This is a genomic window from Arthrobacter sp. Bi83 (assembly GCF_918698095.1).
Taxonomy (GTDB): domain Bacteria; phylum Actinomycetota; class Actinomycetes; order Actinomycetales; family Micrococcaceae; genus Arthrobacter.
Genome location: NZ_CAKKLY010000002.1, coordinates 1 through 57372, shown reverse-complemented (window position 1 = coordinate 57372; position 57372 = coordinate 1). Strand labels below are relative to the sequence as shown.

53 protein-coding genes, 2 pseudogenes and 1 riboswitch (1 of these 56 only partly in view) are annotated in these 57372 nt (G+C 66.4%); of the genes and pseudogenes, 40 read left to right on the top strand and 15 right to left on the bottom strand.

From position 1 onward, the window contains the following. Together LQ144_RS01720 and LQ144_RS01715 are read left to right on the top strand one after the other, a co-directional pair. Positions 1-212 carry the 3' portion of a dynamin family protein gene (locus LQ144_RS01720; RefSeq protein WP_230116835.1) on the top strand. 1624 nt of this gene lie to the left of the window's left edge, so only the last 212 of its 1836 coding nucleotides appear in the window; its start codon lies beyond the left edge, outside the window; the stop codon is at positions 210-212. Beyond that, positions 209-1822 (top strand): GTPase, encoded by a 1614-nt coding sequence (locus tag LQ144_RS01715; RefSeq protein ID WP_230116834.1) that lies wholly within the window; start codon positions 209-211, stop codon positions 1820-1822. The genes LQ144_RS01720 and LQ144_RS01715 overlap by 4 nt, the downstream gene beginning before the upstream one ends. Before the next feature lie 19 nt (positions 1823-1841). On the opposite strand, the gene LQ144_RS01710 is transcribed toward LQ144_RS01715, so the two are convergent. From LQ144_RS01710 to LQ144_RS01700, 3 genes and pseudogenes are all read right to left on the bottom strand, one after another. Further along, positions 1842-2408 (bottom strand): DUF1697 domain-containing protein, encoded by a 567-nt coding sequence (locus LQ144_RS01710; protein ID WP_230116833.1) that lies wholly within the window; start codon positions 2406-2408, stop codon positions 1842-1844. A 53-nt stretch (positions 2409-2461) separates the two neighbouring features. Continuing rightward, positions 2462-3737, bottom strand: a pseudogene (locus LQ144_RS01705) (HNH endonuclease signature motif containing protein). 514 nt (positions 3738-4251) lie between these two features. Beyond that, entirely contained in the window at positions 4252-4971 is a 720-nt protein-coding gene (locus LQ144_RS01700) for an IclR family transcriptional regulator (RefSeq protein WP_043420062.1), read from the bottom strand. A 111-nt stretch (positions 4972-5082) separates the two neighbouring features. On the opposite strand from LQ144_RS01700, the gene leuC reads away from it, so the two are divergent. From leuC to LQ144_RS01670, 6 genes are all read left to right on the top strand, one after another. Beyond that, positions 5083-6540, top strand: coding sequence for a 3-isopropylmalate dehydratase large subunit (leuC, locus tag LQ144_RS01695; RefSeq protein WP_230116832.1), 1458 nt, complete (start codon positions 5083-5085; stop codon positions 6538-6540). A gap of 9 nt (positions 6541-6549) precedes the next feature. Continuing rightward, positions 6550-7152, top strand: coding sequence for a 3-isopropylmalate dehydratase small subunit (gene leuD, locus LQ144_RS01690; protein ID WP_230116831.1), 603 nt, complete (start codon positions 6550-6552; stop codon positions 7150-7152). A 248-nt stretch (positions 7153-7400) separates the two neighbouring features. Then, on the top strand, positions 7401-8726 hold the full coding sequence (murA, locus tag LQ144_RS01685) for a UDP-N-acetylglucosamine 1-carboxyvinyltransferase (RefSeq protein WP_230116830.1): 1326 nt from the start codon (positions 7401-7403) through the stop codon (positions 8724-8726). 9 nt (positions 8727-8735) lie between these two features. After that, positions 8736-9482, top strand: a complete 747-nt coding sequence (locus LQ144_RS01680; protein WP_230116829.1) for a lysophospholipid acyltransferase family protein — start codon at positions 8736-8738, stop codon at positions 9480-9482. Beyond that, positions 9479-10531, top strand: a complete 1053-nt coding sequence (locus tag LQ144_RS01675; RefSeq protein ID WP_230116828.1) for an NAD(P)H-dependent glycerol-3-phosphate dehydrogenase — start codon at positions 9479-9481, stop codon at positions 10529-10531. Before LQ144_RS01680 ends, LQ144_RS01675 begins: the two co-directional genes overlap by 4 nt. A 2-nt stretch (positions 10532-10533) precedes the next feature. Further along, complete coding sequence (locus LQ144_RS01670; RefSeq protein WP_230116827.1) at positions 10534-11679, top strand: D-alanine--D-alanine ligase family protein; 1146 nt, start codon at positions 10534-10536, stop codon at positions 11677-11679. A gap of 66 nt (positions 11680-11745) precedes the next feature. Here LQ144_RS01670 and LQ144_RS01665 read toward each other — a convergent pair whose 3' ends face one another. Then, positions 11746-12294, bottom strand: coding sequence for a DUF3515 family protein (locus tag LQ144_RS01665; RefSeq protein WP_230116826.1), 549 nt, complete (start codon positions 12292-12294; stop codon positions 11746-11748). Positions 12295-12394: 100 nt separating this feature from the next. Here LQ144_RS01665 and thiL point away from each other — a divergent pair, with 100 nt between their 5' ends. Genes thiL through rsmD form a run of 4 tightly spaced genes read left to right on the top strand, consistent with a single transcriptional unit; the run spans position 12395 to position 17415 of the window. Next, positions 12395-13420: a thiamine-phosphate kinase gene (thiL, locus tag LQ144_RS01660; RefSeq protein WP_230116825.1), complete on the top strand. Its 1026-nt coding sequence runs from the start codon at positions 12395-12397 to the stop codon at positions 13418-13420. A gap of 22 nt (positions 13421-13442) precedes the next feature. Further along, a complete protein-coding gene (locus tag LQ144_RS01655) occupies positions 13443-14459 on the top strand; it encodes a DAK2 domain-containing protein (protein WP_230117040.1) in 1017 nt (338 codons plus the stop codon). A 34-nt stretch (positions 14460-14493) separates the two neighbouring features. Beyond that, positions 14494-16749 carry an ATP-dependent DNA helicase RecG gene (locus LQ144_RS01650; RefSeq protein ID WP_230116824.1) on the top strand — a complete coding sequence of 752 codons (2256 nt, stop codon included), beginning with the start codon at positions 14494-14496 and terminating at the stop codon, positions 16747-16749. Between the two features lie 60 nt (positions 16750-16809). Continuing rightward, positions 16810-17415, top strand: coding sequence for a 16S rRNA (guanine(966)-N(2))-methyltransferase RsmD (gene rsmD, locus LQ144_RS01645; protein WP_230116823.1), 606 nt, complete (start codon positions 16810-16812; stop codon positions 17413-17415). Between the two features lie 3 nt (positions 17416-17418). On the opposite strand, the gene LQ144_RS01640 is transcribed toward rsmD, so the two are convergent. Both LQ144_RS01640 and LQ144_RS01635 read right to left on the bottom strand, forming a co-directional pair. Continuing rightward, positions 17419-18183, bottom strand: a complete 765-nt coding sequence (locus tag LQ144_RS01640) for a fused MFS/spermidine synthase (RefSeq protein WP_290369692.1) — start codon at positions 18181-18183, stop codon at positions 17419-17421. A 23-nt stretch (positions 18184-18206) separates the two neighbouring features. Then, entirely contained in the window at positions 18207-19415 is a 1209-nt protein-coding gene (locus LQ144_RS01635; RefSeq protein WP_230116821.1) for an aminotransferase class I/II-fold pyridoxal phosphate-dependent enzyme, read from the bottom strand. A 92-nt stretch (positions 19416-19507) separates the two neighbouring features. Here LQ144_RS01635 and coaD point away from each other — a divergent pair, with 92 nt between their 5' ends. The 7 genes from coaD (at position 19508) to ftsY (ending at position 27661) form a co-directional block, all read left to right on the top strand. Next, positions 19508-20008: a pantetheine-phosphate adenylyltransferase gene (coaD, locus tag LQ144_RS01630; RefSeq protein ID WP_230116820.1), complete on the top strand. Its 501-nt coding sequence runs from the start codon at positions 19508-19510 to the stop codon at positions 20006-20008. Positions 20009-20198: 190 nt separating this feature from the next. Further along, complete coding sequence (locus LQ144_RS01625) at positions 20199-20723, top strand: DUF177 domain-containing protein (protein WP_230116819.1); 525 nt, start codon at positions 20199-20201, stop codon at positions 20721-20723. A gap of 36 nt (positions 20724-20759) precedes the next feature. Continuing rightward, positions 20760-20963, top strand: coding sequence for a 50S ribosomal protein L32 (rpmF, locus tag LQ144_RS01620; RefSeq protein ID WP_009356569.1), 204 nt, complete (start codon positions 20760-20762; stop codon positions 20961-20963). Positions 20964-20984: 21 nt separating this feature from the next. Continuing rightward, a complete protein-coding gene (gene rnc, locus LQ144_RS01615) occupies positions 20985-21704 on the top strand; it encodes a ribonuclease III (protein WP_230116818.1) in 720 nt (239 codons plus the stop codon). Between the two features lie 7 nt (positions 21705-21711). After that, a complete protein-coding gene (gene mutM / locus LQ144_RS01610) occupies positions 21712-22671 on the top strand; it encodes a bifunctional DNA-formamidopyrimidine glycosylase/DNA-(apurinic or apyrimidinic site) lyase (RefSeq protein WP_230116817.1) in 960 nt (319 codons plus the stop codon). Positions 22672-22781: 110 nt separating this feature from the next. Further along, a complete protein-coding gene (gene smc / locus LQ144_RS01605) occupies positions 22782-26393 on the top strand; it encodes a chromosome segregation protein SMC (RefSeq protein ID WP_230116816.1) in 3612 nt (1203 codons plus the stop codon). Between the two features lie 59 nt (positions 26394-26452). Then, positions 26453-27661, top strand: a complete 1209-nt coding sequence (ftsY, locus tag LQ144_RS01600) for a signal recognition particle-docking protein FtsY (protein ID WP_230116815.1) — start codon at positions 26453-26455, stop codon at positions 27659-27661. Here ftsY and LQ144_RS01595 read toward each other — a convergent pair. Next, on the bottom strand, positions 27658-28824 hold the full coding sequence (locus LQ144_RS01595) for an MFS transporter (RefSeq protein ID WP_230117039.1): 1167 nt from the start codon (positions 28822-28824) through the stop codon (positions 27658-27660). The two genes, ftsY and LQ144_RS01595, sit on opposite strands and share 4 nt — an antisense overlap. A gap of 321 nt (positions 28825-29145) precedes the next feature. On the opposite strand from LQ144_RS01595, the gene LQ144_RS01590 reads away from it, so the two are divergent. Continuing rightward, a complete protein-coding gene (locus LQ144_RS01590) occupies positions 29146-30510 on the top strand; it encodes an ammonium transporter (protein WP_230116814.1) in 1365 nt (454 codons plus the stop codon). Beyond that, a complete protein-coding gene (locus LQ144_RS01585; protein WP_015937412.1) occupies positions 30507-30845 on the top strand; it encodes a P-II family nitrogen regulator in 339 nt (112 codons plus the stop codon). The genes LQ144_RS01590 and LQ144_RS01585 overlap by 4 nt, the downstream gene beginning before the upstream one ends. 101 nt (positions 30846-30946) lie before the next feature. Here the strand turns inward: LQ144_RS01585 and LQ144_RS01580 are convergent, their stop codons facing one another. Beyond that, positions 30947-32350 (bottom strand): glucose-6-phosphate dehydrogenase, encoded by a 1404-nt coding sequence (locus tag LQ144_RS01580; protein ID WP_230116813.1) that lies wholly within the window; start codon positions 32348-32350, stop codon positions 30947-30949. A 143-nt stretch (positions 32351-32493) separates the two neighbouring features. Here LQ144_RS01580 and ffh point away from each other — a divergent pair, with 143 nt between their 5' ends. Together ffh and LQ144_RS01570 are read left to right on the top strand one after the other, a co-directional pair. Next, positions 32494-34074, top strand: coding sequence for a signal recognition particle protein (gene ffh / locus LQ144_RS01575; RefSeq protein ID WP_230116812.1), 1581 nt, complete (start codon positions 32494-32496; stop codon positions 34072-34074). A 55-nt stretch (positions 34075-34129) separates the two neighbouring features. Next, positions 34130-34864, top strand: a complete 735-nt coding sequence (locus tag LQ144_RS01570; protein ID WP_230116811.1) for an alpha/beta hydrolase — start codon at positions 34130-34132, stop codon at positions 34862-34864. Between the two features lies 1 nt (position 34865). On the opposite strand, the gene thiC is transcribed toward LQ144_RS01570, so the two are convergent. Continuing rightward, entirely contained in the window at positions 34866-36680 is a 1815-nt protein-coding gene (gene thiC / locus LQ144_RS01565; RefSeq protein WP_230116810.1) for a phosphomethylpyrimidine synthase ThiC, read from the bottom strand. Next, a riboswitch (TPP riboswitch) is annotated at positions 36675-36782 on the bottom strand. Its footprint overlaps the gene before it by 6 nt. Positions 36783-36871: 89 nt before the next feature. Between thiC and LQ144_RS01560 the strand changes: the two genes are divergently transcribed. From LQ144_RS01560 to LQ144_RS01480, 17 genes are all read left to right on the top strand, one after another. Further along, on the top strand, positions 36872-37966 hold the full coding sequence (locus tag LQ144_RS01560) for an amidohydrolase family protein (protein ID WP_230116809.1): 1095 nt from the start codon (positions 36872-36874) through the stop codon (positions 37964-37966). 68 nt (positions 37967-38034) lie between these two features. Next, complete coding sequence (locus LQ144_RS01555) at positions 38035-38910, top strand: VOC family protein (RefSeq protein ID WP_230116808.1); 876 nt, start codon at positions 38035-38037, stop codon at positions 38908-38910. 132 nt (positions 38911-39042) lie between these two features. Continuing rightward, complete coding sequence (locus tag LQ144_RS01550) at positions 39043-39480, top strand: hypothetical protein (RefSeq protein WP_230116807.1); 438 nt, start codon at positions 39043-39045, stop codon at positions 39478-39480. 246 nt (positions 39481-39726) lie between these two features. Further along, positions 39727-40137, top strand: coding sequence for a 30S ribosomal protein S16 (gene rpsP, locus LQ144_RS01545; protein ID WP_230116806.1), 411 nt, complete (start codon positions 39727-39729; stop codon positions 40135-40137). Between the two features lies 1 nt (position 40138). Beyond that, complete coding sequence (locus LQ144_RS01540; protein WP_076802241.1) at positions 40139-40381, top strand: RNA-binding protein; 243 nt, start codon at positions 40139-40141, stop codon at positions 40379-40381. Positions 40382-40514: 133 nt separating this feature from the next. Beyond that, a complete protein-coding gene (gene rimM / locus LQ144_RS01535; protein ID WP_230116805.1) occupies positions 40515-41120 on the top strand; it encodes a ribosome maturation factor RimM in 606 nt (201 codons plus the stop codon). Next, on the top strand, positions 41121-41933 hold the full coding sequence (gene trmD / locus LQ144_RS01530) for a tRNA (guanosine(37)-N1)-methyltransferase TrmD (RefSeq protein WP_230116804.1): 813 nt from the start codon (positions 41121-41123) through the stop codon (positions 41931-41933). A gap of 234 nt (positions 41934-42167) precedes the next feature. Beyond that, positions 42168-42527, top strand: coding sequence for a 50S ribosomal protein L19 (rplS, locus tag LQ144_RS01525; RefSeq protein WP_230116803.1), 360 nt, complete (start codon positions 42168-42170; stop codon positions 42525-42527). An 82-nt stretch (positions 42528-42609) separates the two neighbouring features. Next, positions 42610-43290 (top strand): signal peptidase I, encoded by a 681-nt coding sequence (lepB, locus tag LQ144_RS01520; RefSeq protein ID WP_230116802.1) that lies wholly within the window; start codon positions 42610-42612, stop codon positions 43288-43290. Beyond that, positions 43291-44202, top strand: a complete 912-nt coding sequence (gene lepB, locus LQ144_RS01515; protein ID WP_230116801.1) for a signal peptidase I — start codon at positions 43291-43293, stop codon at positions 44200-44202. A 2-nt stretch (positions 44203-44204) separates the two neighbouring features. After that, positions 44205-44876: a ribonuclease HII gene (locus LQ144_RS01510; RefSeq protein WP_230116800.1), complete on the top strand. Its 672-nt coding sequence runs from the start codon at positions 44205-44207 to the stop codon at positions 44874-44876. Between the two features lie 109 nt (positions 44877-44985). Continuing rightward, positions 44986-45312, top strand: a complete 327-nt coding sequence (locus LQ144_RS01505) for a DUF2469 domain-containing protein (RefSeq protein WP_003806068.1) — start codon at positions 44986-44988, stop codon at positions 45310-45312. 124 nt (positions 45313-45436) lie between these two features. Continuing rightward, positions 45437-45793, top strand: a complete 357-nt coding sequence (locus tag LQ144_RS01500) for a YraN family protein (RefSeq protein WP_230116799.1) — start codon at positions 45437-45439, stop codon at positions 45791-45793. Further along, positions 45793-47337 (top strand): YifB family Mg chelatase-like AAA ATPase, encoded by a 1545-nt coding sequence (locus tag LQ144_RS01495; RefSeq protein ID WP_230116798.1) that lies wholly within the window; start codon positions 45793-45795, stop codon positions 47335-47337. Before LQ144_RS01500 ends, LQ144_RS01495 begins: the two co-directional genes overlap by 1 nt. Positions 47338-47390: 53 nt before the next feature. After that, a complete protein-coding gene (gene dprA, locus LQ144_RS01490) occupies positions 47391-48533 on the top strand; it encodes a DNA-processing protein DprA (RefSeq protein ID WP_230117038.1) in 1143 nt (380 codons plus the stop codon). A 75-nt stretch (positions 48534-48608) separates the two neighbouring features. Then, positions 48609-49535, top strand: a complete 927-nt coding sequence (locus LQ144_RS01485; RefSeq protein ID WP_230116797.1) for a tyrosine recombinase XerC — start codon at positions 48609-48611, stop codon at positions 49533-49535. Positions 49536-49874: 339 nt separating this feature from the next. Next, positions 49875-50378, top strand: a complete 504-nt coding sequence (locus LQ144_RS01480; RefSeq protein ID WP_230116796.1) for a DUF3145 domain-containing protein — start codon at positions 49875-49877, stop codon at positions 50376-50378. Between the two features lie 69 nt (positions 50379-50447). Here the strand turns inward: LQ144_RS01480 and LQ144_RS01475 are convergent, their stop codons facing one another. The 6 genes and pseudogenes from LQ144_RS01475 to LQ144_RS01450 form a co-directional block, all read right to left on the bottom strand. Next, a complete protein-coding gene (locus LQ144_RS01475; RefSeq protein WP_230116795.1) occupies positions 50448-51683 on the bottom strand; it encodes a beta-ketoacyl-[acyl-carrier-protein] synthase II in 1236 nt (411 codons plus the stop codon). Between the two features lie 173 nt (positions 51684-51856). Then, on the bottom strand, positions 51857-52102 hold the full coding sequence (locus LQ144_RS01470; protein ID WP_230116794.1) for an acyl carrier protein: 246 nt from the start codon (positions 52100-52102) through the stop codon (positions 51857-51859). A gap of 81 nt (positions 52103-52183) precedes the next feature. Next, on the bottom strand, positions 52184-53272 hold the full coding sequence (locus tag LQ144_RS01465) for a beta-ketoacyl-ACP synthase III (RefSeq protein ID WP_230116793.1): 1089 nt from the start codon (positions 53270-53272) through the stop codon (positions 52184-52186). Beyond that, positions 53269-54198: an ACP S-malonyltransferase gene (locus tag LQ144_RS01460; RefSeq protein WP_230116792.1), complete on the bottom strand. Its 930-nt coding sequence runs from the start codon at positions 54196-54198 to the stop codon at positions 53269-53271. The genes LQ144_RS01465 and LQ144_RS01460 overlap by 4 nt, the downstream gene beginning before the upstream one ends. An 88-nt stretch (positions 54199-54286) precedes the next feature. Continuing rightward, positions 54287-55531, bottom strand: a complete 1245-nt coding sequence (locus LQ144_RS01455; protein ID WP_230116791.1) for a PucR family transcriptional regulator — start codon at positions 55529-55531, stop codon at positions 54287-54289. A 183-nt stretch (positions 55532-55714) separates the two neighbouring features. Continuing rightward, positions 55715-57372, bottom strand: a pseudogene (locus tag LQ144_RS01450) (pyruvate dehydrogenase (acetyl-transferring), homodimeric type); the annotation flags it as partial.

The window sequence follows — 57372 nt, the reverse complement described above, 5'->3', positions numbered from 1 at the left end:
TCGGTCAGAGGCTGCTTGAGGCCTTCTTCGGCGAGGACGCCGTACGCCGTCTCGCCCAGACCGCCCGAGAAGATCTCCACTCCCGCTGCCAGACGTTGCTGCAGGGTGAACAGCAGCGCTTCCTGGACCGGCTGGCATTTGACGGCGGCGCATCGGCCGAAGTACTTGCCGGCCATGCCCGGTCTTTGGCCCGGCTGGCGGGCGCCGCATGAGCCGCCACAGCGTGGTCAAGGAAGCAACGCAGCTCCAAAGCCGCCTTGAAGCATTGAACAATGCCCGCGAGCTGGCCCAAGGGGTCCTGCCGGCTGAGGCGTTGGATGAGGCGTTCCAGGTCCTGGAGCGCGCCAGTTCGCGGCGGTCACTTTCCGCCGACCATACCGTCGTGGGATTTTTTGGGGCAACGGGAAGCGGTAAGTCAACCCTTTTCAATGCCGTCCACGGGGCAGAAATCGCGACGGCGGCCGCCCGCCGGCCCACTACCTCGGAACCTTTGGCGAGTGTCTGGGGAGCGGACGGCAGCGAGACGCTGCTTGACTGGCTGGAGGTGCGCCAGCGCCATCACGCTGTGCCAGTGGAGGGATTCGCGGACGAATCAAGCGGGCTCATACTTCTTGACCTGCCGGACTTCGATTCGACGAGGGCCGCAAACCGCGAGACCGTGCAGCGGCTGGTGGGTATGGTTGACGTCCTGGTGTGGGTGCTGGATCCGCAAAAGTACGCCGACGCCGCCGTCCACAATGACTTTCTGGCCCCGTTGGCGTCACACGGCGCCGTGACCCTTGTGGTGCTGAACCAGATCGACCGGCTCCCCGACGCCGATGTGCAGCCGGTCCTGGAGTCGCTCAGGGGCATCCTCGTCCGCGACGGGCTCGGCAAGGTCCAGGTTCTGGGGGCTTCGGCCCTTACCGGGGCCGGGGTGGACAAAGTCCGGGCGGCGATCGGCCACGTGGCGGCGCAGCGGGCGGCCCTGTCACTGAGGCTCTCCGCGGATGTCTCAAGGGCGTCCGCACGGCTGCAGGATGCGTCCGGGACCGGCGAGGCAGCCGGCGTGAAGGGCGGATCGAAGGCGCGGCTGGCGGAGGAGTTGGCGATCGCGGCCAACGTCCCGCTGGTCGTCGATGCCGTAGGCCGCTCATACCGGCAAGAGTCCACCCGGCGCACAGGCTGGCCGGTGACAAGGTGGCTGGTCCGGTTCCGGCCGGACCCGCTCCGGCGCCTGAACCTGCGCCGCGGTACCAGTGCCGAGGTGAACAGGACCTCGCTGCCTCCCGCAGGTGCCCCGGAACGGGCCAGAACGGACGCCGCGGTCCGTGACTTTGCCGACGCCGCGAGCGACGGCGCACCGGGCCCGTGGCGGGCGTCGATCCGGAACGCAGCCCGGCAGGGGAGGGACAGGCTCCCGGATGCTTTGGACCAGGCCATCGCCGGTGCCGACTTGAGAGCGGGACGGAGATCCTGGTGGTGGGGCGTTTTCAACGTGGTCCAGTGGCTGGCGCTGCTGACGGCCGTGGGCGGACTGGGGTGGCTTGGCCTGCTCGCGGTCCTCGGCTATTTGCAGTTGCCGATCCCGGAGGTGCCCCGCGTGGAGGGCTGGCCTATTCCCACCCTCATGATTGCCGGCGGCGCGGCGCTGGGCATCCTCCTGGCGATCACCGCGAAATTCATTACCGCCGGCGCGGCCCGTGCCCGGGCGGCGTCAGCGCGCAAGCGCCTCAAAGCAGCCGTAGTGCAGGTCGCGGCGAAACATGTGGTGGAGCCCGTGGAAACCGAAATCAGCCGGCTAAAGGCCTTCAACGCAGCGGTCAGGGCCGCCAGCAGATGACCCGACGCCAGGGTGGCTTTTAGGCCCCGGCGTCCTGGAGTGCGGCTGCAGCATCCCGGACCTTGACCATGGTGCGGAGGTTGCGGGTTGTGGTGGAAACCTTGTACTTCGGCTTGGCCGTCAGCTTGCTGAAGGGGCTGTCCAGGGTACCGCCCGCCGGTGCCAGCCAGGCCAGGGCCTCCGGGCCCAGCCTCTCCTGCTCCACGCCGACCCCTTCGCCGCCGCCCAGTGCCTCCGCGGCGGCGACCAGCTCGTCCAGTGCGGCGGTATCCGAGGTCAGGGTGAGGTACGTGTGGGTGGTTTTGTCGTCCGCCGGATAGCGACAGGCTGCAACCAGTTCGGCAACACGGGAGGACGTCAGCACCACAACCCAGGCGTCATAGCCGAAGGATTGCCTCAGTGCCGCCTCGAATTCCTTTTTGACGGCTCCGGGAGCAAGGTCACTGGCCAGCACGACGTTGCCGCTGGCCAGTAGCGTCTTCACACCGGTGAATGGGGACGCCTTCAGGGCTTCCTTGAGGTCCGCCATCTTGATGTTGATGCCGCCCACGTTGATGCCGCGAAGGAACACTGCGTAGCTGGTCATGCGCTCACAATACTGCCGGTTGTGGCTGACAGGGGCGTGCGCCGCCGGTGGTCCTATTCTGCGACGCCGGTATGCCCGCCGCAGGCTTGTTGGTTGCGCGAATTGATCAGGCGGGTTTGGCTGACTTTTCGGGGCAGGCTGGTTCCGGACGGCGTGGTTCCGGGCAGCGGAGGTGCCGTGGAGTGATAGCTGTGGCCGGTGGGGGTCCGGAGTTCGATCGTGTGCCGGGGACCGGGGCTGGGTTGGGCTTTCCATCCTGGGAGTTCTTTGGTGTGGTTGCAGGCTTCGCACAGCCCGGCCCCGTTTCCGAGGCTGGTGGTCCCGCCGGTGTGCCACGGTACGACATGGTCATGGTGGCGGATCGGCGCGTCGCAAAAGGGGGTGCGGCAGGTGTCATCGCGGGCCTGGATGAAGCGCCGCAGCCCCGGCGGGAACATGCGCGCCCGCGTATCCATGCCGACAAGGTCGCCCATCCCGGGGGCGGTGTAGAGCCGGCGGAGCCAGACATCGAAAACTGCACTGTGCCCAGAGTCCGCCCGCCGGCCCGGGTCTGGGCCGTCACCCGTTGTGGGATCGTCCTCCCGACCGCGCCCTGGCTGGCCCAGTTGTTGCCCTTGGCCCCGGGTGAGGAGGTTGCGGGCCCAGCCGGCGGGGACGGTGCCGTACCCGGGAAGGCGGGCTGGTTCGCTGTTGCCCTGGAGGAGGGAGCGGTCGGTCATGATCAGCTGGATCTCGATGCCGGTGATGCCTCCGGGGGTGCCGGTGGTGCGTTCTACCAGGGCGTCGGCCATGATCTGGCCACGTGACCGGCCGTCGCCGTCGGAGCGGAGGGTGTCGGCACGCCGGCTGAGCGCGGCGTGCACGGCGACGCCCTGCGCGACGGGCAGCAGGTAGGTCATGGTGTCCGGTGCCGGGCGGAGGCGCACGTTCGTCGTCGACGGCGCACCGGTCGGTATTGGACAGGCATGCCGTTTTCTTTGACGAGCAGGGTGGCGCGCCATTCGTTGAGCTGGCCGCTGTCCAGGGCGGCAGGGTGTGCGGCATCTCGGTCACGAGTGCCTTCGCGAAGCCGAGCAGCCGGCTGCCCCGGTTGGGGGATTCGCGGCGGGCGAGGGCGATCTCCGCGGCCACGCCCTGGCCCCATTCCGCGGCCGGGGCCCCTGCCCGGGCCTGGCCCCGGCGCTGGGCGGCATCAAAGGTCACGTCAATCCGGGCCTGCAGCCCGGCGATGACGCATTTGAGGTCCTCCAGGCCCGCCAGCTGATCGATCAGCCCGGCATTGTCCGCGCGAAGCAGCAGCGAACCCGCCGCCGCGATCAGGTCCTGCACGCTGGCACAGCTCGAAGCGGAGCTGGACGCAACGGTATTCGAGCCGGCGGTGTCCGACTCGGCGTCGTCTTCAAACGCGGCCCCGGCAAAGGCAGGGTCTGCAAATGAGGCATCGGGAAAAGGATCCTCTGGAAAAGTGGCGTCTGGAAACCCGTCGTCAGGGAAAGTGGCGTCTGGAAACCCGTCGTCAGGGAAAGGGTCGAGTGGAAACGCGTCGAAGGGAAAATCAGCGTCCGGGAACCCGGCGTCCGGGAACCCGGCGTCCGGGAAATCGGCGCCGGGAAAATCGCCCCGGGGAAGAGCGCAGCCGCATGGCAGCGCTGCCTTCGTCAGGTGCGTTTCCCCATCTCCATCCATAAACACAGTCTGCCAAGGGGCACAGACAATTTAGGGTCGGGGCCGGTACCAGCTAAGAGAGTTTCCAATAGCTGGCCAAGCCCCGCGAGCGCCGTGCTGATCCGAGGGCAGGAAGCCTGCGATATCCGGCCCAAGGTGGACTAACCCGGCACTCGCCTCAGTCGTTGTTCTTGCGGAGTGCTTCCGTCAGGACCCGGGCTGCGTTGCAGACCACCTCGGCGTGCAGGCGGCCGGGCTGGCGGGTGAGCCGCTCGATGGGGCCGGAGATGGAAACGGCGGCGATTACACGGCCGGAGGGACCGCGGACCGGTGCCGAAACCGAGGCGACCCCCGGCTCCCGTTCACCGAGGCTCTGACCCCAGCCCCGCCGTCGTACTCCTGCCAAAACGGTGGGCGTAAAGCGCGCGGACTGGAGTCCTTCCAGCAGGCGATCATGGTCCTCCCATGCGAGCAGGACCTGGGCGGCGGAACCAGCCTTCATGGACAGCTGCGTGCCAACAGGGATGGTGTCGCGGAGGCCGATGGGCCGCTCGGCAGAGGCGACGCAGACGCGCCAGTCGCCCTGGCGGCGGAAGATCTGGGCGCTTTCGCCCGTGGCGTCTCGCAGCTGCATCAGGACCGGACCCGCTGAGGCGATGAGCCGGTCCTCGCCGGCGGCCGAGGCAAGCTCCACGAGGCGGCTGCCGAGAACAAACCGGCCCTGGATGTCGCGGCTTACCAGGCGGTGGTGAACCAGCGCCAATGCGAGCCGGTGCACGGTGGGCCTCGCCAGTCCCGTGGCAGCAACGAGCTGTGCCAGAGTCGTGGGTCCGGCCTCGAGCGCGTCAAGCACCTGGGCCGCTTTATCAATGACACCGACTCCACTAGAATTGTCCATGTAATGATATTGCCGTCTCATTATCTGAGATGCAAATCTTTTGACTGGCTTATTACACGGCTCTGCTGCTTCAGTGGAAGTAACAGCCAACAGCAGTGAAGGGAGATGGCCATGGCAAACACATTGGCCGAGAAAGTCTGGGACGCGCACGTGGTGCGCAAAGGCGACGGCGACGGCGCCAACGCCCAGCCGGACCTTCTGTACATCGACCTTCACCTCGTCCACGAGGTGACGTCCCCGCAGGCCTTTGAAGGGCTCCGCCTGGCCGGCCGCAAGCTGCGCCGCCCGGACCTCACCATCGCCACGGAGGACCACAACACTCCCACGCTGGACATCGACAAGCCAATTGCCGACCTCACGAGCCGGACGCAGATCCAGACGCTGCGCAACAACTGCCAAGAGTTCGGGGTGCGCCTGCACTCTCTGGGCGACGCCGAACAGGGCATCGTGCACGTGGTGGGTCCACAGCTTGGCCTGACCCAGCCCGGCATGACCGTGGTCTGCGGCGATTCGCACACCTCAACCCACGGCGCCTTCGGCGCGCTGGCCATGGGCATCGGCACGTCCGAGGTGGAGCACGTCATGGCCACCCAGACCCTGTCCCTGAAGCCGTTCAAGACCATGGCCATCAATGTCGAGGGCACCCTCCGTCCCGGCGTCACAGCCAAGGACATCATCCTTGCAGTGATCGCCAAGATCGGCACCGGCGGTGGCCAGGGCTACGTCCTGGAGTACCGCGGATCGGCCATCCGGGCACTGTCCATGGAAGCGCGGATGACCATCTGCAACATGTCCATCGAGGCAGGGGCGCGCGCCGGCCTGGTCGCTCCGGACGAAACCACCTACGCATACATGAAGGGCCGCCCGCACGCACCGGAAGGTGCCGACTGGGATGCCGCCGTCGCATACTGGTCCACCCTGCGCAGCGACGATGACGCCGTCTTCGATGCCCAGGTGGACCTCAACGCCGACACGCTCGAGCCGTTCGTCACCTGGGGCACCAACCCCGGCCAGGGCGTCCCGCTGTCGGACAAGGTCCCTTCCCCCAACGACTTCGGCGATGAGAACGCCAAGGCGGCAGCCGAACGCGCGCTGCAGTACATGGGCCTGGAGGCAGGGACACGCATGAAGGACATCCGGGTGGACACGGTCTTCCTGGGTTCCTGCACGAACTCCCGCATCGAGGACCTCCGGGCCGCGGCTGACATCATCCGCGGCCGCGAGAAGGATCCCAAGGTCCGCATGCTCGTGGTGCCGGGCTCGGCCCGCGTCCGCCTGGAAGCGGAAGCCGAGGGCCTGGACCGGGTGTTCAAGGATTTCGGTGCAGAATGGCGCTTCGCCGGATGTTCCATGTGCCTGGGCATGAACCCGGACCAGCTGGAGCCGGGGGAGCGCTGCGCATCCACGTCCAACCGCAACTTTGAAGGGCGCCAGGGCAAAGGCGGACGAACCCACCTGGTGTCGCCTGTGGTGGCAGCTGCCACGGCAGTGCGCGGAACGCTGAGCTCGCCGTCGGACCTCGATCCGGCCCCGGAATCCGCCGCCCTCCAGACGACCGACGCAGCCTAGGAAGGCCCCATGGAAAAGTTCACCACCCACACCGGAATCGGCGTCCCGCTGCGCCAGAGCAATGTTGACACCGACCAGATCATTCCGGCGGTCTACCTCAAGCGGATCACCCGCACGGGCTTCGAGGATGCACTGTTTTCGGCCTGGCGGAAAGACCCGGCGTTCATCCTGAACCAGGCACCCTTCAACGCCGGCTCCGTGCTGGTGGCCGGGCCTGACTTCGGGACCGGCTCCTCCCGCGAGCACGCAGTCTGGGCGCTCAAGGACTACGGCTTCAAGACCGTGCTGTCCTCCCGGTTCGCCGATATCTTCCGCGGCAACTCGGGCAAGCAGGGACTCCTGGCTGCCGAACTGGCGCAAGATGACATCGAACTGATCTGGAAGGCACTCGAGAACGCCCCCGGCACCGAGGTGACCGTGGACCTCGTGTCCAAGACCGTCATCTGCGGGAACGTGGTTGCTCCATTCTCGATCGACGATTACACGCGGTGGCGCCTGCTCGAGGGCTTCGACGACATCGGCCTGACGCTGCAGCACGAGGAAGACATCACCACCTACGAGGCCACCCGGCCGGCCTTCAAGCCGAAGACCCTGCCGGCCAGGCTTTCGTAGGTCCTGTTACCCAGTCGGAGGCCCGTCGCACGAATCTGCGGCGGGCCTTTCCGTTGCCGGGCCCATACGGGTGAATACTGTATTGAGCCCCCTGTGGATCCACTCCCTGGCCCCGCAGTGCCCGGCCGCAGGTCCCGCGGAGACGGCTTTCACAAGGGGCCGTATTTCGGTTCGGTAACGCAAGCTCATATGCTTAGCTGGTGCCTTTGTAAGGATTTGGGGACGAGTAGTCGTGAGGAAACCGGTAAATGAGTAGTGTTCTGACAATCCGCGGAGGCGTCCCGCTAACTGGCCGTGTCAAGGTCCGCGGTGCAAAGAACCTTGTGCCCAAGGCCATGGTGGCGGCGCTGCTGGGCAATGAGCCTTCGGTGCTCCGGAACGTTCCGGAAATCAAGGACGTCGAGGTTGTCACCAGCCTGCTCCAGCTCCACGGGGTCACCGTGGAGAAGGATCCCGTGACCGGTGATCTCACCCTGGATCCGAAGGACGCCAAGACGGCGCCGAGCACGGCCATTGACGCCCACGCCGGTGACTCACGCATCCCGATCCTGCTGTGCGGCCCCCTGATCCACGCCATCGGTGAGGCTTTCATCCCCGATCTCGGCGGCTGCAAGATCGGCGACCGCCCGATCGACTACCACCTGAACGTGCTGCGCCAGTTCGGCGCCGTCGTGGAGAAGCGCCCGGGCGGCATCCACATCTCCGCGCCCAAGGGACTCCACGGCGCCAAAATCTCCCTGCCGTACCCCTCAGTGGGCGCTACGGAGCAGGTCCTCCTGAGTGCCACGCGCGCCGAAGGCATCACCGAACTCTCCGGCGCGGCTACCGAGCCCGAGATCGTGGACCTCATCGCTGTGCTGCAGAAGATGGGCGCCATCATCAGCGTCCAGACGGACCGCACCATCCGCATTGAAGGTGTCCGGGACCTGGGCGGCTACAACCACCGGGCACTCTCTGACCGCAACGAATCTGCGTCCTGGGCTTCCGCTGCCCTGGTCACCCGCGGCGACATCTTCGTTGAAGGCGCTTCCCAGCGCGACATGATGACCTTCCTGAACACCTTCCGCAAGGTGGGCGGCGGCATGGACATCGGCGACGACGGCATCCGGTTCTACCACCGCGGCGGCAAGCTGAGCCCGCTGGTGCTCGAAACCGACGTCCACCCGGGCTTCATGACGGACTGGCAGCAGCCACTTGTTGTCGCACTGACGCAGGCCGAGGGCGTTTCGATCGTGCACGAGACCGTGTACGAGAACCGATTCGGCTTCACCGACGCCCTGATCCGGATGGGAGCCAGCATCCAGGTCCACCGGGAATGCCTGGGCAGCGTCCCCTGCCGTTTCGGGCAGCGGAACTTCCTCCACTCAGCCGTCATCTCCGGCCCGACGCAGCTCAAGGGCACCGACATCGATGTTCCGGACCTGCGGGGCGGCTTCAGCCACCTCATCGCAGCCCTGGCCGCCACCGGCACGTCCCGGGTGACGGGTATGGACATCATTAACCGCGGCTATGAGCGCTTCAATGAAAAGCTCGCAGGCCTGGGCGCCGATTTCGACATCACTGCTGCGAAGTAGCGTGCCCCTGTGAAGGAATCGGCCAAGAGCCACATCACGTTCGTGATCATCGCCGGGATTGCGCGGCCCCTCCTGACACTGATGATGAACAAGAAATGGGAAGGCACAGAAAAACTTCCCGCCGGCGGTTTCATTGCGGCACCCAACCACTGCACCGAGATCGATCCGCTGGTCGTCGGGCACATGCTTTACAACCAGAAGCGCGCCCCGCACTTCCTCGCCAAGGCAGGCCTCTTCAAGGTGCCGGTCCTCGGTAAGCTGCTCCACGCCGTCAAGCAGATTCCGGTGGAACGCTCGACGGCGGGTGCCAACCGCTCCCTGCAGCTCGCCCAGGAGATCGTGGCAGAGGGCGGGGCGATTGTCATCTACCCGGAGGGCACGCTGACGCGGGATCCGGACCTCTGGCCCATGAAGGGCCACACGGGCGCTGCCCGGCTTGCACTCGAAGGAGGTATCCCCGTCGTGCCCATGGCCCACTGGGGCGCCCACGAGGTCTTCCCCCGGTATGCCAAGCGTTTCCATCTTTTTCCGCGGAAAACTTCCAGGATCCTGATTGGCGATCCCGTGGATCTTTCCCGCTTCGAGGGCCGGCCCAGGGACAAAGCCACCCTGACGGAGGCCACCGAGGCCATCATGGATGCAGTCACCGGCCTTCTGGCTGAACTCCGCGCTGAGCAGCCCCCCGCCAAACGCTGGGACCCGGCTGCGCACAACCAGACGAAGCACGGCCGCGACGTGGAACGGGGCGGACAATGACGCCTGAGCGGGCCCGGCCCGGTGCCGCGGTGTCGGTGGCGGTCCTCGGCGCAGGCTCGTGGGGAACCACGTTCGCCAAGATCCTCGCCGACGCCGCCACAGGCTCGGGCGTCGACCGCCGCATCCGGCTTTGGGGCCGGCGCGCGGAAGTCGTAGAGCAAATTAACCGGTACCACCGCAACCCGCAATACCTCGCCGACGTCGAACTTCCGCCGAGCATCACGGCGTCCACCGACGTGGCCGAGGTGCTCGCCGGAGCAGACCTCGTGGTCCTCGCCGTTCCGGCGCAGTCGCTGCGCCTGCAGCTGCGCGAATGGAAGCCCCTGCTGGAGGCGGACGCCCTGGTGGTGTCCCTCATGAAGGGCCTCGAACTCAGCACCGACGCCCGCATGAGCGAAGTCATCGGCCAGGAGCTGGATATCCCCGCCAACCGCATCGCCGTGGTGTCCGGGCCCAATCTAGCCATGGAAATCGCCCGGGAGGAACCTACGGCCTCGGTCGTGGCGTGTCCCGACTCCGCGGTCGCCGGCTGGATCGCCAGGAGCTGCACCTCTCCGTATTTCCGCCCTTACACCACCTCGGACATTGTGGGCGTCGAGATCGGCGGCATCGTCAAGAACGTCATAGCCCTGGCGGTGGGAATCTGCGAGGGCAAACAGATGGGCGATAACACCAAAGCGTCGGTGATCACCAGAGGACTTGCGGAGACCTCCCGCCTGGCCCTGGCTCTGGGCGGCGAAGCACAAACCATGGCGGGACTCGCCGGGTTGGGGGACCTCGTGGCCACCTGCTCGTCGCCGCTGTCCCGGAACCACACTGCCGGCCGGCTTCTCGGCCAGGGACTCACCCTGGATGAAGTCGCCGAAAAGATGACCCAGACGGCCGAGGGCATCAAGTCCGGGCAGGCTGTCCATGAACTTGCCGGTAAGCTCGGCGTCGAGATGCCCATCACGGCAGCCGTCGTCGCCGTGCTGGCCGGAAAATTGTCCGTTGACCAACTGGGGCCGCTACTGCTGGCCCGGGAACTTAAATCCGAAGGCGATTACTGACAGTGTCGGAAGAAAACTTGACCGCAGCGGACAACGCCCAGACGAGCAGGCCCCGCGTTGCGGTGCTCTTCGGCGGGCGTTCGAGTGAACACGCCGTCAGCTGCGTCACGGCAGCCGGGGTGCTGGGCGCAATCGACCGCAACAAATACGACGTCATTCCCATCGGGATTGCCAAGTCCGGGCAGTGGGTTCTTGCTGCGGGGGACACCGGGCAGTGGTCACTTTCGTCGACCTCCCTGCCAGAGGTTGCGCCGTCGTCCCAGACCGTGACACTCGCCGAAATCGGCGGGGAGCACCAGCTTATCGTGGCCTCGCCCAACGAGGTGCCGCAGGAACTCGGCACGGTGGACGTGGTTTTCCCGCTGTTGCACGGTCCGTTCGGCGAGGACGGAACCATCCAGGGCCTCCTGGAGCTTTCCGACACGCGATACGTAGGTGCCGGGGTACTGGCGTCCGCCGTGGGCATGGACAAGCATTTCATGAAGGTGGTCTTCGAGGCCGCCGGACTGCAGGTTGGCCCCTACATCGCTGTGACGGACCGGCAGTGGCGCAACGATCCCGAATCGGTGCGGAAGCGTGTCGACCTGCTCGGCTACCCCGTGTTCGTCAAGCCCGCCCGCGCCGGATCCTCCATGGGTATCTCAAAGGTGGATCGCCTTGAGGACCTCGACGCGGCCATCGAGGCCGCCCGTGAACACGACCCCAAGCTCGTCATCGAGGCCGGCATCGTCGGCAGGGAAATCGAGTGCGCCGTGCTGGAAGGCCGGGGCTCCGCTGCACCGCGGACGTCCCTGCCTGGAGAAATTTCCGTGGCCGCCGGTGACCATGAGTTCTACGACTTCAACGCCAAGTACGTGGATGACGCCGCCGCACTGAGCTGCCCCGCGGCTATGCCCGAGGAGGCTATAGCCCGGGTGCGGGAGCTCGCCGCCGTGGCATTCGACGCAGTCGGGGCCGAGGGCCTTAGCCGGGTCGACTTCTTCTACACCGCCGACGGCGCGCTCATCATCAACGAGATCAACACCATGCCTGGATTCACGCCGAAGAGCATGTATCCGCAGATGTGGGCCGCCTCGGGGCTGAGCTACGCGGAGCTGATCGACGAGCTCATCTATCTGGCGCTGAAGCGCAAAACCGGTCTCCGCTAGGACGCGCCGCTGGCCGGGCCCGTCCGGCCCCGGGGTTTGACCACCGCTGGTCGAGCCTGTCGGGACCTACTTGCTGGTGGGCAGGTGCTGAAGGTCTTCCTGGCCAACGCAGTTGCGGCTTGCCTTGATTTTCCCGGCAGCCCCGGAGAGGTCGGCCAGCACAGTCGCCGAGCTGATCTTGTTCGGGTCCATCAGGATTTCCGTGGCCGGTTCGCGGCCGAAGGTGGTCAATGTCCACACGGGATTGCCCTCCTTGATGACCCAGTCGACGTCATTGACGCTGACACAGCGGTCCGTGGTGGGCCCGGGTACGTTGACTCCGCACCGCAGGATCACCTGGGAGGGATCACCCCATGCGGCCGTCGCCTGGCTGTTCGTCTTGCGGAGGCGTGCATCGCCGATGGCGTCCGGGAGTGCCACCATCATGGGAGCGCAGGCCGGGTTCGCGGCGTCGGCGGCGGGCGCAACATCGACGGCGGGGGAGCAGCCGCCCAGCGCAAGGGCGGCGGCTGCAGCCACGGCCAGGACTGACCAGATGCCGGGCCGGCTGGCCGGTCCGGGGACCCGAAGGTTTCGGGCTGTTCGGGCTGATCCAGGGGTGCGGCGGCAGTGCATGCGTTAACCCTATCCCGGAGTCAGGACCCGAATTGCCGTGAGGTCACCGGCGCCCCGCATGCCGGGAAACAATGTCGTCCCGTCGCGGTAGCGTAGTGGCGTGCCCCAATCACCACTGACTGTCGCCGAACTGTCCGAAGCCGAGTTGCTCACGCGGATCTTCCCGCGGCTGGAGCTGAACGCCGTGCACAGCGCGGCCGTTCTCCTGGGTCCTGGCGATGATGCCGCCATCGTTGCCGTGCCGGACGGCCGGACTGTCATCAGCATCGACACCCAGGTACAGGACCAGGATTTCCGGCTCCAGTGGAACAACGGCTACCGGACCACCGGCTACGACGTGGGGTGGAAGGCGGCAGCCCAGAACCTCAGCGACATCAATGCCATGGGCGCCACCGCAACCACGCTCGTGGTCAGCCTCACCATGCCGGCCGACACTCCGGTGGAATGGATCGAGGACCTGGCGGACGGGCTGGCCGCGGCCATCGGAAAGCTCGGGGCAGGATCATGCTCTGTCGCCGGAGGCGATTTGGGCCGCGGGGGCGAGCTGTCCGTCACTGTGGCGGTTCTCGGCACCCTCAGTGGAGGCCAGCCCGTACTCAGGTCCGGGGCAACGGCCGGCGACACTCTGGCCATTGCCGGCAAAGCCGGCTGCGCGGCTGCGGGGCTCGCACTCCTGGAGTCGAACCACCCTGTGGCATCGCTGGCCCCGGAACTGAGGCTGTTCCTGGATCTCCAGTGCCGCCCCGAGCCGCCCCTTGATGCCGGGCCAGGGGCGCGGACATCAGGAGCCACCGCCATGATGGACATTTCGGACGGGCTCGTGCGGGACGGCACCCGGCTCGCTGTTGCGAGCAACGTCGTGCTGGACCTTGATCCCGGGAAGCTGAAGCAGCTGGCCGCGTCACTGCGGCCGGCCGCCGCGCTCCTGGGGGCCGATCCGTTGGCGTGGGTGCTGGGCGGCGGAGAGGACCACGGCCTGCTTGCTACATTCCCCGCGGACATTCAGCTGCCTCCCGGGTTCACTGGGATAGGCTCAGTACAGGCCCGCGGTTCGAATGAAGCGGCGGGCGTTAAGATCGCGGGACGGCCCGCTGACTCCGTGGGATGGGATCACTTTGCAGACTAAGATTGCCGCCAACGCGCAAGCGATGAAGCGGTGGTTGGGCAAGGCCGAAACAGCCCTGGGGAACCACAGTGACCGCCTCAATGCGATCAACATCTTCCCGGTGGCCGACGGCGACACCGGCACCAACCTTTACCTGACAGTCCGGGCAGCGGCCCGTGCGCTTCAGGAGTCCCCGCCGGAAACGTCGCAGAGGGCCAGCATTCAGCTGGTCCCGGCCCAGAACGACGTCGGTGCGGTCCTCGCCAAAGCCGGGCAGGCCGCGATGGAGCAGGCCAGGGGAAACTCCGGCACACTGTTCTCGGTTTTCCTGTGCGCCGCCGCCGAGCCCTTGTCGGGGCACATGCGGCTCACCGCCACGTTGCTGGCCGCGGCCCTCAACCGGGCGCAGATCCGGGCCTGGTCGGCGCTCAGCGACCCTGTGCCCGGGACCATGCTGTCGGTCATGGAGGCAGCCGCCCGGGCAGCGGCCGCCGTCGACGCCGCCCAGAACGGGAATGACAGCAACCACGCCCTGGGCCTGGTGCTGGACGCCGCAGTTGAGGCAGCACTCGAGGCCGTCGTCCGCACCGAGGGCCAACTCGATGCCCTGCAGGCCGCCCACGTCGTGGACGCCGGCGGCGTGGGGATGCTGCTGATCCTTGACTGCCTGCGGTCGGCGGTACTCGGCGGGGAACTCCAGAGTGAACTGCTGGACGGCCTGCACGGCTACGACGTGCAGGACCCCCACATCCACGCGGACCTGCCGGATGACGACGGCGTGGAGGTCATGTGCACCATCAGCCTGTCGCCGCTGGACGCGGCCACTCTCAGGCAGCGCCTCGACGAGCTCGGGGATTCTGTGATCATGAGCCAGGTGGGGCCGTCTCCGGATCAGGAAGGCCGGTACCGCTGGCGGGTCCATGTGCACGTCTTGGAGCCAGGTCCCGCCCTGGAGATGATCGGTTCCCTCGGCGAGCCCACCGGCGTAACAGTCAGCGAGCTGGCACTGCCACGAGACCCCAACCCGGTGGAGGCTGATGTCCGGAGCCTCGAGGGTTGATGAAACACAGAGGGCCGATGAACGCAGAGGAAAGATGAACACCGAGCTTGAACTCGGCCTGGAGCGCCGGATGGGCAAACGCTCCGCAGCCGTCGTCGAAAAACACCTGGGGATCACCACGGTTGGCGGCCTGCTCAACTACTTTCCGCGCCGCTATCTGAGCCGGGGTGAGCTCACGCCCATCAGCGAGGTTCCCCTGGACGAGGAAGTGACACTCATCGCAAGGGTCGTCTCGAACAGCACCCGGCAGATGCGAGCCCGGCGCGGTTCCCTGACCGACGTCGTGATCTCCGACGACGCCGGTGCCGGCAACTCAGTCCGGTCTGCGGGGGCCGGCCTGCCGGGCACCCTGAAAGTCAGCTTCTTCAACGGCTTCCGGGCCAAAACCGAACTCCAGCCCGGCCGCCGGGCCATGTTCTCCGGAAAGGTGACCCGCTATGGCGGATCGCTGGGGCTGACCAACCCCGATTTCCTGTTGCTCGACGAGGACCCGGACACTCCGGGGATGGATCCGGAAAAACTGGCCGCCATGCCCATCCCGGTGTACCCGGCAACCGCGAAACTCACCAGCTGGTCAATCCAGAAGGTGATCGCGACGCTCCTGGACACCGTTGACCTGGATGACCTGCCGGACCCGCTGCCCGCAGGCATCTCTGCGCGCGAGAAGTTCCTGCCCGTCGCGGAGGCCTACCGCCTGATCCACGCGCCGCAGACCCCTGGGGACTGGCAGCGCGCCCGGGACCGCTTCCGGTACCAGGAGGCCCTGGTGCTCCAGTCTGCCCTTGCCCGGCGCCGCGCCCAGCTCGCCGCCGAGGAAGCAACAGCCCGCCGGCCCCTGCCCGACGGACTGCTGGCTGCCTTCGACCGCCAGCTGCCGTTCACCCTCACCGGCGGACAGGCCGCCGTGGGCAAGACGCTCTCCGGCGAGCTGTCACAGGACGGACCGATGAACAGGCTGCTGCAGGGCGAGGTGGGATCAGGCAAGACCATCGTGGCGTTGCGGGCCATGCTCCAGGTCGTCGACGCCGGGGGACAGGCTGCCCTGCTGGCACCCACGGAGGTCCTCGCAGCGCAGCACTTTGACTCCATCCGGCGGACGCTCGGGCCGCTGGCCGCCGACGGGCTGCTGGGCGGCCTGGGCGACCACACGGTCCAGGTCAGCCTGCTCACCGGTTCCATGCCCACCGCCGCCCGCAAGCAGGCGCTGCTCGACGCCGCCTCCGGCACCGCCGGCATCGTCATCGGCACCCACGCCCTGCTCAGCGACAACGTTTCCTTCTACGATCTCGGCCTCATCGTGGTGGATGAGCAGCACCGCTTCGGCGTGGAACAGCGCGACGCCCTGCGCGCGAAGGCGAGCAAGCCCCCACACCTGCTGGTCATGACCGCCACCCCCATCCCCAGGACGGTGGCCATGACCGTCTTCGGTGACCTCGAAACGTCCGTGCTGGACGAGCTGCCGGCAGGCAGGGCGCCCATCAGCACGCACGTGGTGGGCCTTGCGGAGAACCCCGGCTGGGCAGGCCGGATCTGGTCGAGGGCCCGGGAAGAGATTGACGCCGGGCACCAGGTCTATGTCGTGTGCCCCAAGATCGGAACGGACGACGACGGCGACTTCAGTCCCGGCGAAGCGGAACCCGGCGCCGGGGAACTGGAGGGGGACGGTGCCGCACGCGAGCTGGCCTCGGTGACAGGCGTCGTCGAACATCTCCGCGAGGAACCGGCCCTGGCGGGTGTGCCGCTGGCACCGCTGCACGGGCGCCAGGATCCCCTCGTGAAGTCAGAGACCATGGCCTCGTTCACGGCCAACGAGACCAAATTGCTGGTGTCCACCACCGTGATCGAAGTGGGTGTGGACGTGCACAACGCCACCCTGATGGTCATCCTCGACGCGGACAGGTTCGGCATTTCGCAGCTCCACCAGCTGCGCGGACGGGTGGGCCGCGGTGGGCTGCCGGGAACCTGCCTGCTCGTCACCACGCTTGAACCCGGCCACCCCAGCCGCCGCCGGCTGGATGCCGTGGCCGCCACCACAGACGGGTTCGTACTCTCCCAGGAGGACCTGAAACTGCGGCGCGAGGGCGACATCCTAGGCGCGTCCCAGTCCGGCGGCCGGTCAACGCTGAAACTGCTGAGAGTGCTGGAACACGAGGACATCATCGCCCGCGCCCGGCAGGACGCCCAGGACATCGTCGGCAGCGACCCGTCGCTCGCGGACCACCCGGCACTGGCGGAGGCCATCGACGATTACCTGAACCCCGAGAAGGAGGCGTTCCTTGAACGTGGCTAGCAGCACCGATGCGCTGGGACCCCAAGCAGCGGCACGCCGGGCGGAAGCGGGGCCGGCGGCATGAGCCGGATCGTGGCAGGGGCTGCGGGAGGAACGCCGCTGGTCAGCGTGCCGGGTTCGCTGACGCGTCCCACCACCGACCGCGTTAAGGAAGCCCTGTTCTCCCGGCTGGACGCCTTCGATGTGCTGGCTGGCTCCCGCGTGCTCGATCTGTACGCGGGCTCCGGCTCACTGGGCGTGGAGAGCGCCAGCAGGGGCGCCCAGGCTGTCGACCTCGTCGAATTTGCCGACCGGGCGAGCGCCGTGTGCCAGCGGAATGCGGACCTGATCAACGGTGTGCTGGGCCGGAAGACGGTCACCGTACACCGCTCGCGGGTTGAGTCGTTCCTGGAGCGGACGGCTGATGGAACCCGGTGGGATGTGGTTTTCCTGGACCCGCCGTACCCCCTGGACGAGCCGGCCCTGGCCGCAGTCCTCGGGAAACTGGCCCGCCACCTGGCGCCGGGCGCGGTGGTGGTGGTGGAAAGGTCGTCAAGGACGCCGGAGCCGTTCTGGCCTGCAGCCCTGGAACGCTTCGCGGAGAAGAAATACGGCGAAACCCGGCTGTGGTTCGCCGAGCCCGTCAGCGACCACCAGGTGGACGTCGTTCCGGAGGCAGAGGACTGAGCCTCAGCCTGACAGCTGATCCAGGTCGACTCCCGCCAGTACCTTGGCCGGGTGCGGCCCGCGGGCTGTCAGGGCGGCCGTCCATTCGGGCGGCCATGGCTTCTGCGTGCCGGCCAGGATGATGTTCCCGGGATACCGGCCGGTGAACATGCCGGCTTCGGCGAAGGCGGCCACATCGGTCATGGCACGCCGCAGGGCCGCGACCTGGCTGCGGACCAGGGTCAGGCCAGGCTCGTCACCGACGTTCACGATCAGCACGCCGCGCGCCGACAGCCGTGCCGCGCATTCCTTATAGAACTCCTGGCAGGCGATATGTTCCGGAGCGTCGGGGCCGGAGAAGATATCCAGGATGACGACGTCAAAGCGCAGGTCCGCGGGCAGCTCCGCCAGCGCTTCGCGGGCGTCGCCGATAACCGTGTGCAGTTCGGTGCCTTCGGGCAGCGGTAGCTGCTCCAGCACGAAGTCCAGAAGCTCCCGTTCAAGCTCCACTGCGTACTGCACGGATCCCGGGCGGGTCGCCTGGATGTACCGGGCCAGGGTCAGCGCGCCGGCTCCGAGATGCAGGGCAGTGACCGCCTCCCCCCAGGGCGCCGCGAGGTCCACCATGTGACCGATCCGGCGCAGGTACTCGTAGAAGATGTCTTCCGGGTCCGCCAGGTCGACGTGTGACTGCTCGGCCCCGCCGATGCTGAGCACGAAGCCGCCGTCAGTGAACGGGTCCGGTTCTATGACGGCATGCTGGCCGGTGGTGCGGAGAAAACGCGACACCGGCGAGTGACCTTCCGCCACCGTCAGAGCCTGTCCCGCAAGGTCGCCAGCCTGGTGGCCGCTTCTTCCAAGACCTCGGTCTTCTTGCAGAAGGCAAACCGCAGCAGGCTCCTCGTTCGCTCGGCCCCCTCGGGGTGGCAGAACACAGGAACGGGAATGGCGGCCACGCCCACGAGCTCAGGCAGGCGCCGGGCGAGTTCCACGGAATCACTGATCCCCAGGGGAGACGTGTCGACATTCACGAAATACGTGCCCTGCGGCGTGAACACGTCCAGGCCCGCCGCCCTGAGACCGTCACTCAGGATGTCGCGTTTCTTTCCCAGCGTGGCGGCGACGCCGTCGTAGAACGCGTCGGGCAGCCCCAGCCCGGCCGCAATCGCGCTCTGGAAAGGCGTGCCGGAACTGTAGGTGAGGAACTGCTTCACGGTCCGGATGGCAGACACGAGGTGCTCCGGCCCGCTCAGCCAGCCAACCTTCCAGCCGGTGAAGGAGAAGGTCTTGCCGGCCGAGGAGATGGTGACGGTCCGCTCCGCGGCACCCGGCAGGGTTGCCACCGGGATGTGGCCGACGCCGAACGTGAGGTGCTCATAGACCTCGTCGGTGACGATGAGGGCGTCATACTTCCGGGCCAGTTCAACCACGCGCTGCAGGACGTCCGCCGGAAAAACGGCGCCGGTGGGGTTGTGCGGATTGTTGAGCAACACCACTTTGGTGCGGCTGCTGAACGCATTTTCGAGTGCCGCGAGGTCAGGCATGAAGTCAGGGGCGAGCAGCGGCGCCGTGACATGCGTGGCACCGGAAAGGCCGATAATCGCGCCATAGGAGTCGTAGAAGGGCTCAAAGGTCAGGACCTCGTCGCCGGGGCCCACAAACGCCATCAGCGATGCGGCGATACCCTCGGTAGCGCCCGTAGTGACGATGACCTCGGTGTCCGGATCCGGAGCCAGTCCGTAAAAGCGCTGCTGGTGGGCGGAGACAGCCTGCCTCAGCTCGGGGATGCCTTTGCCCGGTGCGTACTGGTTAGAGCCCTGGGCGATCGCCGCCTGGGCGGCTGCCTTGATTTCCGCGGGGCCGTCTTCGTCCGGGAACCCCTGGCCGAGGTTGATGGCGCCGGTCCGGACGGCCAGAGTGGTCATTTCTTCGAAGATCGTGACGCCCAGGGTTCCGTCGGAAGCCAGGAGGTTCGCCCCCATGGCCGCCCGCTGCCAGGGCGCCGGAAGTGTCTCTGCCATTACGTTCCCGCCTGTCCGGTCAGCCCACTTTCCTGCGCGGCTGATGCATCCAGTCATGGTATCCCGGCTTGGACATACGGTAGGTTCGGAGCATGAGACGCGCCGTATGCCCAGGCTCCTTCGACCCCATCCACAACGGACACCTTGAAGTCATCGCCAGGGCCGCGAGCCTCTTCGACGAAGTGATCGTGGCCGTGTCCACCAACTACGCCAAGAAGTACCGGTTCACGCTGGAGGAACGGATCGAGATGGCCAAGGAGACGCTGGCCTCCCTGCGTGGCATCGTCGTGGAGCCTGTCGGTGAAGGCCTCCTCGCCGAGTACTGCCGCCAGCGCGGCGTGTCCGCCATCGTCAAGGGCCTGCGCTCGTCCTCGGATTTTGACTACGAGCTGCCCATGGCCACCATGAACCGGCAACTGAGCGGCGTGGAGACAGTGTTCCTGCCCGCTGAGGCGCACTACCTGCACCTGTCCTCGACACTGATCAAGGAAGTGTTCACCCTGGGCGGGAACGTGGCCGAATATGTGCCCCGGTCCGTCCTGAAACGGCTTGTCGCGGGTGGGCCTGCCCCGGGCCAGCCGTCGAGAGGGTAGGCTTGACCGGTACATTCCGGCTTTCCGCCGGTTGTGTGGTGCTTTTCCCGGTCGCATGGCGGCTGGCCTTAGCTCCTCCGCTTTGCCGGGGCCGGCCTCCGGTTTGAGTCCCCCGAGGACTTCAGGCTAAGATAATACGTCGGTCATATGTTCAACAGGAGTTCTCATTAAACGAGATGCTAGTTCGCCCTTGATGCTTGATGTCAAGGACCTCGGACGCAGTCCGGGGAGCATGCGTACGCTCACCGAACATGTGCCCGCGCCAGGTGATCTTGGCGTGGCGCTCATTGGCGTTCAGGAAGGCTCGGACATCGAGCTTGACCTGAGGCTTGAGGCCGTACACGAAGGAATTCTGGTATCCGGAACCGTTATCGTCGAAGTGACCGGCGAATGCGGCAGATGCCTGGATCCCCTTGCGTATGACCTCGAAGTCAATGTGCAAGAACTTTTCTTCTACGAGGGCGCCCAGTTCTCCGACGGAGAAGACGAAGAAGAGCAATATCGAATCGAGCACGATCTAATCGATCTTGAGCCGGTGTTGCGGGACGCAGTTGTAACCATGCTGCCGTTCCAGCCGGTGTGCCGGGAAGACTGCCAGGGCCTGTGCTCCGAATGTGGAGTGCGCCTGGAAGACGAGCCGGGGCATCACCACGAGGTCGTAGATCCTCGCTGGGCTGCCCTAGCTGACTTGGCTAAGCCTGACCGGCAAAATTGATTTGTAAGTGTTTTTCTAGAGAGAAATGAGTTAGCCGTGGCTGTCCCGAAGCGGAAAATGTCTCGCTCGAATACCCGCGCCCGCCGCTCCCAGTGGAAGGCGACTGCCCCCCACCTGGTGAAGACTGTCGAGAACGGCCAGGTTACTTACAGCCTGCCGCACCAGGCAAAGGTCGTCACCGACTCGGCTGGCACCGCGCTGTTCCTTGAATACAAGGGCCGCAAGGTCGCAGACGTCTAATCGGCCCACAGGCTGACCAGGATGTCTTCAACTGAAGAGCTTCTGAAGCGTCTCGGTGTCTCCATTGACACCGAGACGCTTCGTCTTGCTCTGACACACCGTTCCTATGCCTACGAAAACGGGGGCATACCCACCAATGAACGGCTCGAGTTTCTGGGGGACTCCATTTTGGGTTTCTCAGTAACCGATGCGCTCTACCGCGATAACCCGACGCTGCCCGAGGGCGACCTCGCCAAGCGCCGGTCGGCCGTGGTCAGTACCCGTGCCCTTGCGGGCATTGGACGCAGCCTGGGCATTGGTGACTACATCTACTTGGGGCAGGGCGAGAAGCTCACCGAAGGCAAGAACAAGGCATCGATCCTCGCTGACACGATGGAGGCGCTCATCGGTGCCACCTATGTGTCCAACGACATCGAGACCGCCCGCCAGCTTGTCATGCGCCTGATCGGTCCGCTCCTGCAGGATGCAGCCGCCCTCGGGGCCGGCACCGACTGGAAGACCAGCATCCAGGAACTGGCTGCCGGCCGTCAGCTCGGCAGCATCTACTACGCCGTGGAAGGGTCTGGTCCAGACCACGCGCGGACGTTCGTCGCAGAGCTGCAGATTGGCGGCACGCCGTACGGCAAGGGATCGGGCCACTCCAAGAAGGAAGCGGAGCAGGAAGCTGCAGCCGACGCCTGGCGCAAGCTTTCCGGCGCAGACACGGCGGAAGCTCCTTCGGAACCTGCCGCCGGCAGCTAGGTGCGCGGTGCCTGAACTCCCCGAGGTCGAGGTGGTCCGCCGCGGCCTGGTGAACTGGGTTCTCGGCCGGACCATCACCGGCGTCGAAGTCTTGGATCCCAGGTCCGTGCGTCGCCACGCCTTGGGACCTGAGGATTTTGCCGGGAACCTTGAAGGCGCGACGGTCCTTGACGTGGTCCGCCGCGGAAAATTCCTGTGGATGCCATTGCAGGGCGAAGGCGCTGATTCGGTCGACCCTTCAGTGCTGCCCCAGGTTGCCCTGATGGCGCATCTGGGCATGAGCGGCCAACTGCTGATGCAGGACAGCGACGTGCCGGACGAGAAGCACCTCAAGGTGCGGCTGCACTTGAGCCCGCGGGCCGGGATGCCCGGGCAACTCAGGTTTGTGGACCAGCGGATCTTCGGCGGCCTGTTCGTCACGTCGCTCATCCCGACGGACGACGCCGGCCCGGGCGGGCTGGCCGAGGTGCCGATGCCCCTTGTCGCCCAGGAAGCGTCCCATATTGCGCGCGACCCCTTGGACCCGCACTTTTCCTTCGACGACTTTTATCGCAGGCTGCGGAGCCGCAGGACAGGTCTCAAGAGGGCACTCCTGGACCAGGGCCTGGTGTCCGGGATCGGCAACATCTACGCAGACGAAGCCCTGTGGCGCGCCAAGCTTCACTACGCGCGCCCCACGGACAAGCTCCGGCGGGCGGACGCCGAGCGGGTCCTCACTGCAGCCCGCGAGGTCATGCTCGACGCCCTCGCGGCAGGCGGCACCAGTTTCGATTCTTTGTACGTGAACGTTAACGGCGCCTCAGGCTATTTTGACCGTTCCCTCAACGCGTACGGCCGGGAAGGGGAGGAATGCCGCCGGTGCGCGGAGTCCGGCATTGTCAGTCTCATGAAACGCGAGCAGTTCATGAACCGTTCCTCCTACACCTGTCCGGTGTGCCAGCCGAGGCCCCGAAACGGCCGTTGGTGACCGCTGTCTCCGGGCACAAAAGGCCGTAAATCCGCGGATTCCGGCCCTTATGGCAGTACATTTAGGCAGGACACGCAGCCGCTGCCGCCACTCAGGAGATCCGAAATACCTTGCACCTCAAGAGTCTGACCGTCCGGGGCTTCAAGTCGTTTGCCTCGGCCACGACCTTCGACTTTGAACCCGGAGTCACCGCGGTGGTGGGGCCCAACGGCTCGGGTAAATCGAACGTGGTGGATGCGCTGGCCTGGGTCATGGGCGAACAGGGAGCCAAGACGCTCCGCGGCGGCAAGATGGAAGACGTGATTTTCGCCGGCACCTCCGGCCGCCCGCCTTTGGGGCGCGCGCACGTCTCGCTGACCATCGACAACTCCGACGGCGCGCTTCCCATCGAATACAGCGAAGTGACGATCTCCCGGACGCTGTTCCGCACCGGCGGTTCCGAGTACGCCATCAATGGCGCCGGTTGCCGCCTCCTGGACATCCAGGAGCTGCTGTCCGATTCCGGCCTGGGACGCGAGATGCACGTCATTGTGGGCCAGGGGCAGCTCGACAAGGTACTGCACGCCACACCCGAAGACCGGAGGGGTTTCATTGAGGAAGCCGCCGGCATCCTCAAGCACCGGCGCCGCAAGGAAAAGACCGTCCGCAAGCTCGAGGCCATGCAGGCCAACCTGCAGAGGCTCAGCGACCTGACAGGAGAAATCCGGCGCCAGCTGACACCGCTGGGCAAGCAGGCGGAAGTTGCGCGGCGTGCCCAGACAGTCCAGTTCGAGGTCCGGGATGCCCGTGCCCGGCTGCTGGCCGACGACCTCGTCCGGCTTCAGAACACCCTGGCCCAGGACGTCGCCGACGAAACCGCGCTCAAGACGCGGCGCGCCGTCGTCGAGAACGAGCTGGGAACTGGCCGTCAGCGACAGGCCGCGCTGGAACAGCTCGCTGCCGAGGCAACCCCCAGGTTGAATGCTGCACGGGACACGTGGTACCAGCTGTCGGCCGGCCGCGAACGGCTGCGGTCGCTCGGTTCCTTGGCGCAGGAACGGTGCCGGCTGCTGGGCTCCGCGGACGCGGCACCCGATCCCGGCCGAGACCCCGACCAGCTGGAAAGGCAGGCGGCCCGCGTGCGGGCCGAGCATGCCGAACTTGAGCAGCAAATCGTCGCCAGGCGCGACGTTCTGGCGACCGCCACCGCCGCGAAAAGCGAGGCGGAAAGCGCCGCTGCTGCCGAGGAAAAGCGCCTCACGGCCGCCCTCCGTGCCGCTGCCGACCGGCGAGAAGGCCTGGCCAGGCTTGCCGGCCAGGTGGCGGCGGCGAGGTCCAGGGTGGAATCGGCGCAGGCAGAAGTGGGCCGGCTGCGCGAGTCCCAGGCTGCAGGCGATGAGCGCAGGAAGCTGGCCCAGTCCGAGTTCACGGCGCTTGAATCGCAGGTTGCCGGAGTCGAGGACGGCGAGGAATCCCTCGACGCCGAGTACGAGGACGCCACTGCGGTGCTGGACGCCGTTCTCGCAGAAATCGAATCCCTCCGGAGCGCCGAGCGGGAGGCCGTGCGGGAGCGAGATGCACTCCGGGCCCGGCGGGATGCGCTCCAGTTGGGCCTTAACCGCAAGGACGGGTCCGGGCACGCCCTCGCGGCCGGGCTGCCCGGCGTCGTGGGATCGCTGGCGTCGGCGCTGACGGTCGAACCCGGCTACGAAACCGCCATTGCAGCCGCTCTTGGCACTGCCTCGGATGCCGTTGTTGTCCGGGATGGCGCAGCCGCGGCTGCCTTGGTGCAGCTCCTGAAGGACGACGACGCCGGCCGCGCCACTCTGCTGCTTGAAGATCAGGCAAAGCCGGCGGGCTTTTCGCCGGACGGCACCGGGAAGCTGCCGGACGGGTCCGGCACGCTGCCGGAGGGTGCCCGATGGGCGACGGAGCTCGTGTCGGCATCCGGCGCCGCCGCAGCGGCGGTGCACGGGCTGCTGGCGTCGACGGCCGTCGTCGATGGCCTGGACTCCGCGGCCGGCCTGATTGGCGAACGGCCCGGGCTGACAGCCGTCACCCTCGCCGGCGACGTGTTCACGGCACTCACCGTTACCGGGGGTTCGGCCAAGGCGCCGTCGCTGCTTGAGGTGCAGGCCGCCGTCGACGACGCCGCGTCCCGGCTTGCCGGGGTCACCGCAGGGCTGGAGCAATGCCGTTTCGCACTGGCGGGCGCGGAGTCCCGCCGGTCCGCGGCGCAGGACAGGGCTGACTCGGCACTGGAAAGGCTGCATGACTCCGACGCGCGGCTCGCGGCCGTGGCGGAACGGCTGGGCCACCTGAATTCGGTCCTGCGCAGCGCCGTGGGGGAGAGCGAACGGCTGGCCGCGTCGCTGGCACGGGCCGAAGCCAACATCGTGACCGAGCAGGAAGCCCTCACCGCAATCGCCGCCCGGCTGGCTGCGGCCCAGGAGGCACCTGCCGAGGAAGAGCCGTCCACCGGGCGGTGGGACGCCATGGCCGAGGCTGCCACCCTGGCGCGTTCAACCGAGATGGATGCCAGGCTCTCGCTGCGCAGCGCCGAGGAGCAGCTGTCCGCTATCCGCAACCGCGCAACGTCGCTGGAACGCGCGGCCGCCTCGGAACGCCGGGCCCGCGAGGAGGCCGCCGAGCGGGCACGCCGCCGCAGGGTCCAGGCACGGCGGGCTGCTGCCGTGTCCCATGCGGTGGCGCACACGATCCGGTTCAGTGACATCTCGGTCGAACTGGCTGCCCGGGAACGCGATATTGCCGAGCAAAACAGGGAGCAGAGGGACCGTGAGCTGGCCGAGGTCCGGACCGCCAACGACGCCCTGGCCCGGGAGCTTGCGGAACTGACGGATTCGGTGCACCGTGACGAGTTGGCCCGTAGCCAGCAAAGGCTGCGGATTGAGGTGCTGGAGAACAGATCGGTCGAAGAGCTGGGGCTCACGACCGACCAGCTCGTGGCGGACTACGGCCCGGACCGGCCGGTTCCGCTGCCGGCGGGCGGGTCCACGGACAAATGGGCGGAGCTGCGGGCGCCCGTCGATGACGACGGCAAGCCCGTGGTGGAGGGGAAGCCCTTTGTGCGGGAAGAGCAGGAAAAGCGGCTCCGCAAAGCGGAACGGGACCTTTCGTCCCTGGGAAAGGTCAACCCGCTGGCGCTGGAGGAATTCGCGGCGCTGGAGGAAAGGCACCAGTTCCTGAGCACGCAGCTGGAAGACCTCAGGTCCAGCCGGAAGGACCTGCTGGACATCATCAAGGAAGTCGATGACAGGGTGCAGCGCGTGTTCGCGGAGGCCTTCGCCGATACGTCGGCGCAGTTCGTCCGGGTCTTCGCCCGGCTATTTCCGGGCGGTGAGGGCCGGCTGGTCCTCACTGATCCCGGCGACATGCTCACCACAGGCATCGAGGTCGAGGCGAGGCCGGCGGGCAAGAGAATCAAACGGCTTTCCCTGCTGTCCGGCGGTGAGAGGTCCCTGACGGCGGTAGCGCTGTTGGTGGCGATCTTCAAAGCCCGGCCCTCGCCGTTCTACGTGATGGACGAGGTGGAGGCGGCGCTGGACGACACCAACCTGGGCCGCCTCATTACGATCTTTGAAGAGCTTCGCGAATCCAGCCAGCTCATCGTGATCACACACCAAAAGCGGACCATGGAGGTGGCGGACGCGCTGTACGGCGTAACCATGCGCGGAGACGGCGTGTCCACTGTGATCAGCCAGCGCCTGGGAGCCGACGTCTAGCTGTACGGACAGGCCCGGACCGCCCGCAGCGTCGCGCGGTGTTATGAGAAGCTAGGGGTGTGAACGACATCCTCCCCATTCTCCTGCCCATTCTTGCTGCCCTGGTAGTCATCGGCGGGCTGGTCCCGGTGCTGCTTAAAGCACGGAAGTCCGGCACCCGGTACCCAGATACACGCGACGCCAACGATCCGGTGAACCCGCTGGGAGGCGGCGGAACCCTTCTGGAAGACCGCCCGGTGGCGGCTCCCGAGCGGAAGGCCCCGGGCGGCGTCGACGTTGAAGGGGTCGAAACGGAGGTTCCGGACGACGTTGCCGGCCTCGAAACTATTCCGGTCGAGACTCCGCTGCCTGTGGAGGGACGCCTCACCCGCCTCCGGGAACGCCTGGTCAAGTCGAACAACGTCCTCGGTAAGGGCTTGCTCGCGCTGCTTTCCAGCGACAAGATTGATGAGAATGTTTGGGACGAGGTGGAGGAGACGCTGCTCCTCGCCGACCTCGGCACCGAGCCCACCATGCAGCTTGTGGACGCCCTCCGCGAGCGGGTGAAGGTCCTGGGCACCCGTTCACCCGATCACGTCAAGGCACTCCTCCGAGAAGAGCTCATTAAGCTTGTCGACCCCACGATGGACCGGAGCCTCCACATCGAACGGCACGCTGACAAGCCTGCCGTAATGATGGTGGTCGGCGTGAACGGTGTGGGAAAGACCACCACTGTGGGCAAGCTCGCTCGCGTCCTGGTCGCGGAGGACAAGGACGTTCTGCTCGGCGCCGCGGACACCTTCCGCGCAGCCGCCGCCGAGCAGCTGGCCACGTGGGGCCAGCGGGTCGGCGTTGCCACCGTGAAGTCCGACGTCGACGGAGCGGACCCGGCGTCGGTCGCCTATGAGGCGGTCAAGGCAGGCATCGAACAGGAAGTCGACGTGGTCATGATCGACACCGCCGGACGGCTGCAGAACAAGGTCGGACTCATGGACGAGCTCGGCAAGGTCAAGCGCGTCATCGAGAAGCTCGCGGAAGTGGACGAAGTGCTCCTGGTGCTCGACGCCACGACCGGCCAGAACGGGCTCAACCAGGCGCGGGTCTTCGCCGAAGTAGTGAACATCACAGGCATCGTCCTGACCAAACTGGACGGGACAGCCAAGGGCGGCATCGTCGTGGCCATCCAGAAGTCCCTCGGCGTTCCCGTCAAGCTCATCGGGCTCGGCGAGGGCGCGGATGACCTCGCCCCGTTCGAAGCCGAAGGCTTTGTCGACGCGCTGCTGAACTAGGACTGGCTGGACTGGGGCGCGGTCGCCGTCTGCGCCGTCTCCCGGGCGAGAAGCCAGGCGACAGCCGCCAGCAGCAGCACGCTGCCCGTCACCGCGAAGGCCCAGCCGTAGCCCAGCGCATCCGCCAGCAGACCGGCAAAAACCGGTCCAAGGATGGCGCCGATGTCGGCGGTCATCTGGTAAGCGGCGAGCACCCGGCCGCCGGACCGCTCGCGGCCAATCACGTCGGCTACGGCGGCCTGCTGGGCAGGCCCCAGCAGGCCCGCGCCCACGCCTGCCAGCATCGATGCGGCAAGGAACCAGCCCAGCACATGGGTGAGGCCTATCCCGCCGGTTGCCAGTCCGGTCAGCGCCAGCCCGGCGAGCATCATCGGCTTCCGGCCAAGACTGTCAGCCAGCCTGCCTGAAAATGTCAGGGCCACGGCGTTGCCCGCGGCAAAAACGGCCAGCGCCCAGCCGGCTGCCTCGGGTCCGGAGCCTAGGGCGGTGACGGCGAACAGGGGCACGGTGGCCATCCGCACGCCGAAGGTGGCCCAGCCGTTGGCGAAACTTGAGAACAGCGAGGCACGGTAGGCGCTGTCGCGTAGCGCCTCACCGAATTGCATGGCCGGTACGGCCGAAGCGTCATGGCCGCCCGTGCGCGGCACGTGGCTGAGCTGCGTCTGCACCACGAGCGCCGCCAGCACCAGGGCTCCGGCGTAGGCCAGGAACGGCACCCGCAGCCCGAACCCGGCCAGCAGGCCCCCCACGATGGGACCGCAGACATTGCCGATCAGGAACGCCGAGGCGTAGGCGCCGGACACCCTCCCGCGGCTCTCCGGAGGGGCCAGTCGGATCACCAGCGCCATCGACGCCACCGTGAACATCACCGATCCGGCGCCGCCAAGCCCCCGGAACACGAGGAGCTGCCAGTAGTTCTGCGCGAAGGCGCAGGCCGCGGTGGAGGCCGCGACGATGAGCAGTCCCGTTACGTAGACCGGCCGCTCACCCAGCCGACCGATCAGCGCGCCGCCCGCAGGGGCGAACATGAGCCGCATGAACGCGAAGATGCTGACGATCACCGCTGCGGCGGTAGCTCCGACGTCGAAAGTTGTGGCGAACTGGGGGAGCACCGGAGCCACCAGCCCGAAACCCAAGGCTATGAGGAACGCTGCGACAAGCATCACCTTGATGTCGCGGGGCAGCCGGGCCTGGCTGGCCCGCCTGACGGCTGGGAACCGCAGTCTTCCGGCGGCGGGACGGGAGCGTGGCGTCATGAAGCGGAGATCCTTGCAAAAGGGACGGAGTGGCGGTTTGGGACTGGTGAAACATAACCGTAACAAGCCAGATATGCACCATTTACTTCCGGGAGGTTCTTGTAACAGGCCGGCAATCTAAATCCTCCGCCAGCGAAACACAGCCCGGCAAAACTTTACTTAGAACGCAAAAGGCGTTGGGACAGGGCGGGCAACTCCGCACAACAAAAGCAAGAGAGGACGTAGACCATGGAACTCACCGCAGGTCTCGTTTGGCTCCTGGTCGCTTCAGCACTCGTGCTGTTCATGACCCCGGGCCTGGCATTCTTCTACGGCGGCATGACCCGTGCGAAAGCTGCCTTGAACATGATGATGATGAGCTTTGTGGCCATCGGAACCGTGGGCATCATGTGGGTTCTGTGGGGCGCGTCGATGGCGACGAGCAACGAGGACAACTTCTTCCAGATCTTCGCGAACCCGTTCAGCCACTTCGGTCTGCACAACTTTACCGATCCCGCGGATCTGCTCAAGGTCGGCTACGCCGCCACCTTCGCCATCATCACCGTGGCACTGATCTCCGGAGCCGTCGCTGACCGCGCAAAGTTCTCGGCATGGACCATCTTCACGCCCATCTGGGCCACCCTGGTTTACGCCCCCCTGGCCTACATGGTCTGGGGCGGGGGACTCTTCTCCAAGGATGGCTGGTTCGGTCAGACGTTTGCTCCGGTGATTGACTTCGCCGGCGGCACAGTCGTCCACATCAACGCCGGCGTGGCAGGGCTCGTCCTGGTACTGATCATCGGTAACCGCAAGGGCTTCGGCAAGGACCCCAACCACCGCCCGCACAACATTCCGTTTGTCATGCTCGGTGCAGCCATCCTCTGGTTCGGCTGGTTCGGCTTCAACGCCGGTGCGGCCGCCACAGTTGAACAGGCTGGCCTGATCTGGATCAACACCCTGGCAGCCCCGGCAGCCGCGATGCTCGGCTGGCTCGCTGTGGAACGGTACCGTGACGGTCACCCGACTTCGCTGGGCGCCGCTTCCGGTGTCGTCGCCGGCCTGGTCGCCATTACCCCTGCCTGCGCCAACGTGTCTCCGCTTGGTGCCATCGCCCTCGGCGTAGTCGCAGGTGTCGCCTCCGCACTGGCAGTTGGACTGAAGTTCAAGCTGGGCTACGACGACTCACTCGACGTCGTCGGCGTCCACCTTGTCTCCGGCGTCGTCGGAACCGTGGCCATCGGTTTCCTCGCGACACCGACACAGGGCCAGGCGGGCCTCTTCTACGGGGGAGGCACCACCCAGCTCGTCGCCCAGGCTTTGGCGGCCCTCATGGCCATCGCCTTCACCTCGGTCATGACCTTCATCATCGCCTACCCCATCCACAAGTTCATGGGCTTCCGTGTCTCCCAGGAACAGGAAGTGGTGGGTGTGGACCTCAGCCTGCACGCCGAGACCGCCTACGAGTTCGGCATCGGCGGCCACGGCGGCAGCTTCCAGCCGCTGCATGAACTGATCACCGGCAACGCCCAGACCAGCGGCACGACGACCGCCGCGCCGGGCGTAGAGGGCAAGAAGACAGAAGCAGCATCAGGCAAGGAAAGCGTGGGGGCATGAAACTGATTACAGCAATCGTCCGTCCGGAGAAGCTCGAAGCCATCCGGGAAGGCCTGGAGGCCTACGGGGTCCAGGGCCTGACGGTCAGTGCAGCCAGCGGCTACGGCCGGCAGCGAGGTTACACCGAGGTCTACCGGGGTGCCGAGTACAACGTGGACCTGCTGCCCAAGATCCGCGTGGAGGTTCTGGCCACGGACGAACAGGCTGACGACATCCTGGATGTCATCATTGCCAGCTCCAATACCGGACGGGCCGGCGACGGCAAGGTCTGGACCATGGATGTCTTCGAAGCAGTGCGGGTGCGGACGGGCGAACGTGGCGTAGCAGCCATCTAGCACCGGACAGCAAGCACAGTCCCAGCCCAACGGGAATGCAGAAAAGGGCCGGTCACCTGAAACGGTGGCCGGCCCTTTTGCATACCCAAAGCGATTCGGCCCTATTCGCTGCGGACCGAACCTGCCAAGCCGTCCGGAGCGTTCGTGCCCGCCTCGTATTCCTCCAGCGGAACGGAGTCCCGCGACCAGGCCCTGAGCACCGGCTCCACAATCCGCCAGCACTCCTCGGCGGTGTCTCCCCTGACCGAGAGCAGGGGATCGCCGGTCAGGACGCCCTCCAGCACCTCCCCGTAGGGGAGCAGTTCGGAGGCATTCAGCTCCGCATTGAGGGTGGTGCGGTCCAAACTGAAGATGTCCCCGGGACCGTTGACGTCGACGTCGAGCTCGAGGGTGTCAGGCCCGAAACCGATCCGGAGCTTGTTGGGGGCGTCAACGCCGGAGAATCCCTTGGGAAGGTGCGGCACGGGCCGGAACGTGACCACGGCCTCCTTGCGTTTGTCGCCAAGCGCCTTGCCGGAGCGAAGAATGAACGGCACGTCCTTCCAGCGCCAGTTGTCAATGTCCACGCGGATTTCAGCGAGCGTTTCGGTGTTCCTGTCCGGGTCGACCCCCTCCTCCTTGACGTAGTCGGGGACCTTCCTTCCGTCGATGCTGCCGGCCGCGTAGCGGGCACGGCGCGTGCTGGTCTTGTACGGCGGCCTGATGCTGCTGGCACGGAGGACAGCGGCTATGGCGTCCCGGAGGTCGCGCTCGCCGAGCGTGGCCGGCGGTTCAATGGCCATCAGGGCCATGATCTGCAGCAAGTGGCTCTGGATCATGTCCCGGAGGGCGCCCGCGCTGTCGTAATACCGGGCGCGGCCTTCGAGGGCCAGATCTTCGTCGAAGATGATCTCCACCTGCGCGATGTGTTCACGGTTCCACACAGGCTCCAGGAAGTTGTTGGCAAAGCGCAGGCCCAGGATGTTCAGCACTGTGGCCTTGCCCAGAAAGTGGTCCACCCGGTGGATGTGGTCTTCGGGGACGAGGTTCAGGAGTGTCCGGTTGAGCTGGCGCGCGGACTCCTCTCCGGAGCCGAAGGGCTTCTCCATGACGAGCCGGGTGCCGGCAGGGACCTGCCGCGGCGCCAGTATCTCACAGGCTTTCTGACTCACGTGCGGTGGCAGGGCGAAGTAGACGGCCACTGGGCCCTCCAGCTCTGCCAGCAGCGAAGCCAGAGGACCGTCCGCAGTGACGTCGAGCTGATGATAAGTCGTGGCCTTCGCGAGCGACGTGAGTGCCTTCTTCCCGGCGGAGTCGGCCCCGCCAGCCGCATCGGCGAAGGCGGCATGGACACGGTCCTGCCACTCCGCCGGCGACCACGGGTCCGATCCCGCCCCCACGAGGTTGAGCCCGCCGGCCCCGCCTTTGGCCACCAGCCGGGCGAGCCCGGGCAGTAGGAGCCGGCCGGTGAGATCGCCGGAGGCTCCCAGAATGAGCAGAGTTTTCACAGTTGTTTGGCTCGTCACCCTGACAGCATGCCACCTTGGAGGCCCGGCTTGGTACCCTAGATAGTCGAGTCCCGTCGTCGACGCGGTTGGAAACAACGGCCGAGACGCTGGTGTGCCGCAGGGCAGCCATCCGTACATCCACTGAAAGAAGTGCACGGCGCGTGTTCAATTCACTCTCTGACCGGTTGACAGCAACCTTCAAGAATCTCCGTGGCAAGGGCCGCCTCACCGAGGCAGATGTCGACGCCACAGTCCGGGAGATCCGGCGGGCCCTGCTGGACGCAGACGTTGCCGTGCCCGTGGTGCGCGAATTCACCGGACGCGTGCGCGAGCGTGCACTCGGCGCCGAGGTCAATGCCGCGCTGAACCCGGGCCAGCAGATCGTGAAGATCGTCAACGAGGAGCTCGTCGAAATCCTCGGCGGGGAAACGCGCCGCATCCGCCTGGCCAAGACCGGGCCCACCATCATCATGCTTGCCGGACTCCAGGGCGCCGGCAAGACAACTCTCGCCGGCAAGCTCGCCAAGTGGCTCAAGGCGCAGGGTCACAGCCCCATCCTGGTGGCCGCCGACCTCCAGCGCCCTAACGCAGTGACCCAGCTGCAGGTCGTCGGCCAGCGCGCCGGCGTTCCCGTCTTCGCCCCGCACCCCGGAGCCACCTCCGAGCTTGAGCACCCGGCCGGCGACCCTGTCGCCGTCGCCCGGCAGGGCGTCGAGGACGCCCGCCAGAAGCTTCACGACGTCGTGATTGTGGACACCGCCGGACGTCTCGGCGTCGACGCGGACATGATGGAACAGGCACGCCAGATCCGACGGGCCATCGTCCCGAATGAAGTCCTCTTCGTGATCGACTCCATGATCGGCCAGGACGCTGTGAACACGGCGATGGCCTTTGATGAGGGCGTCAACTTCACCGGCATCGTGCTGTCAAAGCTCGACGGCGATGCCCGCGGCGGTGCCGCGCTTTCCGTCGCGTCGGTCACCGGCAAGCCCGTCATGTTCGCGTCCACCGGCGAAAGCCTGGACGATTTCGAGCTGTTCCACCCGGACCGCATGGCGTCCCGCATCCTCGACATGGGCGACGTCCTCACGCTGATCGAGCAGGCCGAGAAGTCCTGGGACAAGGACGAAGCTGCGCGGATGGCGAAGAAGTTCGCCGACCAGGAAGACTTCACGCTGGACGACTTCCTCGCCCAGATGCAGCAGATCCGCAACATGGGCTCCATGAAGAAAATGCTCATGATGATGCCCGGCGCGCAGAACATCCGCCAGCAGTTGGAGCAGTTCGACGAGCGCGAAATCGACCGTGTCGAGGCGATCGTCCGCTCCATGACCCCGCACGAGCGAGTCGCTCCCAAGATCATCAACGGCTCGCGGCGGGCCCGCATCGCCAAGGGTTCCGGTGTTCACGTTTCCGAGGTCAACGGCCTGCTGGAGCGCTTTGCCCAGGCCCAGAAGATGATGAAGAAGATGGCCCAGGGCGGCGGCATGCCGGGCATGCCCGGAATGCCGGGAATGGGGGCCGGCGGCGGTGCCAGCAAGGGTGCCAAGAATGCACCCAAGAAGAAGGCACGTTCGGGCAACCCCGCCAAGGCGGCACAGGAACTCCGTGACGCAGAGGCCCGGCGCGCCAGCGCGGCCAAGGCGCTGCCCACGGGCGCTGCCTTCGGCCAGCAGGGCGGCGACTTCGACCCGTCCGAGCTGAACCTGCCGAAGGGCTTCGACAAGTTCCTCGGCAAATAGGCGCACTGTCATGTCGGCCCGCGCCGATGTCGGGCCTCTGCCATAAGGTTGGGTCATGTTTAAGCAGCGGGTAGTGTTCGTCCACGGGGCCGGGAGCTTCGGCTCCGCCGCCTGGCCGCGCCAGCACGGCATGGCCCTGCAGTATGACGCCCTTTTCCTGCGGCGGCACGGCTTCGACGCCGAAGCGGAACCGCTGGAGACGGACTTCGCCGAGGACGCCCAAATCGTGCTTCGGTCGCTGGCCGATGACGGCCGGGGCGCTGCCGGAGGCCACGTGGTGGCGCACTCCCAAGGGGCCATCGCAGCGATGATGGCCGCCGTCGAACGCCCGGACCTCGTGTTCTCGCTGACGCTCGTGGAGCCCGCCTGCTTGTCGCTGACCGCGGAACTGCCGGCCACGGCGGCCCACCGGGCGTTGATGGAGCCCCTGTTCGAGGTCCGGCACCAGCTCGGCGACGACGACTACGAGCGGGATTTTGTGCGGCGTGCCTTCGCTGCGGAAGCGCCCGGCCCGAGCACGCCGGAAGCGAGGCGTGCCGCCAGGCGGCTGCGGCTGCAGGCACCTCCCTGGCAGGCCCCGTTGCAGATCGTTCCGGGCGTCCCTACTCTGGTCCTCACCGGCGGTTGGGAACCCCTCTATGAGGAGATTGCCGGGTACCTCAGGGAGACCGGCGCCCTGCACCGCACTGCCGCGGGCGGGCACCGGCCCCAGGATTCCCCCGAGGGTGACCGTTTTATCCGGTCATTTGTTGCCGAGGTCGGCCGGCGGCGACAGCCCCGGGCGTCCTGATTTAGCGGGTTGTTTCCGGAAGCTTGAGCTCCGGCAGATAGACCTTTCCGCCGGCGGCCAGGAACTCCTGGCTCTTTTCACGCATTCCTTCGGCCATCTCGGCAAGTGCCGCCTGCGCTTCGGCCGAGCCGTACTCGTTCCGGATGTCCTGGCTGATGCGCATGGAGCAGAACTTGGGCCCGCACATGGAGCAGAAGTGTGCGGTCTTGGCAGGCTCGGCCGGCAGCGTCTCGTCGTGGAAGGCCTCTGCCGTTACCGGGTCAAGGGACAGGGCGAACTGGTCCCGCCAGCGGAACTCGAAGCGCGCCTTGGACAGGGCGTCGTCCCTCTCATTGGCGCCGGGGTGGCCCTTGGCGAGGTCTGCGGCGTGGGCGGCGATCTTGTAGGTGATCACGCCGGTCTTCACGTCGTCCTTGTTGGGCAGCCCCAGGTGTTCCTTGGGCGTCACATAGCAGAGCATGGCCGTACCGTAGCGGGCGATCTCCGTGGCACCGATGGCGGAGGTGATGTGGTCGTAGCCGGGCGCCACGTCCGTGACCAGCGGGCCGAGGGTATAGAACGGAGCGCCCTTGCACAGCTCCTGCTGGCGCTCGACGTTCTCGCGCACCAGGTGGAACGGGACGTGGCCTGGGCCTTCAACCATCACCTGGACGTCGTATTCCCAGGCACGCTGGGTCAGCTCCGCCAGGGTGTCCAGTTCGGCGAACTGTGCGGCGTCGTTGGCATCGGCGGTTGCGCCCGGCCGGAGGCCGTCGCCGAGCGAAAAGGAGACGTCGTATTTGGCGAAGATCTCGCACAGCTCGTCAAAGTGCGTGTAAAGGAAGTTCTCCTGGTGGTGTGCGAGGCACCAGCCGGCCATGATGGACCCGCCGCGGGACACGATGCCCGTGACGCGGTTGGCGGTCAGCGGGACGTAGCGCAGCAGCACTCCGGCGTGGATGGTCATGTAGTCCACACCCTGCTCGCACTGCTCAATCACGGTGTCCCGGAAGATCTCCCACGTCAGGGCATTGGCCTCACCGTTGACCTTCTCCAGCGCCTGGTAGATCGGAACGGTGCCGATAGGGACGGGGGAGTTGCGGATCAGCCATTCGCGGGTGGTGTGGATGTCATCGCCGGTGGACAGGTCCATCACGGTATCCGCGCCCCACTGGGTGGCCCACTGCAGCTTGTCCACTTCCTCTGCAATCGAACTGGTTACAGCCGAGTTGCCGATGTTGGCGTTGATCTTTACCAGGAACGCCTTGCCGATGATCATGGGTTCGGACTCGGGGTGGTTTATGTTGTTGGGGATGATGGCACGGCCTGCAGCCACCTCGCTGCGCACCAGTTCAACGTCGCAGTTCTCGCGGAGTGCCACGAAGCGCATTTCCGGGGTGAGGACGCCCTGCCGGGCATAGTGCATCTGGGTCACCGTCTTGCCCCCGACGGCGCGGCGGGGCACCGGCTGCGCTCCCTTCCACTCCGCGGAAGCTGCGCCGCGACGTACAGCCGACCTGCCGTCGTCGAGCAGGTTCCGCTGCCGGCCGCCGTACGGCTCCGTGTCCCCGCGTGCTTCGATCCATTCCGAGCGGAACGGGGCGAGGCCCACTACCGGGTCGCTGCCCGGACCCGCAGTCCGGTAGACCCGCAGCGGCTCGTTCTGCTCCCCGTTGGGAGACGGCTCCAGGGCGATTTCCGTGACCGGGACGCGCAGGCCTTCCCCCTCGATGTAAGCCAGTGAGTGCGACTTCAGCGACTGGGTGGTCTGCTGGCCAGCTTCGTTATGGGCCGCCTCGTTTTGGGCAGGGCTCAGCCGTGTTTTCTGGGTGTTCATTTACTGCTCACTTCCTTCGCCGGCATTACCCGGACAGGTTCAACGGTCGCAGGCTGCGCTAGCCCGATCTCAGCCCCTGCAGGGGCACCCGTGTGGTCGTAGACGAAGCTACCACAGGGCGGCAGGCGGGTGCCGCATCCGTGCCGGGTGTGACACACGCCGGGCCGGGCCGTACGGATTACGCTTGAGCCATGGCGCCCATCATCGAATTCAGCGGGACCGCGCTTACCGGCCCGGACCAGGAGCGGGCAGGCCTTTGGGCCGTGGACGGCCGGCTGACCTTCCGCCGCCCGGCAGTCGTCCCGGACGCAGTACTTGACGGCTGGGTGCTGCCCGGCTTCGTGGATGCCCACTGCCACATCGGGCTGGGGCCCGGAGGCGCCGTGGACGACGACACCGCCTATGCCCAGGCGATGACTGACCGCGACGCCGGCACGCTACTCGTCCGGGACGCAGGCGCGGCCAGCGATACCCGCTGGCTCCAGCGCAGCCCGGAAGCGCCGAGGATCATCCGGGCCGGGCGGCACATCGCCCGGACAGGCCGCTATCTGAGGAATTTCGCCGTCGAAGTGGAGCCGGAGGGCCTTGTCGAGGCGGTCCGCAAGCAGGCGCGTTCCGGCGATGGCTGGGTCAAGCTGGTGGGGGACTGGATCGACCGCGACGCCGGCGACCTCGCGCCGTCGTTTCCCGCCTCGGCGGTACGGGACGCCGTCAGCGCCGCCCACGATGAGGGCGCCAGGGTCACTGCACACTGCTTCGCCGAAGACACGCTCGACGACGTGCTGGACGCCGGAATCGACTGTATCGAACATGCCACGGGACTTCTGCCGCGGCACATTCCCAGGCTGGTCGAGCAGCACGTGTCGATCGTTCCCACACTGATCAACATCGCGACGTTCCCGGATATCGCTGCCCAGGCCGAACCCAAGTTTCCGCGCTACGCGGCCCACATGCGGGCCCTGTGGGAAGGCCGGAATGAACGGATCCTGGAAGCGCACGAAGCCGGGGTGCAGGTTTTCGCTGGAACGGACGCGGGCAGCGTGATCCGGCACGGCCGGATAGCTGACGAGATCCTGGCCCTCCACGCCGCAGGCCTTCCGGCGGCTGCTGCCCTGGACGCCGCCTGTTGGGGTGCCCGCCGGTGGCTGGGAGCGGAGGGCCTGGCCGAAGGGGCAAGTGCCGACGTGGTGTTGTGCACTGAGGACCCCCGCGAGGTGCCCGGAACCATCAGGGATCTCAGGGGCATAGTTCTGCGGGGACGCGTTGTCCGTTTAGGAATAAATTGAAGCTTCAAGTAATTTAGATATGTAGAGACCATCGAAATCCGGTGGCCAGGGAGTCCGGGAGTACTCAAATGACACCAGCAGCCAGCAGCCAGGATCTTCTTCCTGCCGATCTCACCATGGGCACTGTGATGCTCAAAGTGGGGGACATGAACCTCATGACCGACTACTACCAGCGGGCGCTCGGCCTCGACGTCGTGGCGGAGCAGGACGGCGGCCTTTACCTTGGCAGGCTTAAGACGCCGCTGGTTCATCTCGCTCCCGCCCCGGGCCTGAATATTCCGGGCCGGGGAGAAGCCGGCCTCTTCCATACGGCACTCCTGTTCGACAATCAGGAGGCACTGGCAGCCACCGTGGCCACCGCGGCGCAGTACGAGCCGCAGTCCTTCACGGGAAGCGCCGACCACCTGGTCAGCGAGGCTTTCTACTTCAGTGATCCGGAAGGCAACGGCATCGAACTCTACTGGGACCGCCCCCGCGATGCTTGGTCTTGGGACGGCAAGAATGTAGTCATGGACAGCCTTGCGCTGCCGCCGCAGAAGTACCTGCAGGACCACCTGACCCAGGGTGCGGTGGAGGGCCAGCGCGGCACGGAGGCAGGGGTGGGTCACGTCCACCTGCAGGTTGGCGACGTCCAGTCGGCCCACGACTTCTACGTTGGCACCCTCGGATTCGAGAAGACGGCAGGCTGGCACGGCCAGGCCCTGTTCGTCTCCGCCGGAGGCTACCACCACCACATGGCCATGAACGTCTGGAACAGCCGCGGCGCAGGTCCCCGGCGGGACACCCTGGGCCTGGGCGAAGTCCTCATCGAAGTCCCGGCCGGCGACGACGTCGGAGCGCTCGCCGACCGCCTAAAGGTCGCCGGAGTCGCTGCCCACCACACCGGGGCGGAGCTTCGGTTCCAGGACCCGTGGCGCAACCGCATTCGTGTCGCCGTGCGCTGAGCGTGCAGTACGCCGAAACCATCGTCGGCTGAATCCACGCGGCGGGTGTGGGTTAGGCTGATTTCGACCATCCCCGGGCGGCCGCCGCTGCCGCCTGGGGACCCCGCCGTCGACGGAACGAGGACGATGTCCATGGGCTTCACCGAAATGTTTGTTGCCACCCACAGTGAAGCCCTCAAGCGCGCCGCTGCACTTGGCGCCGGCTCCTCCGCGTCCGCCGGAGGCGTCCGGATTCCCGGGATCAGCGACTTTGAAATTGAACAGCTTGGTGATCTCGCCGGCACGGCCGTGCACGCAGCGGGTGCCGACTATGAACTCGCCATGGTGGACGTGGCCAGCGACGCGCTGCTCGGAGTGCCGCCGGCCATGGTCCGTGCGCTCGCCGAACTGCTCAGCTATGAATCCGAAGGGGAGGGCAACGTCCTGGACGATGTTGCCGAGAAGTGGGCGGCCGAGGACGACATGCCCTTTGGCGCGGACGAGGCGCGGAAGTACGTCCAGCAGCTGGCAGAACTCGCCGGAAGCGTCGACGAGAACAGCCGGACCGGCCTCTACGTGTGGTCTTCCTGACCGACCGCAGGCACCGGGCACGCCGGCGGGAGCGCCTTTTAGCCCCCAGGCCGCCGAAAACGGAGCCCGGGGGCATGTCAAGTCGAAATAGTGCCGCCGATCTGGCACAATAAACAGGTACTTGATCTGCGTGGCCCCTCTCTCCGCGTCCGGATCTTGTCCTTTTAGAACCCCCTAGTACGGCCCGCCCCACGGGTGCAGAACGCCGGGCTCGACCCCGTTTCAGAAACAGGAGTGACCACAAAAGTGGCCGTAAAGATTCGCCTTAAGCGCTTCGGTAAGATGCGCGCACCGTACTACCGCATCGTCGTCATGGACGCACGCTCCAAGCGTGACGGCCGTGCCATCGAAGAAATCGGCAAGTACCACCCCACCGAAGAGCCCTCGTACATCGAGGTCGACACGGACCGTGCCCAGTACTGGCTCGGCGTCGGCGCACAGCCGTCGGAGCAGGTCGCCGCGATCCTCAAGATCACCGGTGACTGGCAGAAATTCAAGGGTCTCCCGGGCCAGGAAGGCACCTTGAAGACCAAGGTTGCCAAGGAAGCCTTCGTTGCTCCGGAAAAGGGTTCCGTGATCATCCCGGAAGCCATCACCAAGAAGGCCAAGGCAGAAGCTCCCGCCGAGGCTGAAGCAGAGACCACCGAGGCTGAGTAAGTTGCTGGCAGAAGCGCTCGAACACCTTGTCCGCGGTATCGTTGACTCCCCTGAGGATGTCAAGGTCAGCGCGAAGAACAACCGCCGCGGGGACACCCTCGAAGTGCGCGTTCATCAGGAGGACCTTGGACGGGTAATCGGACGCCAGGGCCGCACCGCGCGCGCACTGCGCACCGTTGTGGCGGCATTGGCAGATGGCGAGCAGGTCAGGGTCGACGTCGTCGACACCGACCGCCGCCGGTAACGCGCCTGCAACACTTGTCTTGAGTCCGGCCCCTCCACCAGCTAACGGTGGAGGGGCCGGACTGTTTTTACCGCAAGACCGACGCGCAACCACAGCGCAAACTTTCACAACGCACTCCGGAACAGAGGAACACATGCAGCTTCAGGTGGCACGAATCGGCAAGCCCCATGGAATCCGCGGCGAGGTGACCGTCCAGGTGCTCACCGATGCCCCGGACGACCGGTTTGTCCCCGGCACGGAGCTCGTGGTGGAGCCTGCGTCGGCCGGGCCCCTGACCGTGCTCAGTGCACGCTGGAACAAGGACATCCTCCTTCTCGCGTTCGAGGAAATTGAAACCCGGAACGAGGCGGAGACCCTCCGCGGCGCCAAGCTGTTCATCGAAACCGAGGAGCTCGACGAGGACGACGACGAAGGCTGGTACGAGCATGAGCTGGTAGGCCTCGAAGCGCGCGTCGGCTCCCAGGTGGTCGGCAAGATCTCGGGTCTGAACACGATGCCCGTCCAGGACCTGCTGGTCGTGGAGACTCCCGACGGCAAGGAAATCCTCATTCCCTTCGTGGAGCAGATCGTTCCCGAGGTGAACGTGGAAGAAGGCTATGTCCTGGTGACCCCTCCGGCCGGGCTGTTCGAGATCAACACCGACGACAGCACCGCCGAAGACGCTGAAACTGCGGGCGAGGCGGAAGCCGAGGCCGGAGAGGCAGAGTCCGGCCGGCCCGAGTCGGGGGCCAAAGCCTAGATGAGAATCGACGTCGTCAGTATTTTTCCCGAGTATCTGGCACCGCTCGAACTCTCGCTGATCGGTAAAGCACGCCAGGACGGGCTACTGGACCTCAACGTCCACGACCTGCGCACTTTCACTACGGACCGCCACCGCACCGTGGACGACACCCCCTACGGCGGGGGAGCCGGCATGGTGATGAAGGCCGAACCATGGGCGCAGGCGCTGGCGTCCGTGGCCGCGGCGCGTCCGGCTGCTGCGGGCAAGCCGGTGCTGATCGTTCCGTCTCCGGCGGGGGAGCGCTTCAACCAGGCGCTGGCCTACGAGCTTGCGGAGGAGGACCAGCTGGTCTTCGCGTGTGGCCGCTACGAAGGAATTGACGAACGCGTCATCGAATGGGCGGAGGAACACTTCACGGTGCGCCCCGTCAGCCTCGGCGACTACGTGCTAAACGGCGGCGAAGTGGCTGTCCTGGCCATGGTCGAGGCGATCGGCAGGCTGCTGCCGGGCGTTGTGGGCAATCCGGAATCACTCGTGGAGGAGTCGCATTCGGACGGCCTGCTCGAGTACCCCGTCTACACCAAGCCCTCCGTGTGGCGGGACCGCGAAGTGCCGGCGGTCCTGCTCAGCGGCAACCACGGAAAGATCGCACAGTGGCGCCGCCACGAGCAGTACCGGCGGACGGCGGAACGCCGCCCGGACCTGCTGGAGACGTTCGACGCCGGAAGTCTTCCCCGTGCTGACCGCACCGCCCTCGCGGATCTCGGGTACGACGTCGTTGACGCTCGCCTTAAGCGGCGCCCGGACGCCGGAAGCACATCGTCCGCCTGAAGTCCCGCAGCAATTGGTTGTAGACCTCCGAGTGTGGCAAAATTAGTCTTTGTGTCTGCTGGGCCCGCACCTGCCACAGGGGGAGCGCAGCCAACAGCAGACACCCCGGTGCCGCCAATCAGTGGCGGGGCCGGACCACAACACTTTCGGCGGCAATTCCCGGGACCTAACTGTCCGGGCTTGGCTGTCGTGACCCAACGTGGATGACCTGTGGCGTTCACCAGGAGTGGATCAATGCAAATCCTCGATTCCGTAGATGCAGCCTCGCTGCGCACCGATGTTCCCGAGTTCCGCGCGGGTGACACCCTCAAGGTTCACGTGAACATCATCGAAGGCAAGAACTCCCGTGTCCAGGTATTCCAGGGCTTCGTCCTGGGCCGCCAGGGCGACGGTATCCGTGAGACCTTCACGGTCCGCAAGGTTTCCTTCGGTGTCGGCGTAGAGCGTACCTTCCCGGTGCACTCCCCGATCATCGACAAGATTGAGCTCGTCACCAAGGGTGACGTGCGCCGCGCCAAGCTTTACTACATGCGTGCACTGCGCGGTAAGGCCGCGAAGATCAAGGAAAAGCGCGACTTCAGCACCGCCAAGTAAGTCTTCCGGACTTCACGGCGGGTCCCAACCCGTATCCGGCCAGCGCCGGAGCCATCCGCGACAGCGCCACAGGATACGGACCATGGACAACACAAAACGCCAGCCAGGGAAACCGGGCTGGCGTTTTGTGTTTCTTGCGCTTGCCGCCGCCGTCATCCTCAGCGGACTGGTCCGCTCCCTGTGGCTGGACGTGTATTACATACCATCGGCGTCCATGGAGCCGCTGTTCAACACGGGCGACAGGATTCTGGTTTCCCGCACCGACTTCCAGTCCGACCCGATTCGCCGCGGGGACGTCGTGGTGTTTGACGGCCGGGGCTCGTTTGCGCCGTTGAACTCCGGCTCGGGGCCGTTGCAGGAGGCCCTGGCCTCGGCCGGACACTGGCTGGGCCTCACCGGCAGTGATACTACTTACGTAAAGCGCGTCATCGGCCTGCCGGGCGACAGCGTCGTATGCTGCGACGACCAGCACCGGCTCACAGTGAACGGCCAGCCGCTCGTGGAACCCTACCTGTATGCGGGAGATGAACCGAGCAGCCAGAAGTTCAGCGCCTCCGTGCCGGCGGGGCGGGTGTGGCTGCTCGGGGACCACCGCTCGGTGTCGGCTGACTCACGCAGCCTGCTGGGGGCGCCGGGTGGAGGCATGGTGCGAATGGACAGGGTAATCGGGCGGCCGGTACAGATCCTCTGGCCGCTTGATAGATTTGCGTCAGTGGCACGGCCACCGCTGGCGGCCATAACAACGACTAAGGACGGACAGTAAATGCCCGAGACAGACCCCGGGACTTCCGAGCCGCAGCGGGCAGCTGCCAGGCCGGGACGACATGCTTCGGGCGAGCCCGTTTCGGCAGTGGCCGTCCCCGGCGAATCCGCACCCCCCCGCTCTGGCGAATCTGCGCAGACCGGACCTGGCGAAGCTTCACCGGCCGGTGCCGGCGAAACCGGATCGGCACGCTCAGGCGAGCCCGCAGCGGCCGGATCCGGCCGCAAGAGGCCGGCTCCCGCCCGAAACCCGTTTCTGGTGTGGCTGAAGGAAATTGCCACGGTGGTGGTCATCGCCGTCGTCCTCTCCTTCCTCATTAAGACGTTCCTTTTCCGTGCGTTCTACATTCCGTCTGAGTCCATGGAGAGCACCCTGGACGTCAACGACCGCATCTTCGTGAACCTCCTCGTTCCTGAACCGTTCGCCCTGGCGCGCGGCGACGTGGTGGTGTTCAAGGACACCAAGGGCTGGCTGCCGCCGGCTCCGCAAAAGGCCGACGGACCGTTCACCTGGGTCGAGGACGGGCTGACCTTTGTGGGGCTCCTCCCGGACAACTCTGAGCAGCACCTGGTCAAGCGCGTCATCGGCCTGCCAGGAGACCACGTGATCTGCTGCGACGCCGACAGCAAACTGACCGTCAACGGAGCACCGCTTGACGAAAAGTACGTGAACCCGGCCGAGGTGCCGCTGGTGCGGAACTTCGACGTCGTGGTGCCCGCAGGCAAGGTCTGGGTCATGGGGGATAACCGCAACCATTCCGCGGACTCCCGTGCCCACACGGACACCAACGGCGGCTTCGTGGACCTGGCGGACATCGAAGGCAGGGCAGCCGTCATCGCCTGGCCCGTGAACCGCTGGGCCGGCCTGGATGACTATCCTGACGTCTTCAAGAATGTTCCGTCGGCAGGTTAGCGATGTCTTTAGCACCAACCCTCGACTATGAGAAACGCTTCCTTCCCCGGGGAGCGCGGTTCCTGGCCGGCGTCGACGAAGTAGGCCGCGGTGCACTCGCCGGGCCCGTGAGCGTGGGCATCGCCGTCGTGGACCTGCGCCAGATGGAACTGCTGGCGGACGTCCGGGACAGCAAGCTGCTGAAGGCAGCCGACCGTGAACGGCTGGACCCGCTGGTCCGCGCCTGGAGCGTGGCCTCTGCCGTGGGCCATGCCTCCGCGCGGGAGATCGACGAGCTGGGCATCATGGGGGCTCTGCGGACGGCAGGAAACCGCGCGTGGTTTGAGATCCTCGGTGCAGGGATCACTCCGGACGTCGTGCTGCTGGACGGGAGCCACAACTGGCTCTCGCCGGCCGCCCAGCCGTCCCTGTTCGAGGAAGCCGTGGAGGATCCGGGCTGTGACGCGCCCGTGCATACGCTGGTCAAAGCCGACATGCAGTGCCTGAGCGTCGCCGCAGCGAGCGTTCTGGCCAAGGTTGAGCGGGACCAGATGATGCGGCAACTGCACCTTGAGTACCCCGCCTTCGGCTGGGACGTCAACAAGGGCTACGGGACCGCCGTCCACCGGGAAGCCATCCGGCTTGCTGGCCCCAGCCCTTATCACCGGGTCAGTTGGAACCTGCTGTCCGAATAATCAGTCCGCGCAGTCTGTCGGCGCGCGGGGCAGGTTGCCGCCGTTACCGGGAACTGGGTGCGCCGGTCACGTGTGAGCGTGGGCCCGCTCCATGGTGCAAGATGGAACCATGAGTGCCGAGGATCTTGAAAACTACGAAACCGACATGGAGCTTCAGCTCTACCGTGAATACCGCGATGTCGTGGGGCTGTTTAGCTACGTGGTCGAGACCGAACGCCGCTTTTACCTCGCCAACCACGTGGACCTGCAGGCGCGCAGCGCCGATGGCGAAGTCTACTTCGACCTGACACTGCAGGACGCCTGGGTCTGGGATGTCTACCGCTCCGCGCGGTTCGTCAAGAGTGTCCGGGTCATCACTTTCAAGGATGTCAACGTCGAGGAGCTCCCGCGCAACGAGGAGCTCGCGCTGCCCAAGGACGTCGACCTGGGGAACTGATCTACCCGCCGTTTGGGTGCACTGTTCCTCCACACCAGTCCGTTCGGCCCTCTGTTTCCCACATAGCTCTATAGGCCACTGTCCCGCGTGACGCCGCCCCCGCAGTCTTGTTGCGGAGGTAGAAATGAAAGCTAAAGACCTGCTGGGCCGGCGCGGGGAAGAGCTCGCGGCGGAATATCTGGAATCAATGGGCATGCTGATCGTGGAGCGTAACTGGCGCTGCCCTGACGGTGAGATCGACATTGTGGCGCTGGACGGTGATGTCCTGGTCATCGCCGAAGTGAAAACGCGGCGTTCCCTCGCGTACGGCCACCCCTTCGAGGCGGTGGGCGCAGAGAAGCTCGCGCGCCTTCACCGGCTGGGATCTGCCTGGTGCCGCGACCGTGAGCTCCGGATGCCGCTGCGCCGGGTGGACGTCATCGCGGTTGTCGACGACGGCGTGTGCCCGCCCACGCTTGAGCACCTCAAGGGTGTGGGCTAATGGCGCTCGGAAGAACGTATTCGGTGGCCCTCGTGGGACTAAATGGCTACATCGTGGAGGTCGAGGCCGACATCGGCCAGACACTGCCCGCATTTGTGATTCTTGGCCTGCCGGACGCTGCCCTCAACGAGGCCAAGGAACGGATCCGTTCAGCGGCGCAGAACTCTGGCATTCCGCTTAGCCGGCGGAAAATTACGGCCAACCTGGTTCCGGCGTCCCTGCCCAAACGCGGTTCCGGCTTCGACCTCGCCATCGCCATGGCGGCGCTGAGCGCAGCTGATGACATCCGGACGACCGGCCGTACAGTCTTCCTCGCCGAGCTTGGCCTGGACGGGCGGCTGCGGCCTGTACGCGGCGTCCTCCCGGCAGTGATGGCTGCCGTCCAGGCCGGCTATCCGAACGTCGTGGTGGCGCAGCCCAACGCCGCCGAAGCGGCGCTGGTTCCCGGTGCACGGGTTCAGAGCTATAAGACGCTGGCGCGGCTCGCTTTCGACTTCGGGGCCGACCCCCTGGAGCTCGCCCTCGATTTCGAACCGGAGGACGAGGCGCCCGGCGAGGAAGCCGATCCCGCTGGTGGGGCGAACCCCGACATGTGCGACGTCTCCGGACAGGGGGACGCACGCCGCGCCCTGGAGGTCGCTGCTGCCGGCGCCCACCACCTGTTGCTCATGGGTCCACCCGGGGCAGGCAAGACCATGCTGGCGGAGCGCCTGCCTGGGCTGCTGCCTGATCTGGGCGACACCGAGGCCATGGAAGTGACGGCCATCCACTCCCTCTGCGAGCTGCCGTCTTCGTCATTGCAGCTGGTCCGGCGTCCGCCGTTCGAGAATCCGCACCATACGGCCACGTCGGCTGCCATTATCGGCGGCGGTTCGGGCCTGCCACGGCCGGGCGCGGCGTCCCGCGCACACCGCGGGATCCTGTTCCTTGACGAGGCGCCGGAATACGAACGCAGGGTGCTTGACGCCCTCCGCCAGCCCCTGGAGAGCGGCGAGCTGGTCATTCACCGTTCGGCCGGCACCGCAGCCTACCCGGCACGCTTCCAGCTCGTCCTCGCGGCAAACCCGTGCCCCTGCGGCAAAGCGTCGGGCAAGGGCATCGAGTGCATCTGCACGCCCACGATGCGTCGCCGGTACCTGGCCCGCATGTCCGGTCCGCTGCTTGACCGGGTGGATATCCAGTTGCAGGTGGAGCGCGTCTCGCTGGCAGACTTCGGCCAGTCCGGCGGGGAAGAGGACACACCTACAGTCGCCGGCAGGGTCTGGGCGGCCCGGACGCGACAGCTGCAGCGGCTTCGCCCGTTGGGGATGGAAACCAACTCCCAGGTTCCCGGGCGGGTCCTGCGGGGTCAGCTGAGGCTGTCTTCGGCAACCACGCGAATTCTGGATCAGTCCCTGGAAAGGGGCGTTCTGACTGCCCGCGGCTACGACCGCGTGCTCCGCCTCGCTTGGACACTGGCTGACCTCGCCAGCCGGGAGCGTCCGGACATCAATGACATCGGACAGGCGTTGAACCTCCGGCAGGCTGCCTCGGCAGCCGCCTGAAAGGAAACAAATTGCAGAACGAGAGACTTGCACGCGCGGCCCTCTCCAGACTGATGGAACCCCAGGATGCTGCAGGCCTCGCCCTGGTGCACGTTGCGGGGGCGCTGGACGCCCTGGGGATCGCCACAGGGGAGCTGAGTTACGGCCCGGCGCTCGAACAGGAAATCACCGGTGTCCTGGCTGAACATGGCTCTGCGACCTCCTGGACCGGCATGACCGCGGCTCTAAAGCGGTGGGCGCCCCGGATCCCGGATCTCGCACCCGAACGTGACCTGGCGACTATGCAAAGGCTGGGCGGCCGCATGATCATTCCGGAAGACGAGCTGTGGCCCGGGCAGCTCGCAGACCTTGGCCTCCACGAACCAATCTGCCTGTGGTGGCGGGGAACGGAGATGGAACTCCCGCCGGCGGCAAAATCCATCGCTTTGGTCGGATCCCGGGACAGCACCAGCTATGGAGCCGCGGTGACCGGAGACCTTGCCTACTCTCTGGCGCAGCGGGGCTTCACAGTGGTCTCCGGAGGCGCCTACGGTGTTGATGCGCACGCGCACAGAGCAGCTCTGGCGGGCGGGTCGGGGGCCGTGCCGACCATCGCCGTGATGGCCGGGGGAGTTGACCGTTTCTACCCGTCGGGCAACGAGGACCTGCTCCGGGCTGTGGCCAACCAGGGTGCAGTGCTTGCGGAGGTTCCGCCCGGTTCGGCCCCAACGCGCTACCGCTTCCTTCAGCGCAACAGGCTCATCGCGGCGCTCGCTGCCGTGACTGTGGTCGTGGAGGCCAGATGGCGTTCCGGAGCGCTCAATACGTCTCACCATGCGGAATCTCTCGGCAGATCTGTCGGGGCCGTGCCGGGTTCCGTGCACAGCGCGAACTCCGCTGGCTGCCACCGGCTGCTGCGGGACGGAGGCGCCGTCTGTGTGACAGACGCGGGGGAGATCGTTGAGCTGGCCGCGCCCAGCGGCGAATCCTTGCCGGAGTTGAGGGACGGCGGCAGCGCAGTCCACGACGGCCTGACGCTGGAGGACTTGATCCTGCTCGATGCGCTGCCGCTGCGGTCCACCAGTTCAGTGGAGAAACTGTGCATCGTGGCTGGTCTCGGTCCGGAGTCGGTCCGCGCGGGGCTCGGCAGGCTTGGCCTGCTGGGACTTGCAGTGTCCGAAAGCGGCGCGTGGAAGCGATCCAAAAACGCCGGCTGATTACGATGCAAACCCACGCCACGGCTCGCCGGGAACAATTCTTGATTGCCTGCCAAATGCTGGGACAGTGAGGGGGTGGAGAAAGACAAACTGCCGCCGGCCCTGGCGCAGGCAGTCAGCGCCTTCGGCCGGTACCTGACGGGTGAACGGGCACGTTCGGAGCACACGGTCCGGGCATACCTGTCGGACGTCGGCAGCCTGCTCGAACACGCGGCCGGCGAGGGGATCCGCGAGCTCGGCGAAATTGAGCTCGGGACCCTCAGGCGCTGGCTCGGCGCCCAGAGCGACGCCGGCATCTCCCGCTCCACCCTTGCCCGCCGGTCCGCCACGGCACGGACCTTCACGGCCTGGGCGCTCCGGGAGGACCTCATAGGGGCCGACCCGGCGCTTCGTCTGAAGGCGCCCAAGAAGGAAAGCTCTCTGCCTGGGGTGCTTCAGCAGCAGCAGCTCGTCAGGCTGCTGACCGAACTGCAGGAGGCAGCCCAGGACGGTTCCCCGATCGCCTTGCGGAACCGGGCAATGGTCGAACTGCTGTACGCCACAGGAATCCGCGTCGGCGAACTGGCAGGGCTGGACGTCGATGACCTCGATCCGGACCGCAGAACCTTGCGTGTCCTAGGCAAAGGAAACAAGGAACGCACCGTGCCGTACGGTCTCCCGGCTGCGCTCGCCGTTGACGACTGGCTACGCCGCGGACGCGGAAAGCTCGTGTCTGCGGGAAGCGGACCCGCGCTGTTCCTCGGTATGCGCGGCGCCCGCGTGGACCAGCGCCAGGTGCGGAGCGTGGTCAGGGGTCTCTTCGAAGCCCTGGGGGACACCGCTGCTACCGGCCCGCACGCGCTGCGCCACTCGGCAGCCACGCATCTGCTCGACGGCGGAGCAGACCTCCGGGCCGTGCAGGAAATTCTGGGCCACAGCAGCCTGGCCACCACACAGATATACACCCATGTGTCAGTCGACCGCCTCCATAAAAGCTACCAACAGGCGCATCCCCGGGCGTAAGGCCTGCACGCGCGGCCTGGCCGGACCGGAATTCGTGACTGCGGCCGGTTTCAGTCCCTGATGTGACTTCCACCCCTGGCGGAGATCCGCAATTCCCCTCGGCGTGGTTCCACGGCTCGCCGAATTCCACTGGCGTAATTCGACGGCGTACGGCACAATAAGAGCCAAGTCCGGCAACTTTCAAGTTGTGCTTTAAGCCTCTGGCTTTAGCTGCCTTGCGGGTCCGGCATTATTTTCATAGATTGGCAGGAATTACCGGCACCACGCGGCGCCCGGAGCATCAGCAGTTCGTCCATGCAGGTCGTTGGGGAAGACGTACCTACAGCTATGGAGGATGGAATGTCTGATGCAATGACTCGCGGTGTGCTGTTTATTCACTCGGCGCCTACCGCACTGTGCCCTCACGTTGAGTGGGCCATCGGATCTGTCGTGGACAAGCGGACAGATCTTGAGTGGACCGCTCAGCCTGCCGCGCCCGGAATGTTCCGTTCGGAACTGTCCTGGACCGGCGCGCAGGGGACAGGTGCGCAGCTGGCGTCTGCCCTCCGGGGCTGGGCACATCTGCGCTTCGAGGTGACGGAAGAACCGAGCCCGGGCGTGGACGGCGGCCGGTGGTCCCACACCCCCGAGCTGGGCATCTTCCATGCCGTCACAGACGTCCACGGCAACATCATGGTGTCCGAGGACCGCATCCGCTACGCCTACGAGTCCGGTGCGGGCGACCCCTCTGCGGTCTACCACGAGCTCTCCCTTGCCCTCGGCGAGGCGTGGGACGAGGAACTTGAACCCTTCCGGCACGCGGCCGAGGGCGCACCCGTCCGCTGGCTGCACCAGGTGGGCTGACACGCCACCTCCATAGCAATGAAGAAGCCCCCGCCAACCGGCAGGGGCTTCCTCATTGGTCAGGTGCGGTCACACGCTGCGGACGGCGATGACGGCGTTGTGGCCGCCGAACCCGAACGAGTTGCTCAGCGCCACGATGTCTCCGGCGGGAAGATCGCGGGAGGAGGTGACGACGTCGAGCGGGATCTCCGGATCCTGGTTCTCAAGGTTGATCGTGAGAGGGGCCTTGCGCTCATACACGGCCAGCACCGTCAGGACGGCTTCAACGGCGCCGGATGCGCCCAGCAGGTGGCCCATCTGCGACTTGGTGGCGGACACCGCCACGTCATCCACGTGCGATCCCAGGGCGGCGCGCAGCGCGGTGTACTCGGGCTTGTCACCCACAGGGGTGGACGTGGCGTGGGCGTTGACGTGCACCACGTCCTCGGCCTGGATCCGGCCGTCGAACATGGCCGCCTTGAGGGCGCGGGTGGCGCCAAGGCCTTCGGGGTCAGGCGCGGTGATGTGGTAGGAGTCGGACGTCACGGATGTGCCGGCCAGTTCGGCGTAAATCCGCGCTCCGCGGGCCAAGGCGTGCTCCTCGGCTTCGAGCACCAGGGCGCCTGCGCCTTCGCCCATGACGAAGCCGTCCCGGCCCAGATCGTAGGGGCGTGAGGCGTGCTCTGGATCGTCGTTGCGGCGGGAAAGCGCCTGCATCGAGGAGAACGCGGCCAGCGGCATCGGATGGATGGCAGCTTCGGCGCCGCCGCACATGACGACGTCGGCCTTGCCAGAACGGATGAGGTCCAGGCCGAGGTGCAGGGCTTCCGTGCCGGAGGCGCAGGCGGAGACGGGCGTGTGCGCTCCCGCGCGGGCACCCAGGTCAAGGCTCACAGCAGCGGCCACGCCGTTGGGCATGAGCATGGGAACGGTCATGGGCAGGACCCGGCGGGGCCCCTTCTCCTTCAGCGTGTCCCACGCGTCCAGGAGAGTCCACACGCCACCGATGCCCGTGGCGAAGGCGACGGCAAAGCGGTCGTGGTCAACTTCGGTGATGCCGGAATCAGCCCAGGCCTCACGGGCGGCGATGACACCGAACTGCGTTGAAGGGTCCATGCGCTTGGCTTCAACGCGGCTCAGGACCGAAAGGGCAGGGGTGGAGCAGCGGGCAGCGAAGTGGACGGGCAGTTCGTATTTGGCTACCCAGTCGTCCTCAAGCGTGCGGGCGCCCGAGACCCCCTTCAGTGCGTTCTTCCACATCGTGGGTACATCGCCGCCGATGGGCGTGGTGGCACCCAGACCGGTAATGACTACTTTGCGTGTCATGGGATCACTCTCTGTCGGTGCGCGTGCCGTGTCCTGTGCTGCCGGGCCTGGTGCCTGAGCTGGGGGCGTGCGGAGGGGGTCTGCGAGAAAATTTGTGATGGTGCATCGGCTGGCCGGCCCGGATTGTTGCGGGCCGGCCAGCCGGGTTCAGCCGGAATGCGGCTGGAGCCTGTTTAGGCCTGTGCGTTGGCGATGAAGCTGACTGCGTCGCCGACGGTCTTGAGGTTCTTGACCTCTTCGTCCGGGATGCGGACGCCGAACTTTTCTTCAGCGTTGACCACGATCGTCATCATCGAGATGGAGTCGATGTCCAGGTCCTCGGTGAAGGACTTGTCCAGCTCGACGGCGTCGGCGGCCAGGCCGGTTTCTTCGTTGACGATTTCAGCCAGTCCGGCCAGGATCTCTTCGTTGCTAGCCATTGATGGCTCCTTTTCTTGTTATTGCCGGCAGGGGATGCCGGAAATGGGGCAAACCGCGGTTGCGGCTTGGTTTGTGGATTCCTACGGAAGGACGATTACCTGGGCGCCGAAGACCAGCCCGGCGCCAAAGCCGATCTGCAGCGCAAGGCCGCCGCTCAGCTCCGGGTTTTCCTGAAGCAGGCGGTGCGTGGCCAGCGGGATGGAAGCGGCCGAGGTGTTGCCGGCCTCTGCAATGTCCCGGGCCACGGTCACGGTCTCGGGCAGCTTGAGCTTCTTGGCCATCTCATCGATGATGCGCATGTTGGCCTGGTGCGGAACGAAGGCAACGAGGTCTTCGGCCTGGATGCCGGCGGCGTCCAGGGCCTGCTGGGCCACCTTCGCCATTTCCCAGACGGCCCAGCGGAAGACCGTCTGGCCGTCCTGGCGCAGGGTGGGCCAGATGGCGGCCTCGGTAACGGCTTCTTCGTCGGAGCTGAGGGCGGTGCCCTGCTGTGCTCCGGAGTGCGCGAGTGACCCGGAGCGCGCAGCGGAGAACTCCCGCACGTCCAGCAGCGAGTGCGTCATGCCGATCGCGTCCCACTTGCTGCCGTCCGAACCCCATACGGACGGGCCGATGCCCGGCGTCTCGGAAGGGCCGATCACCACGGCACCCGCGCCGTCACCCAGCAGGAAGGAAATGGTGCGCTCAGTGTTGTCAATGACGTCGGACAGCTTCTCGGCGCCCACAACCAGTACGTACTCTGCCGTTCCGGAGCGGACCAGTGCGTCACCCTGGGCGATGCCGTAGCAGTAACCGGCGCAGGCAGCTGAGATGTCGAAAGCCGGAGCCGGCGTCGCGCCGAGCCGGTCAGCGAGGCTCGCGGCCGCTGACGGTGTGGCAAAGGGGTGCGTCACCGTGGAAACGATGACGGCGCCAAGCTGGGAGGCCTCGATGCCGGCCTTCGCCAGGGCCTCGCGGGCTGCGCCTTCTGCCATGTCGATCACGCTGACATCAGCAGGGGCCCGGTGGCGGGTGATGATGCCGGTGCGTTGGCGGATCCATTCATCAGACGAATCAATCCACTGGCAGACGTCCTCGTTGGTCACGATCACATCGGGGCGGTAGGCGCCGATGCCCAGAATGCGGGTGTGTTCGTTGACGGGCGACTGCTTCAGCGTGGGAACGCTCATGCCTGTCCCTCCAATTCTGCGAATAGTGCAAGGGCTGCGGACAGGTCACCGGGGGTTTTCACGGCCACGGTCTTGACGCCTGGCATGCCACGCTTCGCGAGGCCGGCCAGTGTGCCGGCCGGTGCCAGTTCAATGACGCCGCTGACGCCGCGCTGCACGAGGGATTCCATGCAGAGATCCCAACGGACCGGGCGCGACACCTGGGCGATGAGGCTGTCGACCGCGGCGGTGCCGACGGTCACTTCCTTGCCGTCGAAGTTGGACAGCAGCGGAACCGCAGGAGCCTGGGGCTGGAGCTCCGGACGCAGGGCCTCCAGTGCGCTCACGGCCGGTGCCATGTGTGAGGTGTGGAACGCGCCGGCAACCTTGAGCGGAATGACCCGGGCCTTTGCCGGCGGGTTCTCCGCCAGGGCCCTGAGCTGGTCGAAGGTGCCGGCGGCGACAGTCTGGCCAGCGCCATTGACGTTGGCTGGCGTGGCGCCGGCTGCTTCGATGGCCGCCAGGACCTCGGCCGGGTCGCCGCCCACGACGGCGCTCATGCCGGTGGGCGTGACGGCGGCGGCTGCAGCCATGCTGTTGGCACGCTTGCGGACAAAGGTCATGGCTTCTTTTTCGGTAAGCACGCCGGCGAGGGCGGAGGCCGTGATCTCGCCCACCGAGTGCCCGGCCAGGATGACCGGCAGGGTGCTGAGCTCGACGTCGAACAGGGCCTTCGCTGCCACGAGTCCGGCTGCGACAATCAGGGGCTGCGCCACGGCAGTGTCCTTGATGGTCTCCTCATCCGAGGTGGTCCCGTGCGCCGTGAGGTCGATGCCTGCGATTTCGCTGAGGGAGGCCAGATGGCCTGCTACGGAAGGCAGTTCCAGCCATGGGGCCAGGAAACCGGGGGTCTGTGAGCCCTGTCCAGGGCAGACGATTGCAAGCACGTAACCAGCTTTCCAAATTACCGCGTGAATCAAGGGTGTTTGCGTACACCAAGCTCACTGGGTCAGTTTGTAGGAAGTCTACAACGGTTCAGTTCTGGTTCCGCCCCGGCTGGCGCTCCACGGGGGCCTTGGGCGGCGTGGAAAGCCGGCCCACGACCAAGGCGGCCTGAAGCACGAAGGCTTCCCGGGGGAGCAGCGGATCCCAGCCCGTCACGTCACAAACCCGCTTGAGCCGGTAACGGACGGTGTTGGCGTGGACGAACAGTTCGCGGGCGGTCGCCTCCAGCGAATGCCCCAGTTCCAGGTACGTGCCGAGCGTTTCCACCAGCCCGTTGGAGGCTGCCACGAGGGGCCGGTAGATATTTTTCACGAGCGACCGGCGCGCAGCGTCGTCCCCGGAAATGACGCGCTCGGGAAGCAGGTCATCGGCGGCCACCGGGCGGGGCGCCGACGGCCACGCGCGGGCAGCGGTGAGTCCGGCGAACGCCGACTGCGCCGACCCGCTCGCCTCCAGCAGGGAACTCGCCTCGGCGCCGTACACCACAGGCCCGGGTGCGAACATCTCGCTCAGCTTCAGGTACGCCGTTTCCCGGTCGTGGACGCCGCCGAGAATCAGGATGAGGCGGTCGCCCTGGATCCCCACCAGGGCGTCTTCGGCGTACCGGCCGGCGGTGCGGCGCAGTTCACTCACGTAGCTGGCGCTGGGCTCCGACGGCGAGTTCCCCACCATCACGGTGAACCGCTCCTGGGCCTTCCAGCCGAGGGCCGCGATTCTGGACCGCAGCGCGTCCGTGTTTTCACCGCGGAGGATGGCGTCCACGATCAGCGCCTCCAGCCGGGTGTCCCAGGAGCCCCGCGATTCGGCAGCCCTCGCGTAGACGTCCGCCGCCGCGAACGCCACCTCGCGCGAGTACCGCAGCACCGCCTCACGCAGCGAGGGCTGGTCCGCTTCGGGGGCGATGACCGGGACCTGGTCCTCGACCACTTCCACCACGATCCTGATCAGCTGCAGCGCCTTCTGGAGGCTGATGGAACGGGTGAGCTCCGTCGGTGCCGTGCCAAAAACGTCGGTGAGGATCCAGGAGGGGGAGCTGGGGCGCTCGTACCAGGTGACGAAGGCTGCGATGCCGTTCTGAGCCACGAGTCCGAGCGCCGAGCGTTCATCGGAGCTGAGCCGGCTGTACCAGGGCAACGATTTTTCGAGCTGGCGCATGGTGGTTGTCGACAACTGGCCAACACTGGCCCTGAGCTTCTTCAGGGTCTCCGTCTTTTCCGGTGTCATGCTGCGTGACGCCGGTTTGCGCTTTGCGGGGGCGGGTGTTGGCTGGGGCATGCATCGAGCATACGGCGCCTGCCCTGCAACCTCCATTTTGTGCGAAGGCTACAACTGCGGTTGTGCTGTGTCACAGCGGATCAAAAGCACCCCAACGACGACGGCGGCCCCCACCTTCGGGTGAGGGCCGCCGTCGTGCGTGTCAGGCAGTTGCTGGAGCCGCAGGCGTCCAGCAGCCGTTGGCTAGGACTCGCCGCCCGCGTTGCCGGTGGTGCCGGCGTTGACGTTGTGCAGGCGGTACTTCTCGATGGCCTGGGCAGGTGCCTGGGCGTCAACCTCACCGCGGCGGGCCAGCATCTCCAGCGAACGCACCACGATGGAGTGGGTGTCGTTCTTGAAGAAGCGGCGTGCTGCGGCGCGGGTGTCGGAGAAGCCGAAGCCGTCGGCGCCGAGCGAAGCGAATTCGTTCGGCACGAACTGGCGGATCTGGTCCGGAACGGCCTTCATGTAGTCCGAGACCGCGACAACAGGGCCGGTCGCGCCGGCGAGCTGCTGTGCCACGAACGGTGTCCGCGCGGGCTGTCCGGGGTTGAGGAACGCTTCCTCCTCGGCAGCCATGCCGTCGCGGCGGAGCTCGTTCCAGGACGTCACGGACCAGACGTCCGCGGAGACGCCCCAGTCCTCGGCCAGGATCCGCTGCGCGTCCAGCGCCCACGGAACCGACACGCCCGAGGCCAGGATTTGCGCACGGGGGCCGTCGATTTTGGCCGGTGCCAGCAGGTAGATGCCCTTGATGACGCCTTCTACGTCCAGTTCGTCAGGTTCGGCCGGCTGGACGATGGGCTCGTTGTACACCGTGATGTAGTACATCAGGTTCCGGTCAGTGGAATCCGGGCCGTACATGCGTTCGATGCCGTCGCGGACGATGTGGCCCATTTCGTAGCCGTAGGCGGGGTCGTAGGTGACCACGGCGGGGTTGGTGGAGGCGAGCAGCGGGGAGTGGCCGTCGGCGTGCTGCAGTCCTTCGCCGGTGAGGGTGGTCCGTCCTGCGGTGGCGCCGATGATGAAGCCGCGGGTCATCTGGTCCGCGGCGGCCCAGAAGGCGTCGCCGGTGCGCTGGAAGCCGAACATGGAGTAGAACACGTAGACCGGGATCAGCGGCACGCCGTGGGTGGCGTAGGCGGTGCCGGCGGCGGTGAACGCCGCGACGGCGCCGGCTTCGTTGATGCCGGGGTGGATCAGCTGGCCCTGGGCGGATTCCTTGTAGGCCAGGACCAGGTCGCGGTCCACGGACAGGTAGTTCTGGCCCTTGGGGTTGTAGATCTTCGCGGTCGGGAAGAACGCGTCCATGCCGAAGGTGCGGGCTTCATCGGGAATGATCGGCGCGATGTGCTTGCCGAAATTCTTGTCCCGCATCAGGTCTTTGAGCAACCGGACAAAGGCCATGGTGGTGGCTGCCTGCTGCTTGCCGGAGCCGCGCTTGGCGACCTCGTAGGTTTTCGCATCCGGCAGCGCGATGTCGGAGTGCTTGGACCGGCGCTCCGGCACAGCACCGCCCAGGGCAGCGCGCCGTTCCATCATGTACTTGATTTCCGGGGCATCCGTGCCCGGGTGGAAGTACGGCGGCTGGTACGGATCCTTGTCGAGCTGCTCGTCCGTGAGGGGGATCCGCAGGTGGTCGCGGAACTTCTTCAGGTCGTCGAGGGTGAGTTTTTTCATCTGGTGGGTGGCGTTGCGGCCTTCGAAGTGCGGGCCGAGGCCGTAGCCCTTGACTGTTTTGGCCAGGATCACGGTGGGCTTGCCCTTGAATTCGGTCGCTGCCTTGTACGCGGCGTAGACCTTGCGGTAGTCGTGGCCGCCGCGCTTGAGGTTCCAGATCTGGTCATCGGTCAGGTCCGCGA

Coding starts and splice junctions, on each gene's coding strand:
- LQ144_RS01715 (WP_230116834.1), top strand. CDS start 209: ATGAGCCGCCACAGCGTGGTCAAGGAAGCAACGCAGCTCCAAAGCCGC.
- LQ144_RS01710 (WP_230116833.1), bottom strand. CDS start 2,408: ATGACCAGCTACGCAGTGTTCCTTCGCGGCATCAACGTGGGCGGCATC.
- LQ144_RS01700 (WP_043420062.1), bottom strand. CDS start 4,971: ATGGACAATTCTAGTGGAGTCGGTGTCATTGATAAAGCGGCCCAGGTG.
- leuC (WP_230116832.1), top strand. CDS start 5,083: ATGGCAAACACATTGGCCGAGAAAGTCTGGGACGCGCACGTGGTGCGC.
- leuD (WP_230116831.1), top strand. CDS start 6,550: ATGGAAAAGTTCACCACCCACACCGGAATCGGCGTCCCGCTGCGCCAG.
- murA (WP_230116830.1), top strand. CDS start 7,401: ATGAGTAGTGTTCTGACAATCCGCGGAGGCGTCCCGCTAACTGGCCGT.
- LQ144_RS01675 (WP_230116828.1), top strand. CDS start 9,479: ATGACGCCTGAGCGGGCCCGGCCCGGTGCCGCGGTGTCGGTGGCGGTC.
- LQ144_RS01665 (WP_230116826.1), bottom strand. CDS start 12,294: ATGCACTGCCGCCGCACCCCTGGATCAGCCCGAACAGCCCGAAACCTT.
- LQ144_RS01655 (WP_230117040.1), top strand. CDS start 13,443: ATGAAGCGGTGGTTGGGCAAGGCCGAAACAGCCCTGGGGAACCACAGT.
- LQ144_RS01650 (WP_230116824.1), top strand. CDS start 14,494: ATGAACACCGAGCTTGAACTCGGCCTGGAGCGCCGGATGGGCAAACGC.
- rsmD (WP_230116823.1), top strand. CDS start 16,810: ATGAGCCGGATCGTGGCAGGGGCTGCGGGAGGAACGCCGCTGGTCAGC.
- LQ144_RS01635 (WP_230116821.1), bottom strand. CDS start 19,415: ATGGCAGAGACACTTCCGGCGCCCTGGCAGCGGGCGGCCATGGGGGCG.
- coaD (WP_230116820.1), top strand. CDS start 19,508: ATGAGACGCGCCGTATGCCCAGGCTCCTTCGACCCCATCCACAACGGA.
- rnc (WP_230116818.1), top strand. CDS start 20,985: ATGTCTTCAACTGAAGAGCTTCTGAAGCGTCTCGGTGTCTCCATTGAC.
- LQ144_RS01595 (WP_230117039.1), bottom strand. CDS start 28,824: ATGCTTGTCGCAGCGTTCCTCATAGCCTTGGGTTTCGGGCTGGTGGCT.
- LQ144_RS01590 (WP_230116814.1), top strand. CDS start 29,146: ATGGAACTCACCGCAGGTCTCGTTTGGCTCCTGGTCGCTTCAGCACTC.
- LQ144_RS01585 (WP_015937412.1), top strand. CDS start 30,507: ATGAAACTGATTACAGCAATCGTCCGTCCGGAGAAGCTCGAAGCCATC.
- LQ144_RS01570 (WP_230116811.1), top strand. CDS start 34,130: ATGTTTAAGCAGCGGGTAGTGTTCGTCCACGGGGCCGGGAGCTTCGGC.
- thiC (WP_230116810.1), bottom strand. CDS start 36,680: ATGAACACCCAGAAAACACGGCTGAGCCCTGCCCAAAACGAGGCGGCC.
- LQ144_RS01560 (WP_230116809.1), top strand. CDS start 36,872: ATGGCGCCCATCATCGAATTCAGCGGGACCGCGCTTACCGGCCCGGAC.
- LQ144_RS01555 (WP_230116808.1), top strand. CDS start 38,035: ATGACACCAGCAGCCAGCAGCCAGGATCTTCTTCCTGCCGATCTCACC.
- LQ144_RS01550 (WP_230116807.1), top strand. CDS start 39,043: ATGGGCTTCACCGAAATGTTTGTTGCCACCCACAGTGAAGCCCTCAAG.
- rimM (WP_230116805.1), top strand. CDS start 40,515: ATGCAGCTTCAGGTGGCACGAATCGGCAAGCCCCATGGAATCCGCGGC.
- trmD (WP_230116804.1), top strand. CDS start 41,121: ATGAGAATCGACGTCGTCAGTATTTTTCCCGAGTATCTGGCACCGCTC.
- rplS (WP_230116803.1), top strand. CDS start 42,168: ATGCAAATCCTCGATTCCGTAGATGCAGCCTCGCTGCGCACCGATGTT.
- lepB (WP_230116802.1), top strand. CDS start 42,610: ATGGACAACACAAAACGCCAGCCAGGGAAACCGGGCTGGCGTTTTGTG.
- lepB (WP_230116801.1), top strand. CDS start 43,291: ATGCCCGAGACAGACCCCGGGACTTCCGAGCCGCAGCGGGCAGCTGCC.
- LQ144_RS01510 (WP_230116800.1), top strand. CDS start 44,205: ATGTCTTTAGCACCAACCCTCGACTATGAGAAACGCTTCCTTCCCCGG.
- LQ144_RS01505 (WP_003806068.1), top strand. CDS start 44,986: ATGAGTGCCGAGGATCTTGAAAACTACGAAACCGACATGGAGCTTCAG.
- LQ144_RS01500 (WP_230116799.1), top strand. CDS start 45,437: ATGAAAGCTAAAGACCTGCTGGGCCGGCGCGGGGAAGAGCTCGCGGCG.
- LQ144_RS01495 (WP_230116798.1), top strand. CDS start 45,793: ATGGCGCTCGGAAGAACGTATTCGGTGGCCCTCGTGGGACTAAATGGC.
- dprA (WP_230117038.1), top strand. CDS start 47,391: ATGGAACCCCAGGATGCTGCAGGCCTCGCCCTGGTGCACGTTGCGGGG.
- LQ144_RS01480 (WP_230116796.1), top strand. CDS start 49,875: ATGTCTGATGCAATGACTCGCGGTGTGCTGTTTATTCACTCGGCGCCT.
- LQ144_RS01475 (WP_230116795.1), bottom strand. CDS start 51,683: ATGACACGCAAAGTAGTCATTACCGGTCTGGGTGCCACCACGCCCATC.
- LQ144_RS01470 (WP_230116794.1), bottom strand. CDS start 52,102: ATGGCTAGCAACGAAGAGATCCTGGCCGGACTGGCTGAAATCGTCAAC.
- LQ144_RS01465 (WP_230116793.1), bottom strand. CDS start 53,272: ATGAGCGTTCCCACGCTGAAGCAGTCGCCCGTCAACGAACACACCCGC.
- LQ144_RS01455 (WP_230116791.1), bottom strand. CDS start 55,531: ATGCCCCAGCCAACACCCGCCCCCGCAAAGCGCAAACCGGCGTCACGC.